Annotated in this window: 65 protein-coding genes, 1 tRNA gene and 1 pseudogene; 42 read left to right on the top strand and 25 right to left on the bottom strand. The window is 36.5% G+C overall.

What is annotated here, in order from left to right; genetic code table 11:
* Positions 1–3: 3 nt before the first annotated feature.
* Together adhE and tcdA are read right to left on the bottom strand one after the other, a co-directional pair.
* Positions 4–2,688: a bifunctional acetaldehyde-CoA/alcohol dehydrogenase gene (gene adhE / locus A9G40_RS04380; RefSeq protein ID WP_065582065.1), complete on the bottom strand. Its 2,685-nt coding sequence runs from the start codon at positions 2,686–2,688 to the stop codon at positions 4–6.
* Positions 2,689–2,992: 304 nt separating this feature from the next.
* Positions 2,993–3,787 carry a tRNA cyclic N6-threonylcarbamoyladenosine(37) synthase TcdA gene (gene tcdA, locus A9G40_RS04375; protein WP_065582064.1) on the bottom strand — a complete coding sequence of 265 codons (795 nt, stop codon included), beginning with the start codon at positions 3,785–3,787 and terminating at the stop codon, positions 2,993–2,995.
* 282 nt (positions 3,788–4,069) lie between these two features.
* Between tcdA and A9G40_RS04370 the strand changes: the two genes are divergently transcribed.
* The gene (locus tag A9G40_RS04370; RefSeq protein WP_065582063.1) at positions 4,070–5,074 is read left to right on the top strand and encodes a dihydroxyacetone kinase subunit DhaK; all 1,005 of its coding nucleotides are present in this window, start codon (positions 4,070–4,072) and stop codon (positions 5,072–5,074) included.
* Position 5,075: 1 nt separating this feature from the next.
* Positions 5,076–5,705 (top strand): dihydroxyacetone kinase subunit DhaL, encoded by a 630-nt coding sequence (gene dhaL, locus A9G40_RS04365; RefSeq protein ID WP_065582062.1) that lies wholly within the window; start codon positions 5,076–5,078, stop codon positions 5,703–5,705.
* 190 nt (positions 5,706–5,895) lie between these two features.
* Here the strand turns inward: dhaL and A9G40_RS04360 are convergent.
* A protein-coding gene (locus tag A9G40_RS04360) for an IS5 family transposase (RefSeq protein ID WP_141675187.1) occupies positions 5,896–6,656 on the bottom strand; the annotation gives its coding sequence in 2 pieces (ribosomal slippage) (positions 5,896–6,452 and positions 6,452–6,656; 762 coding nt in all).
* Between the two features lie 220 nt (positions 6,657–6,876).
* The gene (locus A9G40_RS04355; RefSeq protein ID WP_065566497.1) at positions 6,877–7,722 is read right to left on the bottom strand and encodes a DMT family transporter; all 846 of its coding nucleotides are present in this window, start codon (positions 7,720–7,722) and stop codon (positions 6,877–6,879) included.
* A 121-nt stretch (positions 7,723–7,843) separates the two neighbouring features.
* On the opposite strand from A9G40_RS04355, the pseudogene A9G40_RS04345 reads away from it, so the two are divergent.
* Positions 7,844–8,925: pseudogene (locus A9G40_RS04345) on the top strand (IS3 family transposase).
* A gap of 159 nt (positions 8,926–9,084) precedes the next feature.
* Positions 9,085–9,240: an integrase core domain-containing protein gene (locus A9G40_RS15740; protein WP_141673618.1), complete on the top strand. Its 156-nt coding sequence runs from the start codon at positions 9,085–9,087 to the stop codon at positions 9,238–9,240.
* A gap of 51 nt (positions 9,241–9,291) precedes the next feature.
* On the opposite strand, the gene A9G40_RS04335 is transcribed toward A9G40_RS15740, so the two are convergent.
* From A9G40_RS04335 to A9G40_RS04305, 7 genes are all read right to left on the bottom strand, one after another.
* Positions 9,292–9,954 (bottom strand): class II aldolase/adducin family protein, encoded by a 663-nt coding sequence (locus tag A9G40_RS04335; protein WP_065582061.1) that lies wholly within the window; start codon positions 9,952–9,954, stop codon positions 9,292–9,294.
* 27 nt (positions 9,955–9,981) lie between these two features.
* Complete coding sequence (locus A9G40_RS04330; protein WP_065582060.1) at positions 9,982–12,045, bottom strand: BglG family transcription antiterminator; 2,064 nt, start codon at positions 12,043–12,045, stop codon at positions 9,982–9,984.
* Positions 12,046–12,138: 93 nt separating this feature from the next.
* Positions 12,139–13,524, bottom strand: a complete 1,386-nt coding sequence (locus A9G40_RS04325; protein ID WP_065582059.1) for a PTS galactitol transporter subunit IIC — start codon at positions 13,522–13,524, stop codon at positions 12,139–12,141.
* 10 nt (positions 13,525–13,534) lie between these two features.
* Positions 13,535–13,813 carry a PTS sugar transporter subunit IIB gene (locus A9G40_RS04320; RefSeq protein ID WP_065566501.1) on the bottom strand — a complete coding sequence of 93 codons (279 nt, stop codon included), beginning with the start codon at positions 13,811–13,813 and terminating at the stop codon, positions 13,535–13,537.
* A gap of 9 nt (positions 13,814–13,822) precedes the next feature.
* Positions 13,823–14,314 carry a PTS sugar transporter subunit IIA gene (locus tag A9G40_RS04315; protein WP_081302145.1) on the bottom strand — a complete coding sequence of 164 codons (492 nt, stop codon included), beginning with the start codon at positions 14,312–14,314 and terminating at the stop codon, positions 13,823–13,825.
* A 549-nt stretch (positions 14,315–14,863) separates the two neighbouring features.
* Complete coding sequence (locus A9G40_RS04310) at positions 14,864–16,219, bottom strand: PFL family protein (protein WP_065582058.1); 1,356 nt, start codon at positions 16,217–16,219, stop codon at positions 14,864–14,866.
* A 37-nt stretch (positions 16,220–16,256) separates the two neighbouring features.
* Positions 16,257–16,526 (bottom strand): ACT domain-containing protein, encoded by a 270-nt coding sequence (locus tag A9G40_RS04305; RefSeq protein WP_065582057.1) that lies wholly within the window; start codon positions 16,524–16,526, stop codon positions 16,257–16,259.
* A gap of 145 nt (positions 16,527–16,671) precedes the next feature.
* Here A9G40_RS04305 and A9G40_RS04300 point away from each other — a divergent pair, with 145 nt between their 5' ends.
* Positions 16,672–17,886, top strand: coding sequence for a pyridoxal phosphate-dependent aminotransferase (locus tag A9G40_RS04300; protein WP_065582056.1), 1,215 nt, complete (start codon positions 16,672–16,674; stop codon positions 17,884–17,886).
* 151 nt (positions 17,887–18,037) lie between these two features.
* Here A9G40_RS04300 and A9G40_RS04295 read toward each other — a convergent pair whose 3' ends face one another.
* The gene (locus tag A9G40_RS04295; protein ID WP_065582055.1) at positions 18,038–18,796 is read right to left on the bottom strand and encodes a M48 family metalloprotease; all 759 of its coding nucleotides are present in this window, start codon (positions 18,794–18,796) and stop codon (positions 18,038–18,040) included.
* Between the two features lie 154 nt (positions 18,797–18,950).
* On the opposite strand from A9G40_RS04295, the gene queA reads away from it, so the two are divergent.
* Complete coding sequence (queA, locus tag A9G40_RS04290) at positions 18,951–19,979, top strand: tRNA preQ1(34) S-adenosylmethionine ribosyltransferase-isomerase QueA (protein ID WP_065582054.1); 1,029 nt, start codon at positions 18,951–18,953, stop codon at positions 19,977–19,979.
* 98 nt (positions 19,980–20,077) lie between these two features.
* Here queA and A9G40_RS04285 read toward each other — a convergent pair whose 3' ends face one another.
* Complete coding sequence (locus A9G40_RS04285) at positions 20,078–20,758, bottom strand: M48 family metalloprotease (RefSeq protein ID WP_065582053.1); 681 nt, start codon at positions 20,756–20,758, stop codon at positions 20,078–20,080.
* A gap of 138 nt (positions 20,759–20,896) precedes the next feature.
* On the opposite strand from A9G40_RS04285, the gene tgt reads away from it, so the two are divergent.
* Together tgt and A9G40_RS04275 are read left to right on the top strand one after the other, a co-directional pair.
* Positions 20,897–22,033, top strand: coding sequence for a tRNA guanosine(34) transglycosylase Tgt (tgt, locus tag A9G40_RS04280; protein WP_065582052.1), 1,137 nt, complete (start codon positions 20,897–20,899; stop codon positions 22,031–22,033).
* A gap of 84 nt (positions 22,034–22,117) precedes the next feature.
* Positions 22,118–22,194 (top strand) — tRNA-Pro (locus A9G40_RS04275).
* Between the two features lie 772 nt (positions 22,195–22,966).
* Here the strand turns inward: A9G40_RS04275 and A9G40_RS04270 are convergent.
* From A9G40_RS04270 to A9G40_RS04220, 12 genes are all read right to left on the bottom strand, one after another.
* Positions 22,967–23,329: a Mor transcription activator family protein gene (locus A9G40_RS04270; protein WP_065567026.1), complete on the bottom strand. Its 363-nt coding sequence runs from the start codon at positions 23,327–23,329 to the stop codon at positions 22,967–22,969.
* 3 nt (positions 23,330–23,332) lie between these two features.
* Positions 23,333–23,839 carry a hypothetical protein gene (locus tag A9G40_RS04265; protein ID WP_065582051.1) on the bottom strand — a complete coding sequence of 169 codons (507 nt, stop codon included), beginning with the start codon at positions 23,837–23,839 and terminating at the stop codon, positions 23,333–23,335.
* Between the two features lie 10 nt (positions 23,840–23,849).
* Positions 23,850–24,251, bottom strand: a complete 402-nt coding sequence (locus tag A9G40_RS04260) for a gp16 family protein (RefSeq protein WP_065582050.1) — start codon at positions 24,249–24,251, stop codon at positions 23,850–23,852.
* Positions 24,252–24,668 carry a hypothetical protein gene (locus A9G40_RS04255; RefSeq protein ID WP_065574267.1) on the bottom strand — a complete coding sequence of 139 codons (417 nt, stop codon included), beginning with the start codon at positions 24,666–24,668 and terminating at the stop codon, positions 24,252–24,254.
* Positions 24,661–24,804, bottom strand: coding sequence for a hypothetical protein (locus A9G40_RS14905; protein WP_176700438.1), 144 nt, complete (start codon positions 24,802–24,804; stop codon positions 24,661–24,663). The genes A9G40_RS04255 and A9G40_RS14905 overlap by 8 nt, the downstream gene beginning before the upstream one ends.
* A gap of 2 nt (positions 24,805–24,806) precedes the next feature.
* The gene (locus A9G40_RS04250) at positions 24,807–25,328 is read right to left on the bottom strand and encodes a host-nuclease inhibitor Gam family protein (protein WP_065582049.1); all 522 of its coding nucleotides are present in this window, start codon (positions 25,326–25,328) and stop codon (positions 24,807–24,809) included.
* 15 nt (positions 25,329–25,343) lie between these two features.
* Positions 25,344–25,619, bottom strand: coding sequence for a hypothetical protein (locus tag A9G40_RS04245; protein WP_065582048.1), 276 nt, complete (start codon positions 25,617–25,619; stop codon positions 25,344–25,346).
* A complete protein-coding gene (locus A9G40_RS04240; protein WP_065582047.1) occupies positions 25,616–26,845 on the bottom strand; it encodes an ExeA family protein in 1,230 nt (409 codons plus the stop codon). The genes A9G40_RS04245 and A9G40_RS04240 overlap by 4 nt, the downstream gene beginning before the upstream one ends.
* The gene (locus A9G40_RS04235; protein ID WP_065582046.1) at positions 26,845–28,632 is read right to left on the bottom strand and encodes a DDE-type integrase/transposase/recombinase; all 1,788 of its coding nucleotides are present in this window, start codon (positions 28,630–28,632) and stop codon (positions 26,845–26,847) included. The genes A9G40_RS04240 and A9G40_RS04235 overlap by 1 nt, the downstream gene beginning before the upstream one ends.
* Before the next feature lie 30 nt (positions 28,633–28,662).
* The gene (locus A9G40_RS04230) at positions 28,663–29,565 is read right to left on the bottom strand and encodes a hypothetical protein (RefSeq protein WP_442902708.1); all 903 of its coding nucleotides are present in this window, start codon (positions 29,563–29,565) and stop codon (positions 28,663–28,665) included.
* A gap of 89 nt (positions 29,566–29,654) precedes the next feature.
* Entirely contained in the window at positions 29,655–29,963 is a 309-nt protein-coding gene (locus tag A9G40_RS04225; RefSeq protein WP_065582044.1) for a helix-turn-helix domain-containing protein, read from the bottom strand.
* A gap of 45 nt (positions 29,964–30,008) precedes the next feature.
* Positions 30,009–30,203 (bottom strand): DNA-binding protein, encoded by a 195-nt coding sequence (locus A9G40_RS04220; RefSeq protein ID WP_065582043.1) that lies wholly within the window; start codon positions 30,201–30,203, stop codon positions 30,009–30,011.
* An 84-nt stretch (positions 30,204–30,287) separates the two neighbouring features.
* Between A9G40_RS04220 and A9G40_RS04215 the strand changes: the two genes are divergently transcribed.
* The 34 genes from A9G40_RS04215 to A9G40_RS04060 all read left to right on the top strand — a co-directional run bounded on the left by A9G40_RS04215 (position 30,288) and on the right by A9G40_RS04060 (position 56,765).
* Positions 30,288–30,701 (top strand): helix-turn-helix domain-containing protein, encoded by a 414-nt coding sequence (locus A9G40_RS04215; RefSeq protein ID WP_065582042.1) that lies wholly within the window; start codon positions 30,288–30,290, stop codon positions 30,699–30,701.
* Positions 30,702–30,705: 4 nt separating this feature from the next.
* Entirely contained in the window at positions 30,706–31,167 is a 462-nt protein-coding gene (locus A9G40_RS04210) for a hypothetical protein (RefSeq protein WP_065582041.1), read from the top strand.
* Entirely contained in the window at positions 31,164–31,523 is a 360-nt protein-coding gene (locus tag A9G40_RS04205) for a hypothetical protein (RefSeq protein ID WP_065582040.1), read from the top strand. The genes A9G40_RS04210 and A9G40_RS04205 overlap by 4 nt, the downstream gene beginning before the upstream one ends.
* A gap of 8 nt (positions 31,524–31,531) precedes the next feature.
* Positions 31,532–31,858, top strand: a complete 327-nt coding sequence (locus A9G40_RS04200) for a hypothetical protein (RefSeq protein ID WP_065582039.1) — start codon at positions 31,532–31,534, stop codon at positions 31,856–31,858.
* A 214-nt stretch (positions 31,859–32,072) separates the two neighbouring features.
* Positions 32,073–32,435, top strand: a complete 363-nt coding sequence (locus tag A9G40_RS04195) for a helix-turn-helix domain-containing protein (protein WP_065582038.1) — start codon at positions 32,073–32,075, stop codon at positions 32,433–32,435.
* Entirely contained in the window at positions 32,436–32,900 is a 465-nt protein-coding gene (locus tag A9G40_RS04190; RefSeq protein WP_065582037.1) for an ImmA/IrrE family metallo-endopeptidase, read from the top strand.
* Positions 32,901–33,102: 202 nt separating this feature from the next.
* The gene (locus A9G40_RS14900; RefSeq protein ID WP_174798514.1) at positions 33,103–33,252 is read left to right on the top strand and encodes a hypothetical protein; all 150 of its coding nucleotides are present in this window, start codon (positions 33,103–33,105) and stop codon (positions 33,250–33,252) included.
* A 146-nt stretch (positions 33,253–33,398) separates the two neighbouring features.
* Positions 33,399–33,815: a putative holin gene (locus tag A9G40_RS04185; RefSeq protein WP_065582036.1), complete on the top strand. Its 417-nt coding sequence runs from the start codon at positions 33,399–33,401 to the stop codon at positions 33,813–33,815.
* A 2-nt stretch (positions 33,816–33,817) separates the two neighbouring features.
* Positions 33,818–34,441 carry a transglycosylase SLT domain-containing protein gene (locus A9G40_RS04180; protein WP_081302144.1) on the top strand — a complete coding sequence of 208 codons (624 nt, stop codon included), beginning with the start codon at positions 33,818–33,820 and terminating at the stop codon, positions 34,439–34,441.
* Positions 34,434–34,901 carry a hypothetical protein gene (locus A9G40_RS04175; protein WP_065582035.1) on the top strand — a complete coding sequence of 156 codons (468 nt, stop codon included), beginning with the start codon at positions 34,434–34,436 and terminating at the stop codon, positions 34,899–34,901. Before A9G40_RS04180 ends, A9G40_RS04175 begins: the two co-directional genes overlap by 8 nt.
* A complete protein-coding gene (locus A9G40_RS15735; protein ID WP_442902707.1) occupies positions 34,822–35,013 on the top strand; it encodes a hypothetical protein in 192 nt (63 codons plus the stop codon). The genes A9G40_RS04175 and A9G40_RS15735 overlap by 80 nt, the downstream gene beginning before the upstream one ends.
* Positions 35,006–35,206, top strand: coding sequence for a TraR/DksA C4-type zinc finger protein (locus A9G40_RS04170; protein ID WP_065582034.1), 201 nt, complete (start codon positions 35,006–35,008; stop codon positions 35,204–35,206). The genes A9G40_RS15735 and A9G40_RS04170 overlap by 8 nt, the downstream gene beginning before the upstream one ends.
* Positions 35,203–35,505, top strand: a complete 303-nt coding sequence (locus A9G40_RS04165) for a DUF2730 family protein (protein ID WP_065564393.1) — start codon at positions 35,203–35,205, stop codon at positions 35,503–35,505. The genes A9G40_RS04170 and A9G40_RS04165 overlap by 4 nt, the downstream gene beginning before the upstream one ends.
* A 6-nt stretch (positions 35,506–35,511) precedes the next feature.
* A complete protein-coding gene (locus tag A9G40_RS04160) occupies positions 35,512–35,808 on the top strand; it encodes a VpaChn25_0724 family phage protein (protein WP_065582033.1) in 297 nt (98 codons plus the stop codon).
* Positions 35,777–36,355: a phage protein Gp27 family protein gene (locus A9G40_RS04155; protein ID WP_218057937.1), complete on the top strand. Its 579-nt coding sequence runs from the start codon at positions 35,777–35,779 to the stop codon at positions 36,353–36,355. Before A9G40_RS04160 ends, A9G40_RS04155 begins: the two co-directional genes overlap by 32 nt.
* Complete coding sequence (locus A9G40_RS04150) at positions 36,352–37,701, top strand: terminase large subunit domain-containing protein (RefSeq protein ID WP_081302143.1); 1,350 nt, start codon at positions 36,352–36,354, stop codon at positions 37,699–37,701. Before A9G40_RS04155 ends, A9G40_RS04150 begins: the two co-directional genes overlap by 4 nt.
* On the top strand, positions 37,701–39,197 hold the full coding sequence (locus tag A9G40_RS04145) for a DUF935 domain-containing protein (RefSeq protein WP_141675186.1): 1,497 nt from the start codon (positions 37,701–37,703) through the stop codon (positions 39,195–39,197). Before A9G40_RS04150 ends, A9G40_RS04145 begins: the two co-directional genes overlap by 1 nt.
* Positions 39,190–40,416 carry a PBECR2 nuclease fold domain-containing protein gene (locus tag A9G40_RS04140; protein ID WP_065582030.1) on the top strand — a complete coding sequence of 409 codons (1,227 nt, stop codon included), beginning with the start codon at positions 39,190–39,192 and terminating at the stop codon, positions 40,414–40,416. Before A9G40_RS04145 ends, A9G40_RS04140 begins: the two co-directional genes overlap by 8 nt.
* A 104-nt stretch (positions 40,417–40,520) precedes the next feature.
* Entirely contained in the window at positions 40,521–41,003 is a 483-nt protein-coding gene (locus A9G40_RS04135) for a phage virion morphogenesis protein (RefSeq protein ID WP_065582067.1), read from the top strand.
* 231 nt (positions 41,004–41,234) lie between these two features.
* Positions 41,235–42,326, top strand: a complete 1,092-nt coding sequence (locus tag A9G40_RS04130) for a hypothetical protein (RefSeq protein WP_065582029.1) — start codon at positions 41,235–41,237, stop codon at positions 42,324–42,326.
* Positions 42,327–42,403: 77 nt separating this feature from the next.
* Positions 42,404–42,763 carry a hypothetical protein gene (locus A9G40_RS04125; RefSeq protein WP_065582028.1) on the top strand — a complete coding sequence of 120 codons (360 nt, stop codon included), beginning with the start codon at positions 42,404–42,406 and terminating at the stop codon, positions 42,761–42,763.
* Positions 42,764–42,823: 60 nt separating this feature from the next.
* A complete protein-coding gene (locus tag A9G40_RS04120) occupies positions 42,824–43,750 on the top strand; it encodes a phage capsid protein (protein WP_065582027.1) in 927 nt (308 codons plus the stop codon).
* Positions 43,751–43,800: 50 nt separating this feature from the next.
* The gene (locus A9G40_RS04115; RefSeq protein ID WP_065582026.1) at positions 43,801–44,322 is read left to right on the top strand and encodes a gp436 family protein; all 522 of its coding nucleotides are present in this window, start codon (positions 43,801–43,803) and stop codon (positions 44,320–44,322) included.
* A complete protein-coding gene (locus tag A9G40_RS04110; protein ID WP_065582025.1) occupies positions 44,319–44,768 on the top strand; it encodes a phage tail terminator protein in 450 nt (149 codons plus the stop codon). The genes A9G40_RS04115 and A9G40_RS04110 overlap by 4 nt, the downstream gene beginning before the upstream one ends.
* Before the next feature lie 19 nt (positions 44,769–44,787).
* Entirely contained in the window at positions 44,788–45,549 is a 762-nt protein-coding gene (locus A9G40_RS04105; RefSeq protein WP_065582024.1) for a hypothetical protein, read from the top strand.
* A gap of 57 nt (positions 45,550–45,606) precedes the next feature.
* Positions 45,607–46,023, top strand: coding sequence for a DUF6631 family protein (locus A9G40_RS04100; RefSeq protein ID WP_065582023.1), 417 nt, complete (start codon positions 45,607–45,609; stop codon positions 46,021–46,023).
* A 214-nt stretch (positions 46,024–46,237) separates the two neighbouring features.
* On the top strand, positions 46,238–49,750 hold the full coding sequence (locus tag A9G40_RS04095) for a phage tail length tape measure family protein (protein ID WP_065582022.1): 3,513 nt from the start codon (positions 46,238–46,240) through the stop codon (positions 49,748–49,750).
* Positions 49,751–49,753: 3 nt separating this feature from the next.
* Positions 49,754–50,689 carry a hypothetical protein gene (locus A9G40_RS04090; RefSeq protein WP_065582021.1) on the top strand — a complete coding sequence of 312 codons (936 nt, stop codon included), beginning with the start codon at positions 49,754–49,756 and terminating at the stop codon, positions 50,687–50,689.
* 9 nt (positions 50,690–50,698) lie between these two features.
* Positions 50,699–51,652 (top strand): hypothetical protein, encoded by a 954-nt coding sequence (locus tag A9G40_RS04085; RefSeq protein ID WP_065582020.1) that lies wholly within the window; start codon positions 50,699–50,701, stop codon positions 51,650–51,652.
* The gene (locus tag A9G40_RS04080; RefSeq protein WP_065582019.1) at positions 51,652–53,313 is read left to right on the top strand and encodes a hypothetical protein; all 1,662 of its coding nucleotides are present in this window, start codon (positions 51,652–51,654) and stop codon (positions 53,311–53,313) included. Before A9G40_RS04085 ends, A9G40_RS04080 begins: the two co-directional genes overlap by 1 nt.
* Entirely contained in the window at positions 53,300–54,112 is an 813-nt protein-coding gene (locus A9G40_RS04075) for a phage BR0599 family protein (protein ID WP_065582018.1), read from the top strand. The genes A9G40_RS04080 and A9G40_RS04075 overlap by 14 nt, the downstream gene beginning before the upstream one ends.
* Positions 54,113–54,122: 10 nt before the next feature.
* Complete coding sequence (locus tag A9G40_RS04070; RefSeq protein ID WP_065582017.1) at positions 54,123–54,353, top strand: hypothetical protein; 231 nt, start codon at positions 54,123–54,125, stop codon at positions 54,351–54,353.
* Positions 54,334–54,552 (top strand): hypothetical protein, encoded by a 219-nt coding sequence (locus A9G40_RS04065; protein ID WP_065582016.1) that lies wholly within the window; start codon positions 54,334–54,336, stop codon positions 54,550–54,552. The genes A9G40_RS04070 and A9G40_RS04065 overlap by 20 nt, the downstream gene beginning before the upstream one ends.
* Positions 54,553–54,554: 2 nt before the next feature.
* The gene (locus A9G40_RS04060) at positions 54,555–56,765 is read left to right on the top strand and encodes a phage tail protein (RefSeq protein WP_065582015.1); all 2,211 of its coding nucleotides are present in this window, start codon (positions 54,555–54,557) and stop codon (positions 56,763–56,765) included.
* Positions 56,766–56,852 lie beyond the last annotated feature (87 nt).

The raw sequence follows: 56,852 nt of genomic DNA, 5'->3' as shown, positions 1-56,852 counted from the left end.
TTTTTAGCTAGTTTTTTTAGAACTCTCCACACCTTTTGCTGCGGTATGTACAGCAACATCCTCACTAATGTCCCCTCTATCCTGATATGCACGACCATAATAAGTATCAAGCAGAATTTGTTTTAACTCTGCAATTAAAGGATAACGAGGATTTGCCCCTGTACATTGGTCATCAAAAGCATCAACAGCCAATTGATCAACCTGTGCTAAGAAAGTGTTTTCATCGACTCCAAATTCCTTAATTGAGAATGGGATATCAAGATCTTTTCTAAGCTGATCTAACCAAGCAATTAATTTCTCGACTTTCATCTCATCTTTATCAGTAGCTGCGGTTAAACCTAAATGATCAGCAACTTCTGCATAACGGATAATTGCTTTAGGATAACCATATTGGCTAAATGTGCCCTGCTTAGTTGGTTTGTCAGTTGCATTAAAACGCACCACATTACTAATTAACATCGCATTTGCCACACCATGTGGAATATGGAAAGCTGCCCCAATTTTATGCGCCATTGAGTGACAAACGCCAAGGAATGCCTGAGCAAAAGCAACACCGGCTAATGTTGCTGCACTATGCACTTTTTCTCGAGCAACAGGATTTTTGGCACCTTCTTTATAACTTGTCGGTAAGTAGGTTTTTAACAGACTTAATGCTTGTAAAGCTTGGCCATCAGAAAACTCACTTGCCATCACCGACACATAAGCTTCTAAAGCATGTGTTACTGCATCATAACCACCAGCAGCACAAAGTGAGCGAGGCATATTCATCACTAAATTTGCATCAACTATTGCCATATGAGGCGTAATAGCATAATCCGCTAATGGGTATTTTTGACCTGTTGCATCATCAGTAACAACGGCAAACGGAGTCACTTCAGAGCCTGTACCTGATGTGGTTGTTACACAAATAAGTTTTGCTTTTTGTCCCATATTTGGGAAATGACAAGCACGTTTACGGATATCCATAAAGCGCAATGCTAATTCTTCGAATTTAGTTTCAGGATGCTCATATAAAACCCACATGATTTTAGCCGCATCCATTGGTGAACCACCACCTAAAGCAATAATGGTATCCGGTTGGAATGCTTGCATTGAGTCGGTACCTTTACGGACAACACTTAATGTTGGATCTGCTTCAACATCAAAGAAAGTTTCGCAAATAACACCTTGTGCTTCTAATTGATCAGTGATTTGTTTTGAATAACCGTTGTTAAATAGGAATTTATCCGTTACTAAAAATACGCGTTTTGCGCCTTGCTCAACCACTTCACTTAAAGCAACAGGTAATGAGCCACGTTTAAAATAGATAGAACTTGGTAGTTTATGCCATAACATATTTTCTGCTCTCTTAGCGATTGTTTTCTTATTGATTAAGTGCTTTGGTCCAACATTTTCAGATACCGAGTTTCCACCCCAAGAACCACATCCTAAAGTTAAAGATGGTGCTAAATCAAAATTATACAAATCACCAATACCACCATGAGCTGCTGGTTGATTAATTAAAATACGGCAAGTTTTCATTTTACTACCAAAATAAGCAATACGTTCACGGTTGCTATCTTGATCAGTGTAAAGAACAGAAGTATGCCCCATTCCCCCCATTTCAACTAACTTTTCTGCTTTATCAACAGCCTCATAAAAATCTTTCGCTTTAAACATAGCAAGCGTTGGGGAAAGTTTTTCATGGGCAAATGGCTCAGATAAATCAACATTATTCACTTCACCAACCAGGACTTTTGAACCAGCAGGCACTTTAAGACCTGCCATTTCAGCAATTTTTGTTGCTGGTTGACCAACAATATTGGCATTTAATGCACCTTTATCGTTTAAAATGATGCCTTGCACTGCTTGTGTTTCTTTAGCATTTAAAACATATGCGCCATATTGGGTTAATAAACGGCGCACTTCATCATACACAGAATCAACCACGACAATAGCTTGTTCTGAAGCACAAATCATACCATTATCAAAGGTTTTAGACATAAGTACAGAAGCCACAGCACGTTTTAAATCAGCTGTTTCATCAATAACAACAGGTGTATTACCCGCTCCAACACCTAATGCTGGTTTACCTGAACTGTACGCTGCTTTGACCATACCCGGTCCACCCGTTGCTAAAATAGCAGCCACATCATCGTGATGCATTAATGCATTTGATAATTCGATAGATGGTTCATCAATCCAACCAATAATATCTTGTGGTGCACCCGCTTTAATTGCCGCATCTAACACAATTCGAGCTGCTTCAATCGTTGATTTTTTGGCTCTAGGATGTGGAGAGAAGACAATTGCATTACGTGTTTTTAGACTAATTAAGGATTTGAAAATTGCGGTAGAAGTTGGATTAGTGGTAGGAACAATTCCACAAATAATACCAAGTGGTTCTGCTATAGTAATAGTACCAAATGGTTCATTCTCGGCCACGACGCCACAAGTCTTATCGTGACGATATTTATTTAAAATATACTCAGCGGCAAAAAGATTTTTTATGACTTTATCTTCAACAATTCCCATTCCTGACTCAGCAACAGCTTGCTGTGCAAGAGGGATACGCGCAGCGGCAGCGGCTGTTGCGGCTGCTACAAAGATTTTGTCGACTTGCTCTTGAGTATAAGTTGAATAAGTCTCCTGTGCTTTTTTCACTCGAGCCATTAACTCATTTAACTCATTCATATTAGTTACTGCCATAGATTTCTCCTTGAAATTAAAAAATAAATCGGGATCGTTTGGCGTCTTCCATGAAACTATTTAATGCTTAAGCATAATAACAAAACGAAATTAGCACTATCCTAAATCAGATTTTTAATTTATACAACAAGATATTAAACAAAAAAGTAGTTTAATAATAGAACAAGGATTTTTAAGAAGAGAAAAAAAATTGAATAATAAAAATAGCAACAGATAAACAACTATTTCTAATAAAAAAAATAGTTGTTATTGAACGTAAATCATAACATAAAAAAGAAGCCGATTGTTTAGTTCAAAATATAAATCATAAATGACATAATCTATTTAATACATAACTCACAGCAACAAAACCAAAAGTTGCTGTGACTGTGGCAATTGCCCCAAATCCTGATTCGCAGTCCATTTTTTTAGGACCGTCTGCGTCACTTTTGGTAAAGCATATTTGCCCATTTTTAGCTGGATAAATTAGTTGTTCGGTAGAATAAACACATGGAATGGCAAATTTACCTTTACTGTCTTTATTAAGTTTATAATGATTTTTCAATTTTTCGCGTAATTTAGCGGCTAATGGATCTTGAATTGTTTTTGCTAAATCAGCAATTTTAATTTGGGTAGGATCTTTTTGCCCACCAGCCCCACCGATGGTAATCACCTTTAATTTCTGTCGCTTACAATATGCAAGTACAGCCGCTTTATCATTTACACTATCGATAGCATCAATAATATAGTGATAACGAGGTGATTGTTTTGTGCCCAAATATTCACTGACATTATCTCCATTAATGAAATCATCAATTTCATTCACAACACATTCAGGATTGATTTGTAAAATTCGTTCAGCCATAACCGATGTCTTTGCTTTACCAATATTGGATTTTAACGCATGAATTTGACGGTTAGTATTTGTAACGCAAACATCATCCATATCAATTAAGGTGATTTGACCAATACCACTACGCGCTAGCGATTCAGCAACCCAAGACCCCACGCCGCCAATACCAATCACACAAATATGCGCTTGCGAAAAGCATTGTAAAGCTGATTGTCCATAAAGCCGTGCAATACCACTAAAACGTTGAAGATAAGATTCTGTATTCATAGATAATTCTTGATGATGGTTATACTCAAATATCAGCTTTTTTGAAAACTTTACAAATTATAACTGCAATATTCTTTTATAAACAAGTTATTAATATGTATTGGTGCTATTATGTTCTTTCAAGAATAAACAACTAAATTTCTAGCTCTCATAAAGATCAACTAAATCATCCCGATGATGCGCAATAAGTAGGATATTATTTGTCATTAATTGTATTCGTTTGAGTTATTAATTTTCCCTACAATAAAACGTTGTTAACTATAATTAAAGAGGAAATAAAGAATGCGCAAACCCAAAAAACTACTTAATGATCCCAATAATGTAAGACAAGAAGTCATGCAGGGATTGATCTATGCCTATCAGGGTAGATTAACTGCAATTTCTGAACATTGTGCCGTTTATGGAAACCATATTGCTAACGATCAAATTGTTATTGTCTCGGGTGGTGGTAGTGGACACGAACCAACCTTTGCAGGATTTATTGGTAAAGGCGGTATTGATGGCTGTGCAATTGGCGAAGCTTTCACATCGCCATCTCCAGATCAAATTATTGAAGTCACCAAAGCTATAGAAAAAGGAAAAGGCGTACTATTTTTGTATGGCAACTATTCTGGTGACGGAATGAATTTTGATATTGCAGCCGAAATATTAGGAGAAGAAAATATTGTCATCAAAACGATTCGAGCAACGGATGATATTGCTTCAGCACCATTATCTAAGATTTCTGATCGCCGTGGCGTTGCTGGTATTATGTTTTTATACAAAATTGCTGGCGCTGCCGCACAATTTGAAAAATACGATTTTGAAAATCTCTACCAAGTTGTATCAAAAGCAAACAACAATGTTCGTACCATCGGTGTCGCCCTAGATGGATGCGCATTACCTCAATCAAATCATTTCAATTTTGAATTAGATGATAACGAAATTGAGATTGGTATTGGTATTCATGGTGAAGCTGGATTACGTCGACAAGCTATAACATCATCTGATGAAGTTGTTAAAGAGATGATAGACAGCCTGTGTGATGATTTACCGTTTAAAAAAGGCGACCGCGTGTGTGTATTAATTAATAATTTAGGCGCACTGAGTAACGCTGAACTGTTCATTGTAACACGTAAAGTCGGTATTGAGCTGGATACACGCGGCATAATCAGCCACGATGTCGTTGTTGGCCATTTTTGTACATCCCTTGAAATGTCTGGTTTTTCAATTAGCTTAATGAAATTAGATGAAGAATTACAACATCTTTATGATTTACCTTGCCAAACATTAGGATGGAGGAAATAGAATGAATTTATTACAAGTTCGTAAAATGATGTTATTTACTGCCGAAAAAATGATCGAAAGTGAACCAACATTAACCGCTTTAGATCAATTAGTGGGCGATGGTGATCACGGCATCGGTATGAAACGTGGATTTACAGCTATCATGGTGCTACTACAAGACGAAAAATTTCAACCAACGAATATAGGTGATTTTTTTACGCAAATTGGTACAAAATTAATGATAAGTATGGGCGGAGCTTCTGGCGCTATTTTTGGTACTTTATTTAGAGCGGGCGGAAAAAGTATTACAGGCGTAACAGAGTTTGATTCCGATACATTATCAAAACTCCTTAACGAAGGTTGGCAGGCAGTCTATCAACGCGGAAAAGCCAAACCAGGGGATAAGACTATGGTTGATGCCTTAGCCGCTAGTGCAACAACCGCAAGTCAATTAACATCTTCGAAATTAATGGATGCGCTACCTAAAATAGCACAATCTGCTATGGAAGGCGCGGAAAAAACGAAACAGATGATTGCTGTATTTGGACGAGCTAAAAATTTAGGCGAACGCGCAATTGGTCACATGGATCCAGGAGCGGCCTCAATGGCGTATATTTTGAAATATATGAATGAATATATCCAAACCCAATAAAACAATAAATCCGCCGACATCATCGGCGGACATCATCATCGCAATATCGATAAAAGAATATTCTAAGTATCATTGATAAAATGTCTAACTATTCAAACAACATCCAATTTTTAAAATAAAATTTTTTACTGATTCACTATTTTTCTATTAATTGACTAGGGGCTGTTGATCTTTGCTGTACATAAATTACTCAACAATACATTGGCAGCCACATTAACATAAATGCCAGTGATACCATACTGGCATAATTCCTTTCTAACTTATCGTATCTAGTTGATATTGAACGATATTGCTTGATTCTAGCAAAGGCATTCTCGACTAAATGACGATAGCGATAAAGGCACCTATCCATACTGCTTTTATCTATATCCTTACCATAATTACGTTTAGCAATCACCGTTCGTCCGCCTTTTTGACGAACAAAGCACCGAAAAGGCTCGCTGTCATAACCTTTATCGGCTATCACTGTATTCACTTCATCGAGCTTTTCAACTAGGTTTTCTGCATAAGTGATATCATGTCGTTGTCCTTCAGAAAGCTCAAAAAAAATAGGCAAACCACCACTATCAACCGCAAGATGAATTTTAGTTGAATGACCGCCACAGCTCTGACCTATTTGCTCGGAATGCTCCGTTGCAGCGCCTGTACTATGTTGATGAGCCCTGATAATCGAGCCATCTAGGAACACCCATTCAAAATCCACTAGTTGTGATAAATGTTTGAAAATATCAACTAATATTCCTTTTTAGACCACAAATTAAATCGCCTATAGACGGTGCTCCATCCACCAAACTCTTCTGGCAAATCTCGCCAAGGAATACCGGTTCTCATTCGGAAAAGGATCCCTTCAAACGTCATCCGATGCTCGGATTTATTATAAACTCGGCCGGTATTTTTCATTATTTGTAGTAGCTTTTCCCACCGTTTATCTGTTAGCATTGTTCTTGGCATGATGAATCGAGTTAGGGTTGTTTTTTGCAGAATTATTATAACTCACATCATGCCGTCTAAAAAACAATCACGAAAGATCAACACACTCTAATTCTTTGAATTATTTGAATTCTTTTTGATAGAAAGTTGTAACTAATTTTCCATCCGCTTTAGCAACTACAAAAAGTAAAAACTGAATTCTAAATTGTACCGAATTCAGTCTTAAAAAAGGATAGAAAAGTCATTTATTTTTAGCAAAGAAAATCCCGACTATAACAATAAATATTCCTAGAATCTCTTGGAGAGATAGATTTTCATGAAAAAGAATATAAGCATATAATGCGGAAATAACAGGCTGCATAAGAACTAATATTGATGCAAGGCTAGCAGATATTTTTCCTAGAATATAGCTAAGGCCACCTTGCCCTAGTATTTGGGAAAAAATAGCTAACCCAATAAGAGGCCATAGTTCTCTCCAACTTGTAGGGTAACTAACTCCCTCCATAATTAAACTGGCTAATAAAAGGACAACAACTGAGCCAAAGGCACTATAATACATAACTTGTACGCTAGATACTCTAGTTCTTACTTTGTAAACAATGAGTAAAAATAAGGCATAAAAAATAGATGTCATAAATGCAAGAAAATCACCAAAGACATTTCCTTCGTTAGTATTTTGTTTACCGGTGATCAGGATAAAAAGCCCTAATAAAGCTAAAAACAATCCTAGTAAAAATTTTTTTGATATTTTTTCTTTATATAAAAAATAGCAGGCCGGCACTATACTAAAAGGGACTAAATTTGCTAATAAATTTGCATTTGCGACTGTCGTATATGAGAAAGATATATTCCACAGTATTAAATCCCCTGCTAGAAATCCTCCAGAAATATAGAGTAAAAGTTTATCTTTACAGATCACTTTATTCCTTTTTTCTATTTTAAAAAAAGGATATAGTATTGGAATGCTAAACAGTACCCTATAAAAACCTGTACTAATAGGTCCTAATTCACTTAATTTGACAAAGATCCCTCCAGTGGCTAAAAATGACACAAAGAGTAATGTAAGGAAAAAATATAAATATCTCATTGAACGGCTACCTTAATATATTGTTTAGTATTTTTTATTGTTACAATGTGTAACTATCCCCTAAAATAGTACAGCAAAAAAGTAGAAAATTCTCTATGATAAAAGTAAAGGGGATTTAATTATGAAAAAAATGACTGAACATCAAATCGTCGCTATTTTAAAAGAAGCTGAAGCGGGTATTCCCGTTAAAGAACTGTGCCGTAAATAGGGCATGGCAAATTCAACTTTCTATAAATGGCGTGATAAATACGGTGGTATGGAAACCTCTGATATTAAACGTTTAAAGGAGCTTGAGGCCGAAAACCGTAAACTTAAACAGATGTTTGCTGAGCTCAGTTTAAAATCTCAGCTTCAGGAAGAAATCATAAAAAAGCTTTAGTGCCCACAAAGGCACGTAAAACGTGGGCACAGCAACTACAACAAAATCATTCAGTTACTATTGCTATGAGTTGTGCCATTGTTGGCTTAAGCCGTTGTGCTTACTATTATCAACCTAAGTTACTGGATGATTCGGTGATTATTTCGGTGTTGAATGCTATCACAGACCGGCATTTACGCTGGGGCTTTCCCAAATGTTTTAATCGCATCAGAAAGCTTGGCTATCAATGGAATCATAAACGGGTGTATCGGGTGTATTGTGAATTAAAGCTTAATCTCAGGGTAAAGCGTAAACAGCGCATTCCTCCACGAAACCCAGAAAGGCTATCAGCACCCAATAAACAAGGTGAATGTTGGTCAATGGATTTTATGAGTGATAGTAGTGGTAATCAACGTCGCTTTAGGACATTCAATGTCATCGATGACTTTAATCGTGAGGCGCTAGGCATTGATATTGCAGTAAGCTTACCGGCAGGGCGAATTACCCGTTACTTAGATAAACTGGCTGAATATCATGGGTATCCATTAAAAATACGAGTCGATAATGGACCAGAATTTACAGGAAAAACCTTTATAAACTGGGCTAAATCCCATGATATAGCCATTGATTATATCCAGCCCGGTAGCCCATATCAAAACGGGTATATTGAACGATTTAATCGCACCTATCGCACAGAGGTATTAGATTTATATTTATTTAATAATCTGGAACAAGTAAGAAAGGTAACCGAAGAATGGCTAACCAGTTATAACACCGAAAGACCGCATGAGGCATTAAATAACATGACACCGATTGAGTATAAAACACTAAAACAAGCAGCATGATTTTCTACGTGAGTTGTGTACTAGGTTTGGGGTATTTACAAAGTGAACACTTATTTGTTAAAACGTCCCATAGCCATCGTATTAATCAAAAATTCACCAAACCCGCCTGCCCACAAACGAATGGGAAAGCCGAAAGAGTGATACGAACTTTGAATTGCGATGTGGTATAATCAGCATATATTTAGCGATTCACAAGATAGAAAACAAAAACTGAAACGCTTTATTAATTTTTATAATACCGTTAAACCGCATAAAGCGATTTCAGGGAAAACGCCTTATGAGTTTTTAGAGGATTATTTTAACCATGAAGTGTAAACAACTCGGCGTTTTCCTACAATTAACGTATTAAAATAAATAGACTAAAAATTATTTTTTAAATTTAATTTGTGAAGGATAGGCCCAGCACTGTAACTCTTCTGGCGGAAATCCACCTGGATCTTTACCACCATTAATCAGTAAAGCGTGATAGTATATTTCAGCCATTTCTTCAATATATGCAGCTTTTAATACAGCTTCATAAGGATCTTTGTCTACGGCAATAGCACCATGCTTTTCCATTAAAATGGCATCAGCTCGTTTTATGGGTTCGATAACGCTATTTGAAAGGTCTGGGGTACCTGGTCGCCCATAGGGTGCAACAGGAATCACACCATCTTTTAAATTAAGAATTGCACACTCATAAACAACGGCAGGAATAGGTTTTGCTAATACAGCAAATGATGTTGCAAAAATAGAATGCGTGTGTGAAATAGCAAAAATATCTGGGCGAGCTTTATAAATTGCAAGATGCATTAAACACTCACTAGTTGGTCTCAATCCTGAATCGGCTTCAATAACGTTAGCATCAAGATCCATCACAACAATATCCCGAATTGTTAACAACTTTTTATCAATTGTTGTTGGCGTGACAAGAACATACCCCGACTCTTTATCACGAACGCTAGAATTACCTGCTTTATGTTTACAAAGTCCCCACTCACTCGATGTTTTAGCCATGTCGACCACATATTGTTTTTGTATCTCTAACATTGTGTAACTCCTATTTTGACAAGATATTCATTGATAATTGGCAAACAACTCCCAAATTTCATTGCTATTTTTGGCATTTCGTATGCGCGTTGCGCCTTCGTGAAATTCTAATAATTCATTTAATTGGGCAAGTGCTTTAAGGTGTTTTTGTGGATTATTTGTTGCTAAAACAACAATTAAATCCGCTTGCATATAACCACAAATAGTGATTTTTTCTGATAGTTTAAGTAAAGACATAGCGACTTTATTTACACCATCATCAATGCCAGCATGGGCAATAATTAACCCACCGACTAGCATAATGTAAGGTTGCTCAAATTGGATTTTATTCACCATTCTTTCAAGATAATCACTTTCTATGGATTGGTTGTTTAACAATGGCTGTGCGGCTAATGCCAATGCGTCCTCCCATGCTATATTCACTTTTTCTATAATGTTGATATGTTCTTTTTGCATTAAGTCGGCTAATGAGGGGATTTCTTGTTGTGTTATTAGTACGGGGTTATCATTCATTTCATCGTTATAAAGATATGCAGTTAACTCCTTTTGCAGTGCTTTTTGATCTTTGATATTGCTATATTTTTCAATAATAAACATCAGCTCATCAACTTGAATAATGCTAGGATCAATACCTTGTAAAGTGCCAATCACTTGATGACGAAAAGCATTTTTATGAAAATTATTCAGTGAAGGATTAACAATAAATAACAATTTATCGGTAGATAAATGTGAGGTAGAAAAAACAATATCATAATAATGATGATATTTTTCGAACTCACGTTTAGACATGGCATCAGAAAAATGTAATTCAGGAAGCAATACTTGTAAAGTCAGGTAAAGATAAGTTGAGACAGTTGCACTATTTTCGCAAACAAAAATTGCGATCTTCTTTGTTTTAATTCGGTTGATCAAACCTTCTCGAGTTAACCAACCGCCCAAAAGTACAGTAATAAAAGCGACTTCTTCATCTGGCATATTACAATGCAATATTTTTTCAAAAGGGGAAATCGCTTTTCGTACCATTTCATGTAAGTGACCAAACTCTTGCAATACAATGTCATATACACTGTTGATATTAGAAATATGATATCGAATACGATAATAAGCAGGTTTCCAATGCTGATAAATGCGTTCAATCAGTTCGCTCTTATCTTTAAAGGTGATACAACTAATCTGTTCAAAATTAGCAATAACCTCAACAACACTTTCTAATAGCACCGCATCTAAATGGAAATATTTATCGGATAGAGTTTGTATATTAGAGCTTTGCACTAATACCATTAAAAAAATTTGCTCATTAAGATCAGTAATACCAAATTTTTCAATGAGCTTTTTCAATAATTGAAAATCACGACCATTTGCAACTTCAGTATAATTTTCTGGCAAAAGCGCAATTTTTTTATCGGTTTCTATGCGCTGTAACATAAAACAAATAAAGTAAGTTAGCTCTTGCAACTGCTCATCAGTAAAAACAATTTTTAATTTCTTTTCTATTTCGCTAAATACCTGTCCTACTTGTTCTAAGCGGCCTTGGGTAATAATCTCATTTTCTCTAAAAATTTTGTCAGCTATTGGCATACTAATAATTCGACGAATTAATTTTAGCAACAAATAACGTTTGTCAATTTCATTACCGATAATACGATAACCATTCTCGCGGTCATAGTTGATTTGTAAATGATATTGAACAATCATTGCTTGTACTTTTTTGATATCATTGATAACGGTGTTTTGACTGACAGTAAGCGATGAAGAAAGATGTATTAACGACATCCTTTCCGTTCTAATTAACAGAAAAAAGAGTAGTAAATGAACTCGTTCATCTTCAGAATAAATATAACGTCCAATAGCAAGCGATACGGGCTCATCTCTAAAGGTTTCGATCACTAATTTAGGAACACTAAACTTACCAGTTTTAAATCGTTTAATTAATTCAAGATTAGATGATTCAAGAAAGTTATTAATTTTCTTAATGGTATAACTAAGCTGTTTACGAGTTAACCCAAATTCAGATTGAAGCTCAACGCCACTCATATTTGGATGATGAATTAATGCTTTTAAAACAGCATGAATTCGCTTATCGACAACCATATAACAATTACCTTATCGTTCGTTGCCTGATGGCAACTAACATTACCATCAGATTTACTGCAAATTATGTTCAACGAATACTTTAACTTTCATTTATTTATTATTTTTTTCTGCTACATCTTGTATCGCTTCTTTGCGTAGTTCACGTGCATAAAACAAATAACCCACACACCAATAAGCAGTAAAAATCAATGGCACAAAATAGCCTTGCAAACATTGCCAAATAAATGAAAAAGTATAGGTAAAAACAGGTGCATCGATAGAACTATTTGAAATTAACTGATTAGATGGAATATCAATAGCTTTAGTGGCTAATCCCAAATCGGTAATAATCGGAGCAAATTGAGTTCCAGCAAATAAAAAGAATGGCACTCCAATAATGGCTAAAATTACCATCCTTAATGTGTTTCCTTTAGTTAGAATATAAGCTGGAACAATAAGGGCAACATTAATAATACCAGCAAAAGGCAGAATTTTGTTACCTGGTAAAATAACAGCCCAAATTAAGGTAAAAGGAATAGCAACTATTACTGTAAACCAAATCTCGCTCGGACCACCCATAAATGGCCAATCTAAACCAACAAATAATTTACGACCAGCAAAACGTTTATTCATATAATCACTAATCGCCTCAGAAATCGGCGATAGTGCTTGCATAAATAATTTAGAGATCATTGGAAATAACATAAGAGCAGTAGCAGCTTGTACCCCAAGCATTAAAATAGCTGCAACATCATAGCCAGCAATAATCCCAAAAGTCACACCTAATAAAAATCCAATAACATGATTTTCAGCAAATACGCCAATCTTTGATCGTAACGTTGCTGCATCCATCGGTTTATTTAAAGTAGGTATTTTGCGTAGTAATAGATCAAAAGGATAATAAATTGCACTGAAAAACAGCATTCTATGAGTACAAGTTACACCAGGAATACCTGTTAGTTTTTCGATTCGATGTTGATTAATATCACCAGAATTAAGTTCTAGTATGATCTGCAAAGTAGCAATAATAAAGGCAAGAACCAAAGCCACAACAGAACCTAAAATTGGGGTAGCGACGGCAACAACAATAAATGCGGTAAAAATTTTCCCCCACACATTCCATAAGTCAGCATTAAAGGTATCGGTTTTTTTTAATACTAACATTAAAATATTAATACCCACTTGTAAAGGGAACATAAGAAAAGCGTACGGCCAAGCCCAAGATACGTTTGCCATGGTAGTCCAGCCACCATCAATAATGCTCAGTTCAATTCCTGTTCGCTCCATCATAGTTTGCGCAGCTGAACCAATAGCACCAACCATAAAACCAATCAACATACTCATTCCAACAAATGCCACACCTAGCGTAATAGCGGCCGAAGCGCCATCTCTAAATTTCATGCGTACAATTAAGCCGGCAATGAGCATAATAAATGGTACAAAAACTGGCGCACCTAAATTCAAAATATAATTTATAATTGTTCCAAGAAATTCCATATTTGTACTCCTATTTACAGGCATCAATAATTTTTTGTAGCTCCGCTTCCATATTTATTCCTGTTAGAAACGCAATACCATTGATGACAGGAATAGGGTACTGTTTTTCAATTTTAGTTATCGCTATATAAGCAGCACTATTTTTAATGTGAGTATCGACAGATTTCAGATCCACAACTTCTACTTTTATCTCATCAAGATTCCGTTCTTTTAATAAACGAGTAACCTTGCTGGCAACGGTTTGTGATGTAGCCACTCCACTGCCACATGCAACAATAACTTTTTTCATAAAGCCCCCTTATAAATTGATATTGGATGTCAATAGTGTAAAAATTTCATGTTCAGTTTTTGCGTGATAAAGTTCTTCTAAAAAACGCGAATTCACAAAGCAGGACATCAATTTTTGCAATAAATCAATATGCCCATCCTTTTGATTAAACCCTAGCAAAAACACAAAGTTAGCCTTTAACAAATGGTCATTATTTGCCATTTCACGCCATGGAATAGTTCCTTTGGATCGAGTAAAAAAGATAAACGGTCTAATAACATGTTCGACATCAGTATGCGGCATCGCAACCACATAAGGTTCAGTTGGTAATGCGGTAGGAAATGAAGACTCTCTTTGTTTAATTGCATCTAAAAAGGAATGATTTACATAACCACCACTTTTTAAAATAGGAAAAGTAAAATCGAAAAATTGATTTGTATCTTGAAAGTCTTTATCTAAAAGAATCAAATCTTCAAAAAACATTTGGTCGTTAGATTCATTTCCCATTTCGTCCTCCATCATGATGTGATCAGCAAACTTTTATAAATATTGTTAATTTGCTATTGCTAGAGTTAAATCAACACTAATTTGATAGCATCAATTGTAGGAAATTAAGATAAAAGAAACGAATGGAATTGGTACCAAATAATATCCATGACATTGCGCATCATTGGGAGAGTTAGGTATCCACGATTTGTTAAAAAATAGCCCGCCACAAACGGTAAAAAATTTTTTAGATAATGGATTTATTGCCAGGCTAATTAAAGCCTTTGGGTATTAATAATAATCGCTATATCTTAACTGTTAATAGGCATGGATCGTCAGGTGGCGAATAAAAGCTTAACCTTAGGGTAAAGCGTAAAGAGCGTATAGCTAAGCAAACCGCAGAAATGCGCTACCATACATTCAAATTGATAGGTTGAAGGAGAAAGGAATGAATCTGGAAATAATGAAGATGTTATTGAAGAAACGTATTTTGCTATTGCTAAGTAAGTTTTGCATTAAAAGTTTAATACTCTGCCAGCTTTAGTGCAGGCAGAGTAGGAGTATCAATTATTTAAAATTAATCTATTAGTTTTTAAATGAATGAATTGGAGCAGGTATTCGCCCTCCACGGCGAATAAAATCACATGAGCTAAAGTTATTTACTGGCATGATGGGCGCATGACCTAGTAAGCCACCAAATTCAATGTTATCGCCTACTTTTAAACCCACAGCAGGAATAATTCGAACTGCTGTCGTTTTATGATTAATCACCCCTATTGCTGCCTCATCAGCAAGGATTGCCGAAATAGTTTCAGCTGGCGTATCGCCTGGAATAGCAATCATATCTAGTCCAACTGAACAAACACAAGTCATTGCTTCTAGTTTTTCAAGATTCAGCGCGCCGTTATTTACCGCATCAATCATACCCGCATCTTCTGAAACAGGAATAAAGGCTCCGCTTAAACCGCCCACATGACCACATGCCATGACGCCACCTTTTTTTACTGCATCATTGAGCATAGCTAATGCTGCGGTTGTACCATGAGTGCCAACTGCTTCTAGCCCCATTTCTTCTAAAATATGTGCAACTGAATCACCAATTGCAGGGGTTGGAGCTAACGATAAATCGACGATGCCAAATTTAACGCCTAAGCGCTCAGAAGCCTCTTTACCAACTAGTTGCCCCATACGAGTAATTTTAAATGCTGTCTTTTTTATGGTTTCAGCAACAACGTCAAAAGGTTGCCCTTTGACTTTCTCAAGCGCACGCTTAACGACACCTGGGCCACTCACACCGACATTGATGACGCAATCAGCTTCACCTACGCCATGAAAAGCGCCAGCCATAAATGGGTTATCTTCAACGGCATTGGCAAATACAACTAACTTCGCACATGCCATACTGCTGTTATCGGCAGTTAATTGTGCTGCTTGTTTAATAATATGCCCCATTTGCTTGACTGCATCCATATTGATTCCCGTTTGTGTAGAACCAACATTTACTGATGCGCAAACGCGTTCTGTTTGTGCAAGCGCTTGTGGAATTGAATTAATTAAAATTTCATCACCTTTGTGATAACCTTTTTGTACCAGTGCCGAAAATCCGCCAATAAAGTTAACACCAACAGCTTTAGCGGCTTCATCAAGTGTTTTGGCAAATGCAACATAATCTTTATCTTCGCTTGCACCAGCAATTAACGATATTGGTGTGACAGAAATACGCTTATTGATAATTGGAATGCCAAATTCTGAGGTAATCTCCTCACCGACTTTTACCAAATTTTTAGCTAACAAATTAATTTTGTTATAAATTTTTTGACGTGCTTTCTCGCCATCGCTATCAATACAATCAAGGAGAGAAATACCCATGGTTATTGTGCGAATATCAAGCTTTTCTTCCTCAATCATTTTAATGGTTTCGAGGATCTGTTTTGTTTCCATTAGTACTATCCTTTTATACAAAAATAGAGAGTTGATATTACAAACGATGCATAGCATCAAAAATTTCTTCTCGTTGAATGTTGACTTTAACTTTTAGTTTTTTACTGGTTTGCGTCAATGTCGTTTTTACCTCATCAAAGGCCACATTGATTTTAGATAAGTCAAGCAACATAATCATCGTAAAATACTCATCCATAATTGTTTGGCTGACATCTAAAATATTAATATCTAATTCATATAATTTCTGACTAATACCGGCAATAATGCCAGTTTGATCTTTACCAATGACGGTTAAAATGGTTTTCATAACTCTCTCCGCACAAAATTCAGACAGTTAAATAATATTTATTGAGCTAGTTATAATAGCATCTTCAAAAATTATCTAAATAGGAGTAGATTGTTTTTTTCATTACATTAAAAAACGATCACAATAAAAAAGAAAGGGCGATATTATGGTAAATTTCCAAAAATCAAACAAATTGGATCACGTTTGTTACGATATTCGTGGACCAATTCTTGAGCATGCTAAAAGGCTAGAAGAAGAAGGTCAAACAATCCTTAAACTTAATATTGGAAATCCCGCTCCTTTTGGCTTTGCAGCTCCTGATGAATTGTTAGTTGATGTCATTAGAAATTTACCTTCTTCACAAGGATATTGTGACTCAAAAGGCCTTTACTCTGCCCGCAAAGCAATTATGCAACATTATCAAGCCAGAGGTATTAACAGTTTAGATGTTGAAGATATTTACATTGGCAACGGCGTATCGGAATTAATCGTCCAGTCTATGCAAGCATTGCTTAATAGTGGTGATGAAATTCTGGTACCTATGCCTGACTATCCACTATGGACCGCGGCAGTAAGTTTATCGGGCGGAAATGCGGCTCATTACTTGTGCGATGAAGAAGCAAATTGGTCACCAGATTTAGATGATATCAAACAAAAAATTACACCTAGAACAAAAGGTATTGTAATTATCAATCCCAATAATCCAACTGGTGCTGTTTATAGTAAAGAAATATTGCTTGAGGTTGCTGAAATCGCCCGTCAAAATAATCTGATTATTTTCGCTGATGAAATTTACGACAAAATTTTATATGATGATGCCGTACATCATTCAATTGCTGCATTGGCGCCTGATTTATTTGTTATTACGATGAGCGGTTTATCAAAAACATATCGAGTTGCGGGATTTAGACAAGGATGGATGGCACTTTGTGGTCCTAAGCATCACGTAAAAGGCTATATTGAAGGTCTAAATATGCTTGCTTCCATGCGCTTATGCGCCAATGTACCATTACAACATGCGATTCAAGGGGCTCTTGGTGGGTATCAAAGTATCAATGAATTTATTGTGCCAGGTGGTCGCTTATATGAGCAATGTATGTTGGCGTGGCGCCTACTGAACGATATTCCGGGTGTTTCATGTACTAAGCCACAAGGCGCTTTGTATTTATTTCCCAAATTAGATCAGAAAAAATTTAACATCCATAATGATCAAAAATTGGTATTAGACTTTTTGTTACAGGAAAAAGTGTTACTTGTACAAGGAACCGGTTTTAATTGGCATAAGCCAGATCACGTTAGAATTGTTGCTTTACCATATTTAGGCGACCTTGAAGATGCAATTGGGCGATTTGCTAAATTCTTATCTTTTTATAAACAATAAAAAGTCATTTTTAAACGGTTATTGTTAAATCTTAGTTTTTTGGTTGATGGATTCTGCAATAAATTCATCACCAAACCATTACTATCAAAAACAATCAATTAGATATAAAAAAAGCGCCATGAATGACGCTTTCATAATACAATCACAGAACTTATTTTTTTAACTCTGCAATTTTTTTACGAATATTATCTGCACGCGCTGATGAAGACGGATGGCTACTTAAGATTGAAGAATCACCACCACCTAACTTATCAAATGCAGTTGCAAGGCCAGTTGGATTGATTTTCTTCTTAACTAAATAATCGAAAGAATAGTTATCCGCATCTTGTTCTTGTTTTTGTGAGAACTGAGCATTAATTACTGCTGATGCTAAAGCACCTAAGCTAGAATTAGATAATGAAGCTAATTTTGCATTACCTGATGCTGCTGCTGCATCACGAGCGATTTCTGTTGCATAAGCCACTTGCATAGCTTTTTTGCTATGGCCTAAAGCAACGTGGCCTAATTCGTGACCTAAAACACCTTGAATTTCATTGTCAGTCATCATGTCCATTAAACCACTATATACACGAACACAGCCATTAGCCATTGCCCAAGCATTAACATCTTTTGTGATGTATACTTTATAGTTGATTGGAGTGCCATCTAAGTTATTACCTAGCGCTTTAGCGATTTTATTTAATCGTTTAGTATAAACACTATTTTTAGGAGCAATTCTTGATTGTGCATCCATTTGAGCACATGATTTTTGACTTAATGCTTTCACATCATTATCGCTTAAGGTTGCAGCTTTTAAACTTTTCATGCCAAGACTAGTTAAGTCATCTGCGCTCATATTTTTACAACCAACTAGTGACATTGCAGCAACTAAAGGAAGTGCAACTAGCAATGTTTTTTGATGTTTTTTCATGTTATTTTCCTTATATTAATATAACTTTTAATCGGCTAACTTCTGTTAGGCGCCTAAAATTTTAACGCAACTATTATAATAATCAACAAATAATTACTTGATTAGACATAATCAGGGCTTTAGACTAATGCCTCATTTTTTGAGGAATACAATTATGCAACTATCAGATTTTGACTTCTCGCTTCCAAAAGAGCTCATTGCGAAACACCCTTTAGCAACCAGAAGTGCATGTCGACTGCTATCTCTTGATAGTCGTACAGGTAAAATTGAAGATCAGGTATTTACTGATATTATCGATAAAATTAATCCAGGTGATTTATTGATTTTTAATAACACCAAAGTGATTCCTGCCCGTTTGTATGGAAAAAAAGCATCTGGTGGCAAAGTTGAAGTATTAATTGAAAGATTACTAGATGGTAATCGTGCTCTTGCGCATATTAAAGCCTCAAAATCACCAAAAGAAGGAACTGAGCTAATATTAGGTGAAAATGAACACATTAATGTGACCATGATAGCACGTCACGATGCTTTATTTGAATTACAATTCCCTGATGATGTGCTCAGTATTTTGAATAAAATTGGTCATATTCCTTTACCACCTTACATCGATCGTCCTGACAACGAACAGGATCGTGAAGTTTATCAAACAGTCTATAGTAAAGTGCCTGGCGCGGTTGCCGCACCTACAGCAGGTCTTCATTTCGATAAACCTTTATTAGAAAAATTAAAACAAAAAGGCGTTGAAATGGCTTTTGTTACTTTACATGTTGGAGCGGGAACATTTCAGCCTGTTAGAGTTGAAAATATTGAGGCACATATTATGCATTCAGAATATGCTCAAGTCCCCGATTCGGTTGTCGATGCCGTATTAGCATGCAAAGCCAGAAACAATAAAGTGATCGCAGTAGGGACTACATCGGTTCGCGCTTTAGAAAGTGCCGCACAAAAGACAGGAAAAATCGCTCCTTTTTTTGACGATACCCAAATTTTTATTTACCCAGGCTATCAGTTTAAGGTTATTGACTCACTTATCACAAATTTTCACCTACCGGAATCAACTTTGATTATGCTTGTTTCTGCTTTTGCTGGTTACGAAAATACCATGAATGCTTATCAGCATGCTGTTAAAGAAAACTATCGTTTTTTTAGCTACGGTGATGCTATGTTTATTTCGGCTTCGTGATAATAAATCTTAAAAAGCGGTTAAATAAATAGCCAAATAAAATTGAGCTAAGTGCAAACCTAGTTGGCTATTATTTAACTGATCGCACAAATAGCTATTTACCGCTTTAGTCTAGCAATAATATTCTTTATTCGTTTTATTCTTGAAGGATGTGATGTTGGTTTATTGGTTGAGTGAATAGGCAATTTGGCTAACATGTCAACTAAACTCATCGGATCTATGTTTTTACTTATTAATAAATCAAAAGCATAGTTATCAGCTTCAATTTCATATTGTTGAGCCACGTCTTTTTTAGCAATAACAACAAGTTCACCAATTTTATCAGTAAATTCGATATAAGGCGCTTGCTTAAATAAGCTAATAGCATGTTTAAGTGCGATATGCGCCTGCTCATGGGCAAGTACTGCCTGTAACTCATTATCATTCAACAATTTCATCAAACCACTGTTTACACGTATACAACCATTAGCGGTAGACCATGCATTAGGTTCAGTATTAATATAAACTTGATAATTTATCTCAATATTATTAGCCTTGCTAGGCAGGGTTTTAGCAATTTTATTGAGCCTTTGGCTTAAAGCATGGTAATCAGGAGGAATGACTGCCCGCTTATCTATTTCAAGGCAAGCCATCTGACTAATTGAAAAAATATCATTTTCAGATAACAATTGAATCCGATCGGAAGTAATCACTTTGGGATAAGTTTTTTTACTTTGAATTTGACACCCAGTGAGAAAAAATATCGACCAACCTGACAATAGTAGAATAATACGTTTCAAACGATTCAAAGCCCCTTCAAATATTGTTTATTTTAGTCAAGCAAGATAAACTAGGTCCCGCAAATTAATGATGCGATTACGCATTATAACAATAATTCGCGCCAAACTGTTTATTTGGTCGCAAGAGGTTAACAAAAAATGAAATTTGAACTAGATAATACTGACGGGTTAGCTCGTCGTGGGCGAATGAAATTCGATCGCCGTGGAGTTGAATACACTGTTGAAACCCCAGCGTTTATGCCTGTAGGCACTTATGGCACGGTAAAAGGTATGACGCCAGAAGAAGTTGCTGCAACAGGTGCGCAAATATTACTCGGTAATACTTTTCACTTATGGCTAAGGCCAGGGCAAGAAATCATGCGTAAACATGGTGATTTGCATGACTTTATGCAATGGAAAGGACCTATTTTAACCGATTCAGGTGGGTTTCAAGTTTTTAGTTTAGGCGATATTCGAAAAATCAAAGAAGAAGGTGTTCATTTTCGTAATCCAATTAATGGCGATTCGATTTTCTTATCGCCTGAAATTTCAATGGAAATCCAATACGATCTGGGTTCTGATATTGTAATGATTTTTGATGAATGTGCCCCCTTTCCCGCTGATTGGGATTATGTCAAAAAATCAATGGAAATGTCTTTACGTTGGGCTAAACGCAGCCGACAACGCTTTGATGAATTAGGCAACAAAAATGCACTATTTGGTATTGTGCAAGGTGGTATTCATCAAGAATTACGGGATATTTCAATTAAAGGATTAACTGAAATAGGCTTTGACGGTTACGCGGTTGGCGGGTTAGCGGTTGGTGAACCCAAGGCTGATATGCACCGTATATTAGAAGGCACTTGCCCACAATTACCCGCTGATAAACCCCGTTATTTAATGGGGGTGGGGAAACCTGAAGATTTAGTCGAAGGCGTACGCCGTGGTATTGACATGTTTGACTGTGTGATGCCAACCCGCAATGCCCGCAATGGTCACTTATTTGTTACCAATGGTGTGATTAAAATTCGTAATGCTAAATATAAAGATGACACAACACCACTTGATCCTCATTGTGATTGCTATACGTGTAAAAATTACACTAAATCGTATCTTCATCACTTAGATAAATGTGGTGAGATTTTAGGTGCACGTTTAAATACCATTCATAATTTACGTTATTATCAACGCTTAATGTCTGAAATTCGTGAGGCGGTTGCTAACAAATGTTACGAGGATTTTGTTGTTGAATTTTATCAACGTATTGGTAAAACACCAGCACCGTTAGCAAAATAAAAATCTCAAGCCTATTTTTTGCTATATATTTTTTACTATAAGTATTGACACTTTTCAGGAAGCGAAGTATTATGCGCTTCCTAACGGCGAGTAGCGCAGCTTGGTAGCGCAACTGGTTTGGGACCAGTGGGTCGGAGGTTCGAATCCTCTCTCGCCGACCATCTCCTTTATGACATATTAAAAAATCTACTTTCCCTTTTATGGCTATAGTTTTATAGGAAGTTAGCCATTTGGATTCTGCATTTTTATTTTACAACAAAAAATTAAATAAAATCAATGGCTTTTCTGACTGATTTTTCAGTGCAAAATGGCTTATTTTGAGAGCTGTGTGATTTTGGGCGTTTTGCTTTTTGTGGATAAAATAGGCTACTGTTATCACATTCGATTTGGGTAGGCTTTGTGCTAAATCTCCGACCTCATGCATGGCTGTCGTGGTATATTTTGGTGCCGAATCATAACCATCAGTAACCGATTGGTGATTTAGCAATTGAGGATTTTATAGTTTAAAAATTAGTCAGAAAAGTCATTGATTTTATTAAAGTTTTTCTGGTTATTTTTTGGATTAAAACATGAGGTGCAATTTTAAACTCAGTGAAGTGAAGAAAGTAGAAAGGTGATTTATACTCGCTACTTCACACCGCCACAGTTTAAAGATTACAATGCATTATAATCACCTTTTTAGGAAGGAACGATACCCAGTTTTCATATTATTCCAAGCTAGAAAGAATAAAAAAGAGATAGTTCAACGGCCAATAGGCATCCTTCGACAACTAGTTTAGGTCAAAATGAAACAGAACATGATAAATAATAACAGAATGATGAGATAAATGGGATATAGCAAAATAAACAGGGAAATATTGAAATTGTTTTTTGAAAAAGTGTTACAAAATATGAAATAAAAAATTGCCTAAAAAATTTTGTTCTAAAAATTGATTAGGCATCATTGAAATCAAATAAGGCTGGTTGTTTTTCTTTTATCATTCGTTTATGAACTCGGTCGATTACTTTTCTAATACCTCGTTCTGTCATATTATATTTTTGGCTGAGTTCTGCATAATTATTACCTTTAAATGCATCATAAATTTGTAGATCGCGTTTGTTTAACTTAAAAAAATAATCTCTTGGAAATGTGAAATTTTGACCACCAAATAGTTCTGAAATTGTATTTGCAATGTTATCACCTAACTGTGCTGCAATATCTTCAGGTAAACCATAATCCATTGCGTCGTTAGCCGCAGATAATGATACATGTGTTAGTAATTCGTGACGTTTGATAGACATTGCAGACTTTGTCATAATTTACGCTCCTGTTTTCTTCTTATACCAATCTAGTGCACCAGGTATATTTTTTTCTAATTTATTAAAATCAATACCGGCTCTATACATCTGTTCAAAATACTCTTCATTACTGCTACGAACAGGTTTATCTTCTTCTTTATGTTCAACGTACGCAAATAAATGCTTAGTAGAATCATAAACTGACTTTAGATAATTATGATTTTTAAACGGCTTATATTCACCTAGTGCACGCTTAGCGTGAATATTATTGACGGTTTCTCTTAGCGCATGTGCCAGATGCCTGCTAGGTTGATATAATTTTAAAACTTCATTGATTAGGTTTACTGCTCTAGAATTGCTTAAATTTGATTTTTGAGTACGAAATAAACCAATATAGGCAATCATTGGTTTAGCACAGCCATAGCTTAAATTACTTACTAATATCAGTAATTCTCTACCAGAATCATCCTCAACCAATGCGTCTAAATTAATTTCGTTATGGCAAATAGGGCAACGTGTTAATTTCATACTTCTTCCTTTATATGCGTGCTTGCCAACTTTTTAGGCTTTCAATTACAACCATTGCTTGTTTTTGAGTCAGCCAATCCATCACTTCAACACCAGTAATACGTTTTACATAAGAATTGATAGCTTTTTCAGAACGATTTTTGATTTCACTTGCATCAGCTAGTTCTAGCCATAATGAGCGTATTTTTTTATGAACTGGTTCTGTAGCTGTTATCTTCCCCGTTTTTTTTGATGATTTAACTTTAAAACCTTTTAATTTCAAATTAGTTATAACTTTTTCTAGTTCCCAAACTGTCATATCCTTAGTGCTAGTTTTTTTAGTTATAGTCAGTAATAGATGACGATAGATATCGTCATCTAAATTAAGTTGTGTTTTAGCTATATGAATAAGCTTGATGTATTTAGATTTCATCTAGATAGAACCTGATTTTAACTTAACATATTCGGCATAGAGTTCATCATATATCTGTCCATCGACATAACCCTGCCCCTGAACTTCACGCATAAACGAATGTTCATGACTGATTGAAACATGATAATCAGGCATATAGCGTTTAGGATTAGAAAATTTAGTTTTCATTATCAAATTAAATTTTTCTAATAAATCAAATTCATTAGCTATATCAACCAAAATATCTTTAGCATCATCATTTATTGATGGTAGTTTACCTAAATTTTTTTTTATGATTCTTTCAATATCATTTCTAATTGATTCATTTAAGTCAGAAAATGCGACAAAAGATAATTGACCTCCTAAAATATTTTGATTTGCATGAAAAGACGGTTCTTTACCATTTTCAAATTCAATTATTAATGTCACTTTACCCATTTGCTAATTCCTCCAACTCATCGATGATGCGATCAGCTTCACATTCAGATAAACCATACTCTTTACAATGAGCTATAAAATTAGCTATCTGGCTTAATACAAATTGATGCAAAATATAAAAATCTTGTGTTTGCATGATTAGATAACCTCCTGTTCAAATGGGACTATTGCAAAATCCTCTACATCTTTTTTAATGGTAATACCTGGTACATGAGCGACAACGTTTGCTTCATTTAAAATAGCTTCTTTATTAACTTCTTCTTTTGTACGAATAAATCGTTCTAGGTTTAGTTTTTTCAGGGTTTCTATAACAGTTTCTACACCACGAATAACACACGATGGCGGTCGATTACGCCACTGAACCTCTCCAGTAACTAGATTTGCAGTCTTAACTTTACCGTTATTTGTCAGCTCGTCACGGTTTGCTTCGCACCAAATTTGGATACCTTGTTGTATTTCCGCTGACTTCTTTTTTAATACTTCAATATTTGATGAATAACTTGCGGTAATTTCAGCGATTTTATCGTTCATTTCAGCTTCTAAACGAATCAATTCACGTTGAATATCACCCAGATATTTAATAGCTTCTGATGCTTGTTTTTTAGATTGCACAACATAGATTGACGCGGTAGCTTTAATACGTTTTTTGGCTTTTATCATTTTTATCGCTCCTAATTAATGCAAACGACTAATATCGCGCTCTTTCCACACAATTCGGCAACCATTTAATTCAAATTGCCCAAATCGATAATAACCTTCGTAACGGTAATATGTTGCTCGACCAGCTTCTATATACTTATTGCACTTGGGATGATGCTCAATTTCAATTGTCGGTTTTGACAGTGAATCATGATAAAAACCAATGGCCGTTAGATCTTCGTTAGATAATATATTTACAGCTTGATTAACCGCATTTATCCCATTATTAATTAACTGATTAGTTTTCATCATAGATCTCCCCGTTCTTTAATACATTCAGCAATTACTTCACCAGTAACTTTGGGTGCACCAATGCGTGCTGCTAGGTTTAATGCATTTGATACCAAATTGTTAACCGCTAGCGGGTAACATAATGACCGCACTTGCTTTTCACCACGGCGAGTTGTTGCAACACGTAATCGATTGATAATTTCAGTAAATGCCGATGAATCAAATAACGTTGTATAGTCCATATCAACACGTGAAAACTTATGTTTGATATATTCTTCAACTTTAAAATCTAATGGTTTTAGGTTTACCACCTCGCAACGTTGCACAACTTCACGAACTTCGGGGTTATACTCTGATAGTTTTGTTTGTAACTCTGTTTGACCAATTAAAATAATTGATAGTAGTTTTTTAAAGCCTTCTTGTAACTCATAAAATCGCTTTAAGTGCTTTAATGTCGGGATTGGTAATCCATGTGCTTCTTCAATAATTAACAAATGTTTACGACCAGATAATGCACTATTTTTAAGTAAAGTATGCATTTGCCTTGCCCGTGCTTCAGCACTGCGTTTTGGCTTGACTTGTGGATCAATCGCATTGATGATTGCGCCACTAATATCCATGCTTTTTAGTGATTTACCTTTTACTTCATTGTCTTCTAAACCAAGCACATACGGCTCAACAACCGTTATTGGTTCATGATTAATATTGATCCAATCAATTAAATCGTGCCGTAGTGTTGATTTACCGCTACCTGATTCACCAATTACTGCTAACATTCCGCCGTGTTTTGCTGTTTGGCGCATTGCAGCACGTACATAACGAATATCATCAGATAGATAAACATCGGCATCCTGTGTCATTTCGTCAGTGAACGGATCACGAGGAATGCGAAAATGTGCCCGTGCATCTCGATTTATAGTTTGTTTTCGTAGTAACATATAGGCTGACTCCTTTGTTAAGTTTTCATTTGAGTCAACTGGCACAGCGTCGTCCGCCAAGATTCCGGCTGTGCCAGTTTCTTCTTCAAAAATATTCAGTAAATAATCGTTATTTAAACCTAGTTTAATTAACGCTTTTTCAATTTTTTGTTCTAGTTCATTACGAACTATTGAACGTGGCCAAATGTTGTGATTAACAAGCTGATTAATAACGGCTTGACTGATTGAGTTACCTTTATACTCAATCATTCGAGCCAACTGCGCTTGTTTAATATTGAACTGTGCCATCACACTTTTTAATTTCAGCATTATTTAACAATCCTTAGTCCTGTTGTACCGTCACAAACTGCAATTGGGGCGATAAACGAATGAATTAATGACTCTAGCGCGTCTTCCGGAACGCCGTTTTTATAACTTGCTGATAACCATTTATTTTCATCTATTGTTAATCTGCGGCCGATTGAGCTAGTAATACGCATTAAAGCGGCTGTTAGCGTTAATGTTGTTGTAGCTGGCTTTAAATGCTCAGGTGTTTCAATTTCATTACCTTTTTTAGCACTTGCTAAATAAGCCGGATGTTCAATATTATCTAAATAATCCAGTGTGTTAAGCTTGCCACCGAACGGCGCAACTTGTTTTTGTTTAGCTTTTTTGATTTCATCTTCGCTCATATCTGGATATGCAACTTGATCCATTGCTTTAGCGGCTTGTTCAATTTCAGTATCACCTTTCGATTTATATTCCTCGCCAATCACCGGTGCATCTAAACGTTGTCCAAACTGATCATAATTACGGTCAGGTTCAACACGATAAATCAGTGCTTCACCGTCATAACGATGTACTTCAATTTGAATAGCACAATCACCATAAACTAATGACCGCACACTAACTTTATCTTTAACAGCAATACCATCTAAGCCTTTTAAACTATAAATAAGCGAACTATCCGCTTGCGGATGTTTAAAGCTAATGGTTAAATCGGGGCGAACTTGACGCTCTTGCTCACGGCTTGCCATCAGTGCTTTACAAACATCAATGGGTGGTAATAAGCGTAATTGCTCTGCTGTAATGTATTGCCAAAGCCCCTGGCGTGAAACTGGCTCTGATAACCCAATACGACGCAAACGTGTATCTTGCCCCGGTAAACGATTGGCGTTGTATGCTTCCGCCCAGTTCATTGCTGCATGATTTAATTCATCAATACTACCAACAGGTTGAAACTTTAAACGGCTTTCAAATTGTGTTTCGATGATATTATTGGCATTTTCAACACCACCTTTCGCTCTTGCATTACCCGCTTCGTGTTCCAGATATTTAACTTCTAAATGGTCTAACAAATTCTTGATTGCTGATGATGTATTAGCTGAACCTTTATCCCAATACAATAGTTTTGGTACACCATGAAATAAGCGTCCATTTTGCTTACCCCAAGCAAACATTAAAAATTGGAATAATGAGTGTTGGTTTTCGCCTGCTGCTTCAACGTACCATGGTATAATCATGCCGGATGCACGGTCGTACAATGTGTAACGCCAGACCTTAAATTTGACTTTGTCAAAATTAGCCAATTTATTCTTGTAAAATTCACTGTCACGCATAATATGTTGTTTATTTTTCATGTAATAAATCAAGCATAATGACGGATCAATTTCATGGACATGGTTTGGATGTAATGCGCGTAATGACTGTACAGGATTTGCCATTTTTTGAGCCTTGACATTCATTTTCTCATTTCGTAACACTCGATTTATTTGAGCGTTACTTAAGCTAATGTTGTGTCCGTTTTGTTCAAGGATTCCTCTGATTGTTGGCGTAAACATGGTTTGCTTACCATTTTCTCGAATAGATGCTTTGATAGCCGAACTAAGAACTATCAACGAATCTCTAGAAAGACTGGTTTTCCCTTTTCCTTCCCGTGTTGCTCGTTCACTTGACCAACCGCTAAACTCTTTTAAATAACGATAAAGCGTTTGACGAGATATTCCTAAAAAAACCACAGCATTATTAATAAGTTCTCCTCGTTTCCCGTGTGGAGCTTTATCTAGCTTTGTTGCTAATTCATTTACATAGTTACGAATATCTTGTTTTATAGCCATTTAAATCACCTAAAATATCATCTAATTTAATTAGCGTTGAGCCATAATGAATTCAAATTCATCAAGATTTAAACCAAGCTCTGTCGTAAATTTATTGGCTAATTCTTTTTCAATTGCAATGGCTTGTTTTTTTATTGTTCCAATGCCTCCATGAATCATTTGAACACTTACAGCAAAAGAATCCGGCAATGAATATGGTTGTTCAGGATCATAACTTGGATCATTTTCAAATATCTCAAATTGGAGTTTTTCTAAATTTTCAATCAATTGGCGGAAATTTTCTAATTTGGATTTAACATCCGATAAAGAATCTCCAACTATTTTTTCGACATTAACTAAACGCTCATCCAACGGCACGGTTTTCATTTCAAATTGAGCCAGTTTTATTGCTAATTCTTCCTTTTCTTTCGCTACATCCGCATTACGCTTGCTTAATGCTTTGTAGTCAGCTTGCAAATTACTATTTTCTTTTTTGAGCTGCTCTTTTTCCTTGGCATTTTTAGCAATAAATTCTTCTGCTAACTCAACTAATGCTTCTTTATCGCCTGCTTTAGCAACTTCAATTAATGCCGTTTTTTGGTCTTCGGGTAGTTTTCGGTATTGACGTAATTCACGGTAACCGATGCCCATACGAGACATAGACTCAAGGGCTTCCTCGCCGAATGATTTTAGGTTTGCTATATCTTGATTAGCTTTTTCATCAGATACTCCTAACAATGAACAAAATTCTTCCCAAGTTCCTTTTAACTCCAAACCGTTTGGAGTTTTTTTCCCTGATAAATTACGATAAAGCTTGTTTTCTTTAACAAAATTTAATTTAGAAGCCCAAACGGTTTGGGAAAATTTTTCAAAAGCATCAGCCATTTGAGCCTGACCTAAAAGCTGGTTAACTAGGTCACGATCCTCACTATATTCACTTTGAATTGTGGTCATAGTATTCATTACTTCATTAATCCCTTGCTCATCAATTGCAGGTAATTCAATTGCTTCTTTTGTTGGATTTGCTGTTCTTGCCATTTTATTTATCCTCTTGAACCAGCCGTAATACGCTGATTGATTTCTGTTATTTGGTCTTGCATTTTAGTGATATGGATTGCATGCGCTTGGGCTATTTGCAACATTTGCACACTATGAGCAAATAAGCCATTATCTAGCTTAATTACCAATCCTTCCTCAATAAGAGTTTGTAACGCCCTAGTAACATTAACCGGTGATTCATTAATCATCTTTGCGATATCGCCGTTGGATAAACCTGTTAATGTATAGCCTTTTAGCGCTTTGAGTACCTTAAGTATTCGAGTGCCAGATGTTGAAATTTGTGAACTATGCATGTTTTTTACCCTTTTTCTATATATGAAAAACTGTTACAATCAGGGTTATAAGGCTTGTTTTAAGCCAAGTTTTACTGCGATTTCGTGCATTTTGCCGCGACTTGCTTTAGTAAAACCGTTGGTAACTCGGTAAACGTCAATTGGGTGATAGCCGTTATCATGTGCCCACTTTGTAAATGTCAGTCCCTTTTGACGGAACTGTTGCTTTACTTGTTCGGGAGTAAGAACTTTCGCAGTCATTTTTTTGCTCCTTTTGTTACGAATATATGTGTAATTTATGTATTATATTATGAGAACTTTAATTCTCATTGTCAAGGTTATTTTATGAACTTTAATTCTCATTCAGTGAACCGATTAAAAGAAGAAAGAAAAAGATTAAAACTTACACAAGTGGATATGGCTTTAATTTGTGGTATTTCTCGTGAAATGTGGGGGAAATATGAGAGGGGAATAGCAATACCCGGAGGAGAAATTTTTGCAGCATTAGCTATTGCAGGTGTTAATGTACAATTCATTCTTACAGGCGAACGACAATCCGGATTAATTTTATCCAGAGAAGAAAAAGAATTAATTGAATTATATCGTAATGCACCATTAGCTATTAAAGCTGCTGCACTGGGAGCTTTAACAGCAGGAACAGCTCAGCAGACATCCGCTAAACAAATTTTTAACGGAAATATAGATGGTCAAGTTTCTGCAGAAAATATTTATAATATTGGGGTGAAAAGGAAAAGGTGAGATTATGGAGCAACACTTTAATCATACGGTTGGACAAGTTGCGGCAAATAATATCTATAATATTTATATTGAGCTAATAAACAAAAAATTAGATATTAGTGAATTATCTTCACAGCACTTATTGCTAGCTATTGATTATATAAAACAAGAAAATAAACTAATAATCAGAAAGAAATTTTTTAACTTACCGTCTGTTGCAATTTTGATTATTTCCCTGTCCATTTTCTCAATAGCCGCGATGAACTGGTATTTCATGGCTTCTGGCGGTTTTCTAAATCACAACTGCGTTTTTTCTGGAGATACATTTTTTCTAATTATGATATCTGCTTTAATTTTGATTACAATTTTAATTCGAGTTTTGTGTATTAAAACTAAATATTTACAGCCGATTTTATCTGAAAATAACCAAATTATTTATGAATTAGAGCTAGAAATTGAAAAAAGAAAATTGAGGGGCGAAAAATGAAAATAATAAATAAATTGTTTTGTTCATTTTTTATTTTGTTTAGTGTTTTTTGGTTGGCTAGCTGTGATTCTCATAGTGATTATGAAAACCAAATTATTAATTACTTAGAACTTAATTTAAAAGATTTTGATAGTGCTAAGTACAAATTCGAAAAACCAGTTAGGGTAAAGATAAACGGAGATAATGCAGATATTATTTTATACTACGTTAATTCTAAAAATAGCTTTGGCGCCTATACTGGTTTTCACGAACGAATATTTGCATTTTTTACAGATAAAGACATGCAATATAAAAATAAGGATATTACTGAAGGCGTAAATGTTGGCTATTACAAAATTGAATCTATAAATAAATAGGATTAAGTATGAATAAATTAAATTTACTCATTTTATGTTTAGCTTTAGTTTTAACTGGCTGTGCGACTAAAAATTACGGTCGTCAGGGAGAATTAACCCAATATGAAAAAGACACGATGACATGCCGTGAAATTGCGTTAGAACAAGCGAAAATAGAAGGCTTTAAAGAACATGTAGAAAAAGAAAGCCAATTTGATGGACGTTCTGTTTTATCGTTTTTAGGTGACTTTGGCGTTGGTAATGTTATTGAAAAAGGTGAAGCGTTGAAAAGTGCGAATAGGCGGTTGGAGCAATTAAAAGATGTTGAAAAACAGAAGGAATGTGGGGAAGAGTAAAATTCCTTATGAACAGATCATTTAAATCTAAAAATCAAACAACCTAATAATTTATTTATATTTTATAGAAATATACAATTTTAAAATTAGAACCTTTAATTTCTTTCAACTAAAAATAAGTTTTAATTTACCAAAATGGTTGAATTGGCCTTTTTTTCATGATAAATTAGGGCGGTATTTGTATATCAAATACTATAACAGGAGAAACAAAATTATGGCACTGACAGAATTTGGCAAAGTAGTAAGAAAAGCAAGAATAGACATTGGCTATACGCTATTGACTATGTCTAAAGAGCTTGAAACAACACCTGCTTACCTTAGTGGCCTAGAAACAGGATTAAAAAAGATCCCTAAAAATTGGGTTGAAAAAATATCTAACTTTTTCAAATCCAAAAATCACGAAATAAATAATTTGCAAGAATTAGCTGATGTGTCAAATGAAAATGTCAATATTAGTGGTTTGTCTTTGCAACAACAGATGTTAATTGCAGGTTTTGCTAGATCCCCATTTAATGCTGAGGAACTAAAGCGATTAGCTAAATTATTTGAAGATATTAATAAAAAAAGGATTGATTAAATGATTGAAAAGTACCAAATGCGTGGAAATCGAGTTGAACCAATGGAAGTTGATGATATAAAAATAAAAGCAATTAACTCTTGCAAGGTCTTTAAGCTTTCAAAAGAAATGAAAATTAATTTTGATGCTGTATTTGAAAACTTAGCTTTATATGGAATAACATTACAAGTAATTTCGGATAAAGACTGGTTAGGTGTCACTGAGGGGCATTGTGATCCTAACGATTTTACCATTAGTATACCAAATAAAACTTATGTGGCAGCCTCTAAAGGGAAAAGAGAAGCTTTATTTACTATTTTCCATGAGATGGGGCATATTTTATTAGGACATAAGGCTATTTTACACCATTCTCAACATCAACCAACTTATAAAGAAGATGCTGAATGGCAAGCTGATTTATTTGCTTCAACTATATTATTAGAAATTGGAATTGAACGTCAATATTCGTTTGATTTCGAAGTGTAAAAAGCACTTATTTACGGTAAGTGCTTTTTATTTTGGGTGTTAGTTACATATTTTACGGATATGACTAACTTGTTAACAACCATAAGAACATTTGGGTGTCTAATGGAACTTTTGAAAAAGCGAATAGATTATACTTATTATTTTCTATTAAGCAATAGTTTATTTGTGCTCTAAATGTTCTCCTTTTGATAGGAGATATCGCATGAGTGATTTTATTTGTCCTCGCTGTGGTAATGCTTGTGGGTATACATTTGCTAGATATATAGTCAAAAATGGCAAGACTATTTATCCTAAAAAGGCAAAAGCTTTTCGTATACCACAGTGTGAATGCGCTAATAAAACAGCCGCTTAACACTTAATAAAGTCGTCACTTAATTGTGACGACTTTTTTTAGTTATTCTTATAGAAAAGCAGAATTTAATCTGCCCCCGTTCAAATTACATTTCAAGTAAGTAAGATCATAATAACCTCATACATTAATTTAATTATGAGGTTTTTATGGAACACCCTATCAAAAAATTATCCCAAGTACGCCTTCTCAAATGGTATTTAGTTGCTATTACTTTATTTGCAATTATTACGTTACTCTCGCCTCAGCAATTACCAGTTGTTGCTTATAAGTTGGCTTTAGTCTTGCTTTCTGCTGTGATTGGTTACCACCTAGACCGTGCACTTTTCCCTTATGCATCTCCTGGAGGTTATTTATATAACGATTGGAAAGAGTTTGGTCCTAATTTTTATACTCAGCAATATATTGAATCTTTAGAAAACAATGAACGACCAGAGGCAATGGATTCCAAAATGTGTGCGGAATACCCTGTTCTTGATGAGTATCGAAACCTATTTGCGGTTGTTCTGATTCGTCGGGCGTTGATTGTTTCCGCTGTGATTCTTGGTGTAACTCTTGGATTATAACCATGCGTTATTTAACTTTAATTATTGTGTTTATGCTGTTTAGTTGTCATTTAGCGCCTGCTATAGCAGGTGTACCAAATGATGCTAAGCAACATCAACGGGAACTGGCACGTAATGCACGAGCCATATTTGGCCTTGATGCACCCATTGCATTATTTGCTGCGCAAATTCATCAAGAATCTCGTTGGAAAGTAAACGCAAAATCACATGTAGGTGCTCAAGGTTTGGCGCAGTTTATGCCAGCAACGGCGGATTGGATTGCGGGAGCGTACCCAAAAACACTGGGCAGCAATGAACCTTATAACCCGTCATGGTCTCTTCGGGCATTGGTTCAATATGATTATTGGTTATATCAACGTATAAATGAAACTGCTAGCGATTGTGACAGGTGGGGATTCACTCTCTCAGCATATAACGGTGGGCTTGGTTGGGTGAATCGTGATCGTCAGCGAGCAAAACGAGAATATCAAGATTCTGGGCATTATTGGGGGGTAGTTGAAAATATTAATGGTGGTCGTAAAAGCATTAATTTTAAAGAAAACCGTGATTATCCAATTCGTATTATCTACCGTTGGCAACCTGTTTATATAAATGAAAATTGGGGTTTAGGAGTTTGTGATGATTAGAAATATAGGCAAATTAATCAAAAGCTTTTTTGTGAACAATAAAAGTTATTTTTTGTTGGGAATATTTTTGATTGTTGGTTTTGGTTCACTTTACCAATTAGGTATCAGTCATGGCAAATCAATGGCTAAACAAGAATATATTGCTTTAGAAGCACAACAAGCAATGAATACTTTAAGCCAATTTATTGAGAGTACAAAGCAACTAACTAAAACTGCTAATGATGCAAGTTATTCATTGTCACAGCAGATAGTAGAAAGGAAATTATATGATGAACAATCAACCCAAGCATTACAAGATGCACTTAATAAAACGGCTAATGATCGCAGTCATTGCGTGTTTGATGATAGTGTCTTGCAGTTCATCGACTCGGCCCGTGCAAATGCAGCTCAAGCAACAGCCCATGGCTTTACCAGCACAACTGACGGTACCATGCGAATTACCCGTAAAACGAAGAAATAATACCGCTGATGGTTTAGCTCAAGCCTTAAAACAGCTTTATGACCAATATGGGCAGTGCTCAGGTCGATTTATTGAACTAATAAAATATATCAACGAGGTAAATAATGGATAACGCTGATTTAGCATCAACTGTTGAAATGGAAGCACGGGAACGAATACTAGCAAAACATCAAGCAAAGACAGGAGTATCAAGTCTGTATTGTCGAATCTGTGAAGAGCCTATAGCTGAAGAACGTCGAAAAGCATTAGTGACTGATTTATGTATTGAATGTGCTTCGATAGAAGAAAAAAGGAATAAACGATGAATTTTAACGAACTTACCTTTAATTGGCAGTTTTTGCAGTGGGTTGTAATGGCAGTGGTTGGAGTGTACTCATGGTTAATTGGTCGTCAATCGGCTAGCCAAAAAGAATTATTAGATTTACGTATTCGAGTAACACAAGTCGAAGAAACAGTTAAGTCATTACCAACTCAGCACCAAGTAACCAAATTGATTGAAAAATTAAGTAGCAATGAAGCAACTTTAAATCAGTTATCTGATCGGCTTTCAGGATTATCACGTCAATTAGATAACATTAACCAATTTTTATTAAAGAACAAGTGAGGAATTATGAGCTACGCTGAATTTTTAAAAGAAGATCAACGTTTGGTTATTTTGCGTATCTTATATGAAATGCCAAGTTATAGCAGTAATTCTAGCATTATCTATAGTGCGTTAGATCACTATGGTCACGCTATTAGCCGAGACCAAGTTAAAACCCATTTAAGTTGGCTTGGGCAGCAAGACTTAATCAAAATCGAAACAATCGGTAGTGTTATTGTTGCTCGTTTAACCGATTTTGGTGCTGATGTTGCAACAGGAAAAGCGATTGTGCATGGCGTCAAACGACCAGGCGCAGGAGCTTAATATGGGACGTAAATCAACGATCCACAAATTAGAGCCTGAGGTACGTAGTTATATTGAGAAACTACTACGAGCAGATCAACTTACACTGGATGAAATGATTGCCGAACTGCAACAAACGTTTCCAAGTACTGATACGCCAAGTCGTTCCAGTCTTCACCGCTATCAAAAAGGTTTTAATGAAATGACCAATAGCTTACGTGAAATTGAAACAGCATCACGTATTTTGGTTGATGAATTGGGTGATAGTGTTGATGACAAATCAGGAGCACTACTTGCACAAGCGGTCACAACGTTAGCAACACGTGCCGCATTTAAAGCACATGAATCAGAAGATATCACTATCAAGGAAATTAGTTTTTTAGCAAAAGCGGCTAAAGAGGCCATGCAAGCAAGGCAATTAAGTTTTAAAGAGCGGCAAGAAATCGAAAAAGCCGCACGTGAAAAGTTATTGCGTGAGCAAAAAGAAAAACTGGATGAGCTAGAAAAAACAGGCGAAGTACCAGCTGAAATGTTAGCTAAAGTAATTAAAGCGGCGTATGACTTATGACAGTAAAAAATGAACCAGCCTTAAAACTCTATGACTATCAAAAACAGTGGGTAAACGACACTAGCCGTTTTGCTATTGCGATGTTCTCTCGTCAATGCGGTAAAACCTTTACCAGTACTTTGCAAATTGTTCTCGATTGTTTGCGAGCTGAAGCTCAGGGGAAACGTGCGCGTTGGGTTATTTTATCACGTGGTGAACGTCAAGCACGTGAAGCCATGAATGAGGGGGTTAAAGTTCATTTGCGTGCAATGTCCGCAGGTTTTAAAGAACTCGATTATGATTGGGATGCCAATATTCGAGCGTTAGAAGTTGAATTACCAGGTGGCAGTAAAATTACTGCTTTACCTGCCAATCCAGACACCGCTCGTGGTTTTAGTGCTAGTGTTTTACTGGATGAATTTGCCTTTCACCAAGATAGCCGTGCGATTTGGAAAGCATTGTTCCCTGTTATTTCAAAACCTGGATTAAAATTGCGAGTCATTAGTACCCCCAATGGCAAAGGCAATAAGTTTTATGAGCTGATGACAAGCAAAGATGATGGTTGGTCACGTCATACTGCTGATATTTATCAATGTGTGGAAGATGGTTTACCGCGTAATATTGAAGAGTTGCGACGAGGTGCCGGTGACGACGATTTATGGGCGCAAGAGTTCGAGCTTAAGTGGTTAGATGAAGCGAGTAGTTGGCTGGATTTTGATTTAATTACTAGCGTTGAAAATGAAAAAGCAGGTGTTCCTGAACATTATACGGGCAATCCTTGTTTTGTTGGCGTTGATATTGCTGCACGTAATGACTTATTTGTTATTTGGGTTATTGAGCAAATAGGTGATGTGCTTTGGACTCGTGAAATTATTGAACGCAAGCGTATTTCATTTGCTGAGCAGGATTATTTACTTGATGAGGTTTTTCGTCGTTATCGTGTTATACGTATCTGTATGGACCAAACAGGTATGGGGGAAAAACCGGTGGAAGATGCTAAACGGCGCTATGGTGAAATGGTTGTTGAAGGTGTGCTATTTACGGCTTCAAATAAATTAACATTAGCAACACAAGGTAAACAAGTTTTTCAAGATAGAAAAATTCGTATTCCATCGGGCAATAATGCCCTTCGTGCTGACTTGCATAAGTTAAAAAAAGTCACTGGTTCAACGGGACAACCACGCTTTGTTGCTGATTCAGATAGTAATGGCCATGCCGATAGAACGTGGGCTGCTTTTCTTGCCATTAATGCTGCAAGTCAAGGCGTATGTGAAATTGAATACCAATCACTAGGCGTTCGTGATTCTTACCGTTCATTGAATCAATATTCGAGTAGCTCAGAAAACGATTTTGGAGGATTTATTTAATGTTATGGTTTAAAGGCAAAAAGCCACATGTTGAAACAGGACGAGAGCTGGCAGGCACAGGTGAAAATAATGATATTACTAAATTATATGTTGGTTCGCTAGCGCAGCCAGATGATAGTGTTCTTCGTAATCGGGGTGGTGGTCGTTTAGATATTTACAAAGAAGTTTTAAATGATGATGAAGTGAAATCGGCATTTACTCAACGCCAAGATGCGGTGATTTCACGCGAATGGAAAGTTGAACCGGGAGGCGATAACCCCATTGATATAGAAGCTGCTGAAGCTATGAATGAGTTACTGAAATCGATTGGGTTTGATCGTGTTACAAAACTTATGCATTATGGAGTGTTTTATGGTTATGCAGTTGCTGAACTTATCTATGGTATCAAGGGTAATTTATACTGGATCGACGATATTAAAGTTCGCGATCGCCGTCGTTTTCGCTTTACTCCAACCGGTGAATTGCGTTTACTAACACAAAATAATATGCATGAGGGCATAGCTTGTGATGCACCATATTTTTGGCATTATGCAACAGGTGCAGATCATGATGATGAACCTTATGGACATGGACTTGCTCATTGGCTTTACTGGCCAAGCTTTTTTAAACGCAATGATATTAAGTTTTGGCTGATTTTTCTAGAAAAATTTGGCATGCCAACGGCGGTAGGCAAATACGGCACAGGTGCAACACAAGAACAAAAACGTGATCTATTGTCGTTAACTCGTGCTATTCAAACCGATTCGGGCATTATTATTCCTGAGAGTATGACGTTAGATTTATTACAAATAGCACGATCAGGTGCGGGTGATTACAAGGCCTTTTATGACTCAATGAACGAAGCAATTCGCCGTGTGACAGTTGGCCAAATTACATCATCAGGGGGTGCATCAAGCTCAATCGGTGGTGATGAGTCATTGCAAGCAGCGGTACTAACATCAATTGCTAAATCAGATTCTGATGTAATGTGTGAAAGTTGGAATCGAGGTCCTGGCACATGGTTTACACAGATGAATTTTCCTGGGGCTGCTGTTCCGCAGGTTTCCCGCATTTTTGATGAACCGGATGATCTAAAATCAATGTCAGAGCGTGATAAAAATATTATTGAATCAACTGGCTTCCGTCCAACATTGGCTTATGTTCAAGATACATATGGTGGGGAGTGGGAAGAAAAACGACAACCAGAACAAGTTGATGAAGCGATTAAAACAGTAAAAACGGCTGAATTTGCTGAAGCACAAAAGCAAAATGATTTTGCGCCAGTACTGCAATCACAACGTTTAAACGCTGAAATGCAACCCGTTACTGATAAGTGGATTAATCAAATTAAAGAACTGGTTGATAGCGTACAATCATTAGAAGAATTACGTGATAAGTTATTTGAGCTAATTCCCGATATGCAATTAGATGAATATGCAAAGGTCATGGCTGAAGCATTAACAGCAGCTAATTTAGCAGGTCGCACAGAACTAATTGAGGATAGCAAAAATGGTTAATGTGGCATATGGCTCGTTGCCATTTAAAGAGCAAATTGAGTTTTTCCGGCGTAAAGCAAATGTGCCCACAAACAGCTATGTAGATATCTACAATAATGAGCATGATTATGCTTTTGTTGTGGCGGGTGCTAATCGTAATGCATTACTAAATGATTTTCGTGCAGCAATTGATAAAGCAATTAGCCAAGGCACAACACTGGATGAGTTCCGTAAAGACTTTGCTGAGATAGTTGAACGTCATGGTTGGAGTTATAACGGCGGTTTTAACTGGCGTACTCGTATCATCTATGAAACAAATTTAAACAGTTCTTATCAAGCTGGACGCTATCAACAATTACGTGATGCTAAGTTTCCATACATGGAATATTTGCATAGTGATTATGTTGAACATCCCAGAGAGCTTCATCAAAGTTGGGATCATCTGGTATTAGATTTTAATGATCCTTGGTGGAATACTCACTTTCCACCCAATGGCTATGGTTGTCAGTGCCGCGTTCGTGGGCGGACTAAAGGTGATCTAAAAAGAATGGGAAAAAATCAACCTGACAAAGCACCAACAATAAATTGGGTTGATAGAGTAATTGGTGAAAATAGCGGTAATCCACGTATTGTAAGATTGCCTGAGGGCATTGATCCAAGTTTTGAACATATACCAGGACAATCGAGGCTAGATAATTTTGTACCCAATCCATTAGATGCTGATCCCACTCTTAAGCGTGGCGTTCCGTCAAGCAAAGCAACTGATGAATGGCCAGCAATCCGTGAAGTAAGCAAAACTAGACTGTTAGAAAAAGGCTTAACTGAAGAAGATTATGCCAATATTTTCTTAAATGAATTTGGTGCAACATTAACCAATCCAGCTATTTTTAAAGATGTAGCCGGTGATGCATTAGTAATCGGTAAACAGCTTTTCACTGTTAGCAAAACTGGTGAATTGAAAGTTACAAAACGTGATCGTGAGCAATTTTTATTGTTACTTGCGGATTCGTTAAAACTGCCCGATGAAATTTGGACAAGAATGGAATACTTTGATCATCTACAAAAATCGGTGGTTCGCCGTCGCTATATCTCACGTTTTATGATTGATGGCGAAGTTAAGCCCATGCTAGCGGTATTTGAAGTGGGTGATGATGGTTGGTTAGGTGTGACAACATTTGCGCCTGATAACCCTGAATATTTAGAACAGCTTCGGGTCGGTGTTCGAGTTTTTAAACGATAATAAAATAAAACCCAATCACCGCCACGATTGGGTCGCTGCACGTGGGATTCGAGGCTTTGGCGGAAGCTGCCCGTACATACGATAAGTTAATTATAGGTGAAAAAATGACTGGCGTAAATATTGAGTTTAATATACAAGATGCGCTTGATGCCATGCTTTATATTGAAGCAGCCATAGATGATACTCAAAGTTTATTTAGTCATATGGGCGAAGTATTACTTGATATTCATGAAGCCAGATTTACGGCTCAAGAATCGCCCGATGGTGTACCGTGGAAAGAACTATCTCCTTGGTATAAAGACTCAAAACCCAAACAAAAAGATAAAATTTTAACGCTAGATGGTAATCTAAGAAGTACGTTGCATTGGCAGATTGAAGGTAATACCTTGTTGTTTGGTACGAACTTAATCTATGGCGCTATCCATCAGTTCGGCGGTATAATTAAACCAGTTAAGGGCAATGCATTAAATGTTGGCGGACGTCTAGCCAAACAAGTAGTAATTCCAGCCAGACCATGGCTTGGTATTAATGCCCAAGATAAATTACTATTGGTTGATATTGTGCGTGAGCACTTGGGTTTTGCTTAAAACGCAATATAACGCGTTTTAAGCCACTTTATTAAAAAAGGCTAATCAGTTTATTTACGAATCGCTTTAATCGTGTTGTAAATGCTTTATAATAAGTTTTTAGTGTATATTTCTTCTATTATTTTGCCGTTCCTCTTTCCAAATCATTAAAAATTTATCTGCCCGCGTTCAGATTACCCTTTTCTCAAAATAGATCATGATGCTCTATATCAATTTATTGGAGCATTTTTTATGGCACTTATCCCCGTTTTTAAACCTGGTACGCACACTGCGGTAGATGGTCGAAAAATCACTTTTACTTTAGAGAACTGTATTGATTTAGCAGAAAGCTACGATCCAAGTTTATCTGAAGCGCCTGCTGTAATCGGTCATCCAAAACTAACAGCTCCGGCTTACGCATGGGCAAAATCATTCGAAGTAAAAGATGGTTTGGTTTATGCCAAGTTAGATCAGATTAATCCAGAATTTGCTGAAGCCTATAATGCGGGAAGTTATAAAAAACGTTCACTTTCAATTTACTTACCCGATTCACCAGGCAACCCTAAGCCTGGTCATTATTATGCTCGTCACATCGGTTTTTTAGGTGCAGCAGCACCTGCTATTAAAGGCTTGCCTGATGCCAGTTTTGCGGAGTCTGACGGTGAGCAAGGTGCCGCAGAGTTCTCTATGGCTGATGAAGAATTTGATGAAAATTTGATTTCAATTTTAGCCAATTTACGTGACCTACTGATTGAAAAAGCCGGCATTGCCAGTGCTGACCTATTTTTACCGCAGTGGCGCCTTGAATCATTGCGTGCAATATCCGACCGAAAACAAAAGGAGAAAGAAAAAATGCCACAACCTTTAGATGCTAGCTTTGCAGAACAGCAAGCGGCAATTGATGCAAAAAATGCCGAACTTGCAACACGTGAAAAAGCATTGCTAGAAAAAGAACAAACTAACAAACGGGCAGAATTTGCCGCCTTTGCTGATGAATTAGTTAAATCTGGCAAATTATTACCTGCGCATAAAACTACAGTTGTTGAAGTATTTATGTCGCTAGGTAGTGAGCCGATCTCATTTGCTGAAGGTGATGCAACTGTTAACCGTGCCCCTGTTGATTTAATCAAAAAAGTACTTTCAGAGCGTCCCGCATTTATGGATTTTGCTGAAAAGTCGGGGGCGGATAACGATACTAAAGACTCTAAAGAAAGAGATGATAAACAAGATCCTAAAGTTATTGCTGATTTAGCAAAAAAATATCAACAAGAGCAAGCAGACAAAGGTATCACAGTTTCTATTTCCCAAGCTGTTGAGCATGTAACGAAAGCTAAAAAACAGTAAACAGCAAAAGCAAACAATATTACATGGACTGATTAATTTCAGTCTTATTTTGAATTTTAATTTAGAGGTTTCTCAATATGAATATTCCAGGTTTAACAGTTGCAAAAACAGCAGAAGGTGAAATCAAGCCTCGTGTAATTGTGTGTCATGGTAATGAAGATGGGCTAGCAAAAACTGCAATTGACGGTACTGCATTATTAATCGGTGTATCAACAATTGTTGGTGGTGGTGATGGTGAAGTGTTTGACGTTGTACGCAGCGGATTGGCACAAGTTTTTTATAGCGAAACCATTGCGATTGGTGACCCAATCACTGCAAATGCGGATGGCCGAGCTAAAAAAGCGATGTCAGGTGATTTTATTATTGGCTATGCCGAAGTTGCGGGTAACGCCGATGAATTAGGCGCTATTTGGATTGCGCCAAGTAAACAAGCTTAATTTTTATTTAACTAATGGTCCATGACATTTGATAAACAATTTTATAAATAGGAGTTTTATATGCAGCGTCCTTTTCCCGTTGAACCACAGCTAACTGCAATAGCGATTGCATACCGAAATAACAAGTTAATAGCTGATGAAGTATTACCACGTGTACCCGTTTCTAGCACGTCTTTTAAATGGTTAGAGTACGATTTTTCAGAGCGATTTACGCTCCCAGATACTAAAGTTGGGCGGACAGCACAACCCAATCAAGTTGAATTTGGTGCCGTCGAGCAAGAAAGTTCAGTAACTGATTATGGACTTGATAGCCCCGTACCGCAAGATGATATTGATACGGCAATTACTGGACACAACCCACTAGGCCATGCTGTTGAAGCGACAACAGATTTAATTTTGTTAGATCGTGAAGTTCGAGCCGCTAATGTACTGTTTAATGCAAGTAACTACACCAACACCAAAACGTTAACAGCAGCGCAACAGTGGAACGATGATAAAAGTGATCCGATTGGTTTAATTACAGACGCTTTTGATTCAATGATTATGCGTCCTAATATCGGCACACTAGGTCGTCGAGTTGCCACAATATTACGTCGTCATCCCAAAATTGTTGCCGCATACCACGGTAATGCAGGCGAAAACGGACTGGTTCCACTAGGTTTTTTAGCTGACTTATTAGAGTTAGAAGCGATTTATATTGGTGATGCATTCCTAAATAGTGCTAAACCGGGTAAATCACCAACCCTATTACGTGCGTGGGGCAATAAAGCTAGCTTCACCGTTCGCAATAAATTAGCTAGCACTAAAGGCGGCGTTACATTTGGCTTTACCGCCCAATTTAAAGATCGTGTATCTGGTTCAATCGCAGACCCTGATATTGGTTTACGTGGTGGTCAACGTGTTCGGGTCGGTGAATCGGTCAAAGAGCTCGTTGTGGCTAAAGATGCAGGCTATCTGTTTGAAAATGTTATTCCAGCAAACAGTTAATAATGTGAACAACAACCAACGGTAATTTATCGTTGGTTTGGGTAAAGATGATGAATATTCCATACATTACATTGCTAAATTTATCCGAACGTCCAGGACTCATTGAGCTATCTCAATTGGTTGCTCAAGATGGTGAAATTCCCATAGATGCTAATTTATTGGAAGTCATTATTAATGGTGGTGATGTTTCAAGTTGGTTTCCTGATGATGTTATTAAGGCAAATCGAGCAATCTCACGCATTAATGAATCAATCGCTGATACTGAAGCTGAAATAAACGGCTTTTTACGACAAAGAGGACACAAACTGCCCTTACTTAAAGTACCACGTCTGCTAACTGATTGGGCACGCATTATTGTGCGTTACAAATTGCATCGCAATCGTATTTCTGATGAAAAAACGGATCCGATAGTTCGTGACTATAAACAAGTTCAGGGCTTTTTAAAAATGGTAGCGGAAGGGAAATATTCGCTTGGTATTGATGATGCTTTGCCTGTCGCAGGTGGTGTACCAAAACAAACTGGCCCTGTTCGTGTATTTGATATGAACACACTTAGGGATTTTGGAAGATGAGTAGCGCACCGTTTGATGTTTCAGTGATTGCTGAAAAGTTAAAAGGTTTAATTGCTAATAAAACATTAGTTTTTGTTGGTACTAGTGCTGAATACGGCAAGTTAACCGATTTAACGTCAGCGCCAACCCCTGCTGCTTATGTTTTGCTTGGTAAAGAAACACCCAATGATAAGCCGGCCGGTACACGTCAATCAGTGAGTGTTAATTTTGGTGTTGTGGTTGTTGCTCGTGATATTTCTAGTCAAGCAACCAATATTCAAAATGTTAAACAGCTAGCTAACCCAGTGATTGGAGCTGTGCGTGATTTGTTGATTGGTAAAACAGTTCAATTTATTGATGGAGTGCGCCCCGTTAGCTGGATTGGTGGGCAAACGTTAGGTTTTCAAAATGGCGTGCTAGTTTGGATTGATTCATTTCAAACCCAACACTTCATCGGTAGCCGATAAATAATTTTAGGAGAAAGATATGTCAGATTTATTAATGAGTTTACAAGGTACCATAAATCTTGCCGCCCGTAATACCGCCAGTTCACCCGTTCGACCTAATGCCTTTCGGCATGTGGGTACCGCTGACTCTTGCGAGATGGAGTTAAGTGTTGAAACAGTAACACAAAATGAATCCTACACAGGACAACGCTTACAAGTTGGTGAATTAACACTAGGTAAAAGTGGCACGTTAAATCTTACGTTAAAAGATTGGTCAATTGAAAACATTGCTTTGGCACTTTATGGTGAAAAGATTACTGTTGATTCAGGTATAGCGACAGATGAAAAATTACCAGAGAACCTGATAATAGGTGATCGTATCAAGTTAACTCATCCATTTGTAGCTGATGTCGAGTTAAAAACACCAGATGGCTCTACATTAGTATTAGGCACGGATTATGAAATTGAATCAGCTCACGCAGGATTAATTAAATTATTAACTACAACGGCATTAACTGCAACGGTAGATTATTCATACGCTAAAACTGAAAGTTTGGGCATTTTTACCCGTCAACCACCAGAACGTTGGTTTATGCTGGATGGTATCAATACTGACAGAGAAAACGAACATGTAATTGTGGAGCTATTCCGCGTTAAATTCAATCCAATTTCTAACTTTTCATTACTACACAATGAAGGATACGGTGAATTACCGTTAACTGCTACTGTTCTAGCTGATATGAGCCAAAGCAAGGATAGTTCACTTGGTTATTTTGGCTCATATGTTCAAAAGGCGAAATAATTATTAATACTGCGGTGATGTTTCACCGCTAACTTAATCAAGTTGTAGGTAAATAACATGGCAGAAAAAGTGACAGCAACAAAAGAAGAATCAAATGATTTAAACGCATTAATGCCGAATCGTGAAATCACGCTAGGAGGTGAAATAATTACAGTACGTGAATATTCATTTAAAGATGCACTAACAATCGGTAACGAAATTGACCAGTTTGTTGCATTAATTGTGAATGAAATGAACGGTACAAACAAAATAACAATTGAGCAAGCCGACACAATTATTATGAATAATTTAGAGTTGGTTTATTCATTAATCAGTACCTCTATTAAAAAACCGATTTCGTTTATTGAAGCGTTGTCATATGAAGAGGGTTTGCAATTATTAGACTGGTGGTGGGTTGTTAATTCTCGTTTTTTTATGAACGCGGTAACTCGCAAAATCATTCGGCAAAACGCTACAAAACAGGCAAATCAGTAAGCTGGAGTGAGGTTTTTACTTTACTAATTAAAAATGGACATGATGCACAGCAGTTACCACATTACACGCAACGTCAGTTACTGCTGTATTACGATGAATTAATTAAGCTACAAAACCGAGAACGAGCTAACCGAATTGAAGATATTTGTGTTGGCTTTAATGGTGGTAAACAAGTTACTAAGTTTGTAAAACAGTTACGCGGAGAGCAATAATAATGGCTAATAACGATATGAATATTGCAATGAAGTTCACTGCTGACGTGAATAGAGCAAAAGATAATATCAGTCAATTAAATGCTGAGCTGAAAGAGTCAGCAAATGTTGCTCAAGATGCTAACAAAAAAAGTGCCAAAAGCATGAGAGATGTTTATATGGCACAAACTGAAGCAATGAACCGTGGTGCGCAAGCTACCGCTGCTGCCGAACAGCAAGCTAAAGCACAGAGTATTGCAGCTAAAGCAGCTGAAGCACATAAAAAAGAAGTTGAAAAACTGCGCCAAGGTTTAGATAAATTACTTGCTAGCATTGATCCAGCGACAAAAGGTCTAAGTCGTTTAGATGAATTAGAAAGCAAGTTAAGAAAATCCAAAAAAGCGGGAGTAATTGATAGTAATACGTTTGATGATTATTTATCAAAAATCAGTAATCAACGTGCGGCGTTATCAACGGTTGAAACGCTTAATGAAAGTACTAAAAAATTAAATCTCAATACTAAAAGTGCCCGTCTCAGCATCACTAGTATGTTTAAACAATTAGCGAGAGGTAATTTTGCATCAGCGGGAAATTCATTGCTAACAATTGGTAATATGACGGGACGGTTACCACCATTATTTAGTGCTACTACATTATCAGTTGGTATTTTTATTGCTGCCGCTTACAAAATGTCTCAAGTGATAAGTACGATAATTTCAGACCAAGAGCGGTTTAATCGTGCATTAATTTCAACGGGTAATTATGCTGGTGCGACAGCTGGTGGGCTTGAGATGATGTCTCAACGTATCGGTAAAATTAATCATAACTACAGTGAAACACGTGCAGCCATTACTGAACTGACGGAAACGGGGCGATTATCAGCAAAATCCATTGAAAATATTGCTACTGCATCAGCATATATGGCACAAGTGACGGGAAAAAGTGCCCAAGACGCCGTTCAATCATTTAAAGGTATAGAATCTGCGGTTACAAGCTGGGCGGTTGAAAGTAATAAACAATACCACTTTTTAGATCTGGCTACTTATCAGCGTATAAGTGCGTTAGAAGAACAAGGTAGAACCGAAGAAGCTATTGCAATCGCTACAGATAAATATGCTTCAGAGATGGAAGTCAGTGCTAATAAGATGGAAGAACAACTCAATTGGTTAGAAAAGGCATGGAAAAATTTTAAAAATGGAGTGAGTGATGTAGGAAATAGATTAAAAAAAGATATTAAATTCAGCCTGGGCCTATCAAACTTAGATGAAGATATTGAAAGGTTAGAAGAAGGCAAAAATCGAGGGTTCCATATTGTGCCTGGTTATGGGGCGATTTCATATAATAAAAATGACGATAAAGCATTACAAGAAAAATATGCTCAACGAGATAAACAGCAAAAAGAAGATCAAGAAAAACATAATACCGATGTCATTAATGAAAAAGCAATCAATGCTCAAAAAGAGCTTGACGAACTTCATAAACAAAATGCAACTGATGCCGAAAAACAAGCTAAAGCTGTTGATGAATTACGTAAAAAATATGAAGCGCTGTGGGCTGATGAAAAGGGTCGTAAAGATTTGCAAGCTCAAGGTATCACATCAAATGATGGAAAATCGTTTGCTGGGGGTCAATATGATAAAGATGTTCAAGAAATTACAGATAAACAACTAAGGCAATATAACGAACAATTAAAAAATAAAGTTGCGCTACAAGAAAAAAGTACCGCCCTAGCTAAAGCACTTTATGAAATAGAAAAAGGTCAGTATAAAAATGCTAGCCAAGAGATCAAAGATGAAATTATTACTAATGCAAAATTGGTAGATGAGCAAGAAGCCAAAAAATTGCTAAGTCAATATAACGAACAATTAAAAAATAAAGTGGTTATGCAAGAAAAAAGTACTGCTCTAGCTAAAGCTCTTTATGAAATAGAAAAGGGGCAGTATAAAAATGCTAGCCAAGAGATCAAAGATGAAATTATTGCTAATGCAAAATTAATAGATGCGCACGAAGCAAAGAAAAAAGCAATACAAGAATCAGTCAGAGCAGCAAAATCTGCGGCACTTGAAACAGAACAATTTATAAAGTCGCTGGAATCACAAGCCGATAAGCAGACACAAAAAACATATGCAACTCGGCAAGCGTTGATTGATTCTCAAAAATTAACGGTAGAGCAACGTAATCGAGCTAATGCGGCAAATAATGCAATTACAGCACACGAAAATAAAAAACTTAATGACGAATTACAAAATCAACTCAATTCGCTATTGTTTGATCCTGCCAGAATTAAAACGGCAGAAATTGATAGATGGTATCAAGCGGTTATTGCGCAACTTAAAGCGAATAAAAATATCGAAGGCATTGACTTAATTGACCAGTTGTTACCACTAAAAAAAGCTGAAGCAAATCTTGCCGAAATTTTAGCAAAAATTCAGCAAGCACAATCACAGCAGTCAATTAAAGAACAAAGTATACAAGCACAAGTAACTGCTGGTTTAATTACACAAGTTGAAGCCCAAAGTCAGTTAGTTGATTTACACAAGCAAACAGCGCAAGAACTTGCCAAATATTTACCTACTTTGCAAGCTATGACAGCGCTTCCTGGTCAAGTTGGAGAAAATGCACAAAAAGCACTTGCTACACTTCAGCTACAAATTGCAGAACTAAATAAAACTACTGATGCATTAACCAATGCATTTAAAAACGGGTTACAAAGCGGTATCCAAGGTAGTCTTGATTCTTTAGCAAAAGGTACATTTGAATTAAAAGATGCTTTATTAAACCTTGCACAAAGTATTGTATCGGCAATGGCTCAGGTAGCAAGTAAAGGTCTTGCTGATATTGCCATGAATCAACTCAATAATTTGGGTAAATTACTTTTTAGCTCAATAACAGATACAGCAGTTGAAAATGCCAGTGCTATCGCTTCAGCAGAACTGATAGGCACAGCAATAACTACTGCGACAAGTGTTGGTTCGGTTGAGCTTGGCACTTCATTAACTACCGCAATGACAACGGGAACCGCAGGATTAACCGGCGCAATGGCAGCCGCATTTTCAAGTGGTGCAGCAACCTTATACACAGCAATTACATCGGCTAGTGCAGGTAGCACTGCTATGTCTGGGTTAGCGGGCGTGGCATCTGTTGCGGCAGCGACTGGTGGTTATATCAGTGGACCAGGTACAAGTACATCAGATTCAATCCCAGCTCGCTTATCAAACGGTGAATTTGTTGTGAAAGCTGAATCAGTGAAAAAATATGGTCTTGACTATCTTCACGCTATCAACACGGGGCGATTACATCGTTATGCAACCGGTGGACTTGTTAGTAATGTCAATATCCCAAAAGCGCCATTACTTGATGATAACCAACAACGCAAAAGCTCACCAACTGTATTGAGTCCCGTTATTCAGCAAGAACTAGTCATTGATGCGGGTGATATGGTCAGTCGTGGCATCAATAGCATAACGGGTAGCAGAGCATTTAAAACATTTATTCGAGCAAATAAACAAACAATTAAACAAGATTTGGGGATTTAATCTATGGCTTATCAAAGTGGAATTGCAGATAACGAAATTGATTTACTGGATAAATTAAATCTATTTTTAACAACTGATAGTGAATTGGTCAATTCTGGAGATAATTGGACTGAAATTTACAGTGGTGAAACAGCAGCTACTGCAACAGTTGCAAAGCGAAAATCATATGCGTGGAGTGCGCCAGGAGCGACTGCTGGCGATAATATTTATGTTGCATGTAAAACAGCTAATAGTATTTCAAATGATATTTATAATCTCTATTTTTGTGGTGGAACCTATTTTAATGTTGAGTTGGTCAATCAGCCCGAAAATGTATCTAGTGGTATGTTAAATCGCACACAAGTCGGGTTATTTGCTGATAATAACCCATTACATTACTGGTTTTTTGCCAATAATCGTCGATTTATTGTGATAACAAAAATGACAACAGTTTATTCCAGTTGTTATTGCGGATTTATGCTACCAAACGCATTACCAAATGAGTACCCTTATCCACTAGTGATTGCAGGTAGCTGTAATAATGAACTACAACGATATTCCGTTACAACAGATTCTTTTGCGTCAATTATCGACCCGCGTAACAATCATTTTTATCTATTTACCCCATCGCAGTCATGGCAACAATTTTATGGTTCAAAAGGTAGCGAAACAAAATTAGTTTATCCAAGAGGAATTGAACAATTTTATCGTTATGGCAAAAAAATAATCGATGCATTAACGGCATCACCCAATTGCTACTCACCGCTATATCCCGTATCAATTTTAGATGTAACAAAAGCAACTCAATTTTGGGGGGCATTAGATGGTGTCTACTGGGTGCCAGGGTTAAGCCGTGCCGCTGAAGATACAATTAAAACCGATGATGGGCGCGAATTTATTATTTTTCAAAATGGTTTTCGTGTAACGAATATTGATTTTTTTGCAATTGAAAAAATTTAGGAGCTAAACATGGCATATCAAACGGGTAACGCATCATCAGTCGTAGATTTATTATCAAAACTAGCGACGTTTGCACAATCTGTTGATGGATGGGTTATTGATAAAATTGATACTAAAGCAAAAGAACTCTATTTACATAATGAAAATTGTTTTTGGAGCCTAAAAGTTGGATCATCGAATTCACTTCCCACGTTGTACATTGCTATCAACAATCAGTTTAACGCAAATTTATCCTGGGATAACCAAGCTGGTTCAAGCTCTGTTAACGGTAAAGCAAATTTCTATCGTTATTATTGGGGGGCTGGTACTAATTTTCATTATGAGCCATTTGCTTCATATACATTTTTAGCAACATCACAATATATTCATGTTGTTGTACGTGTCGATTCTCGCCGTTTTCGCCATTTCGGTATTGGAACAGTAAAAAAAGATGGGATTTACAATGGCGGGCATTATGCATATGGAACACATTCAAAAAACACATCAAAAACAGGTGAAGCATCATATCCATTTACAAGTTATATGTATTTATTTTTTGATTGTCGTCAATTTGCGAATGTTATCAGAGTTGAAGGCAAAGACTATTTCTTTGGAGCTAGTCAGCCCAATTATGAGGGAATGGGAGCGATGGGGCTCGGCGATGCTACGATTGAGCGTTATTATTATAAACCACATCCAGATATGTTACTTGTTGAGGCAAGTTTATCTCAATTTAATAATTTGATAACGTTGGTACCACAATCAATTTATATATATTTAAAGAGTAAACAATACCAGCGGATTGGTGTAGTTCCTGATTTTTACGTAGCAAGAATTGATAGCGTTGTGCCTGGCACTATTCGTGAAATTAGAGGTGAAAAATATTATTGCTGTGCGGCAACAATGTTTCAAACTGTCACAGATAATGTTCAGGATGAAGATAATAGTTATGACCTTGGCTACTTTTATAGAGTAATTGAGTGATGAGTAACAAACATACAGGATACGTTATTAATGATTTAAAAAAGCTGCGTGGTCAGCGTAGCTTTGATTTACCTCTGTATCAGGGGATGGCTAAACTTTCATCTGTTGTTGAAGATAAGGCGGGATTTGTTACACATGGTATCCCTTTGCAGCTATTCAATGTGCGAAAAGGCTACATTACGCAATCATTTTTAAATGCTATTTATAACAAACTCTATATTAATCCTTCAACAATTAATGTTGGTTATGTTAGTAGTTATCGTACTATAGAAATATCAATTTTTAATGGTTATTTCAGTAGTAAAATTCTGACTGACATTACATATAGTGATAAACAAGGGGTCACAGTCAGTAATGTAACACTGCCTCTTTTATTTAGTCGATTAAGTATGAAAGTGTTGTCAATTGATATTGAGAGCCACGGCATCGATAGTATTAATTGTACGATTTCTTTTCATTTTCTCAATGCTGAAAAAGTTACGTTGGTGGTAAATGGTAATCGTTCGCTACCACTTGCCTTATTGCCAAATTGGTCACAAGGTATCACGGAAACATTAGAGTGGAAAACCAATGTGCATCAATCACAAACAGGAGCAGAACAACGGGTAGCAATGCGATTAACACCGCGTCGGACATTTGAGTTTCAAGCGCTTATCTATCAGCACGAACGTCGACAAATTGAAAATATACTATTTCAGAACTATTTAAGTTCATTTTCACTGCCAGTTTATAGTGATATTGCATTACTAGATAGAGAAGTTAAACCAGGTGATAAGACAATTTATTTATCAACAATCGGGCGAGATTATTATATAGGCGGTAATTTAATTGTTATCGATGGTAGCAATACCATTGTTGCCAATATTGAATCAATTAAAAATTCAAGTATTACACTATCTGAACCGATATACACAGCTATTTTTAAAGGTGCAAAAGTATTTCCGATTAAATCGGCGAAAATGACTGAACCGCCCAGAATTATCAGGCGAACAGATGAATTAGCAACCGCAGATTTACGATTTTTAGTTGTTGAAAAAAATGACATTAACGCAAATGTTGCGCTACCTACGTATAATAATTTTTATGTGCTCGAGCAAGAACCAAATTGGTCGGATGATGTACATGTCTCATATGAATCAATGCGACGTGAAATCGACAATCAAACGGGTATTATATACTACTCAGATAGCGCACAGCGCATCTTTATTACCCAGTCTCATGAGTTTCTAATTAATGGTCGTAATGAGCAACTGAAATTGCGTGCGTTATTTTACGCACTACGTGGCCGCCAAAAACCTATTTTTGTCCCCTCTTTCAGTAATGATTGCAAACCAGTTGATGATGTGACCAGTGAAATTTTAGATATTGAGCAAAATAGCATGAGTGAAACTGACCGAGGCGGACAGTTCTTAAGAATTTTATTGAGTGGCAATCGCATTTTATATCGTGAAATTGTCAATGTAAAAAGTAATAACAAGGGTGGGCTTCGGTTATTGCTCAATGAAAAGGCATCATTTACACGTAATGAAGTCATCAAAATATCCATAATGCGACTATGTCGTTTAAATGATGACAAAGTTATATGGGAACATTTAACTGATGCTGATGGTACAGCAAGAATAAAAGTTACATTTAGAGAGGTACGGTATGAGCTGGAGTGAGTTTGAGTATTCCGTTGCAAATGGTCAGCCATTAACGCTGTATGAGTTCAAAAGGCAAAATTTATATTATCGCTATACAAATGCTGATCGCTCAATAAGGGTCAATAATGCGCTATGGGAAGCGATCGCAATTAGTGATAACGGACTATCAGCAAGCAGTAATAATAATGTCGAAATTACCTTACCTGTTACGAATAAAGTGGTTTCATTTTACCGAGGTGTTCCACCAAGTACGTCAGTAAAAGTTAGAATTTATCGCATGCATTATCATGATAATCAACAAGAGTTACGGGTGGCATGGGTGGGCAATATCACTGAAGTCAAACGTGAAAAAATTGGTGAAGCCAAAATTATCACAACCAATATTGTTAATACATTTGGTCGAGAGGGTTTAAGGCTGACGTGGGGGAGAAAATGCCCGCATGCGCTGTATGATAGTAGATGTAAGGTTAAAGCTCGTCATTATGTTATTTCAGGGTTAGAGATCACCGCATTAGATGGTAAATCAATTACATTCAATGTGCCTCAGGGTATTAATAATGGTTACTTTAGTGGGGGCTATATTGAATATGATTTTGAAGGCCTAACAGAAAGGCGAGGTATTCGCATGCATAACAACAATAATTTAAGTCTTTACGGAGGAACGTATGGACTAAGTGTTGGTTTGGCAATAAATGTCTACCCCGGATGCGATAATACAATTGCTACATGTGAAAATAAATTTAATAACCATTTGAATTATGGGGGTTGCCCACATATGCCGGGTAAATCACCATACAGCATCACTAAACTATTCTAGGAGGTTAATTATGTGGTGGGCGATTGCGCGTTTTGTTGTTGTACTGGTTGCATCCTATTTTTTAAACCAAGCATTAGCAAAAAAACATAATAACAAGGTCAATGCGGCAACGTTTGATGATTTTGATTATCCTCAACCAGCAGAAGGAACTCCTCAATGTGTGTTTTTTGGTGATTGTTGGACTGCGGATTGGTTTGTTCTAGCGTATGGAAATTATCGTTATGAAGCAATTAGAAAATAGCATATGGATAACTATGGCTGATATTCGCCAAGGCGGTGGTTGTGCGTGGGGACTAAGAGCGTGGTTTAAACACTATGGACTGAGTTTTAACGATTTTATTCAAAATGGTGGGATTGATAGCGAAACAGTTTTAATTACAGGTGATGCGTTAGCTATTCGTATTGTTGAATTTGCAAAGCAAAGAGTACAGAAGAGGTAAGTATGGGCAGTAAAAAGAAGAAAACAACAATTGGTTATAAATACTTTTTCAGTATTCAGTCGGGGCTTGGGCGTGGACCAATTAATGAGTTAGTTGCTATTACCGCTGATGATAAAACTGTGTTTGCAGGTCAAGCAAATGAAGTTACTGTTAGCAAATCAATTTATATTGATAAGCCGAATTTGTTTGGTGGTACTAATGTTGGTGGTGAAGGTGGAATTAAAGGCATATTTGAAATCGCAATGGGTGATGCAGATCAGGAGCCAACTAGTCGTGTAAAAAATTTACTGGGCGGCGTTGTGCCTGGTTTTCGGGGCATGGTTACGACGTTCTTTGACGGTTTAATTAGTGCTTATTCAGCAAGTCCAAAACCGTGGAAATATAGAGTCAGACGTACAACACAAGGTTGGTCAAATAACGAAGTATGGTACCCAGAAAAGTGTATCATTATGTTATATGATGATACATCAACAATTCATGAAAAAGATAATGGAATAAATAGCAATTTAAGAACTATTCACGCAATGAATCCTGCGCATATTTTGATAGAGTGCGCAACCAACAATGATTGGGGACGAGGATTGCAACTATATGAGGATATTGATTTAGATTCATTTAAAACTGCTGCTGATATTCTATATAATGAAAAATTCGGTTTATGCTTTCGTTACAATCGACAAGATGGGTTAGATACATTTGTACAGCAGGTGTTAGATCATATAGGCGCAGTACAATATGCTGATTTAACAACAGGAAAAATTAAACTAAAACTGATTCGTGATAATTACAAAACAGAAGATTTACCATTGTTTAATTACGATAACGGTATTTTAGTGGTACAGGACGATGATAGTAGCGCTTCCGATAATGTACCAAATGAAATTGCTGTAAAATGGCATAATCCCGTTACGAATGAGGATAGTGAAGCAAGAGCTCAAAACTTAGGTGCAATTCAAGCGGTTGGCTTAATCAGTAGCTCAATCGAATATAAAGCTCTACCGACATTTGAGCTGGCTACACGTGTTGCTCAGCGAGAGCTTGAGTCTGGCATTGCTGGGTTGATTCGTTTAACCATTCAATTTGACCGCCGAGGTGAAATATTAACTCCCGCCGATTGTTTTCGGGTATCCCTGCCAGACCGAGATATCAAAGATATGGTTATGCGGGTAGGCTCTATTAACGAGCACGAAGATGGAATGATTGAAATCACCGCAATTCAGGATGTTTTTGGGTTGGCAGACACCGTTTATAACAGTGGTAATCAATCTGGAACAGGAATAGTTCAAGATGCAACACCAAAACCTATTGAAAATTACATGCTATTTGAATCTCCTTATTTTGCAATGCGCCAATTATCAAATCATGATGTTGATAACGAATCGGGATATATGATTTTAGTTTCTGCTCAGCCAACTTCACAATCAATTAACTATTTATTACAAACTGCAACTGAAGGTGTTGACTTTACAATTAGAGGAACAGGCGATTTTACGCCAAGTGCGGTATTAATCAGTAAACGTCAGTTAAGTAAAGTAGATACACAATTAAACGTGATTTTTAACAAAAATATGACAGATGTTTCAATTGGTAGTGCAGCTATTATTGGTAATGAAATTGTTCGAATTGATGCATTTGATGAGTTAAATGGCACCATAACAATAGCAAGGGGATGTGCAGACACATTACCACAAACACACAGTAAAGATTCGTTTATCTGGTTTTTTGATAGTTTATTCGAAACGGATGGTATCGAATATTTAAAAGGTGAAGTTGTTTATGTTCAACAGTTAACACAAACTAATGCAGGAACACTCAGTGCAAATAAAGCCCCCATTCGAGCACTAAAATTTAACGCAAGAGCCGCACGACCATATCCACCTGCTAATTTACAAATAAATGGAGTTATTACAGAGACAATAATATTAAAAGAACAAGAAACAATAGTATTAACATGGTTACATCGAAACAAAGAAATACAACAAGACAATCTCATTGCATATAATGAAGGCAATATTGATAAACCAGAAACCGTTGAATATCATATTGAATATTATTTAGCTAGTGAACTAAAGAAAACAGCAGTAACAAATGAAAATTCTCACGAACTAGAAATTAATGAAACGGAACGTTTTGATGAAATTAGGCTCTACGCATACGACACAAAATCCGAGTTAGAAAGTTTACAGCAGTATAAATTACAAATTAAAGATTAATATTTGTAATTTGTTTTCATATGATGAAAAATACAAAATAGTTAATTATCACTTAATTTGAGCGTGATTTATCACGCTCGGCATCAT

Source organism: Gilliamella sp. Nev3-1 (assembly GCF_001690435.1).
Lineage (GTDB): Bacteria > Pseudomonadota > Gammaproteobacteria > Enterobacterales > Orbaceae > Gilliamella > Gilliamella apicola_C.
Note: the sequence above shows the minus strand (reverse complement) of the source record. Positions and strands in the feature narration are given on the sequence as shown.

What these genes read in the sequence shown, in the direction of transcription:
- A9G40_RS04300 (WP_065582056.1), top strand. Translation starts at nt 16,672, where the DNA reads ATGGTAAATTTCCAAAAATCAAACAAATTGGATCACGTTTGTTACGAT.
- queA (WP_065582054.1), top strand. Translation starts at nt 18,951, where the DNA reads ATGCAACTATCAGATTTTGACTTCTCGCTTCCAAAAGAGCTCATTGCG.
- A9G40_RS14905 (WP_176700438.1), bottom strand. Translation starts at nt 24,804, where the DNA reads ATGCAAACACAAGATTTTTATATTTTGCATCAATTTGTATTAAGCCAG.
- A9G40_RS04065 (WP_065582016.1), top strand. Translation starts at nt 54,334, where the DNA reads ATGAAGCAATTAGAAAATAGCATATGGATAACTATGGCTGATATTCGC.
- A9G40_RS04155 (WP_218057937.1), top strand. Translation starts at nt 35,777, where the DNA reads ATGGCGTCAAACGACCAGGCGCAGGAGCTTAATATGGGACGTAAATCA.
- A9G40_RS04225 (WP_065582044.1), bottom strand. Translation starts at nt 29,963, where the DNA reads ATGCATAGTTCACAAATTTCAACATCTGGCACTCGAATACTTAAGGTA.
- A9G40_RS04220 (WP_065582043.1), bottom strand. Translation starts at nt 30,203, where the DNA reads ATGACTGCGAAAGTTCTTACTCCCGAACAAGTAAAGCAACAGTTCCGT.
- A9G40_RS04090 (WP_065582021.1), top strand. Translation starts at nt 49,754, where the DNA reads ATGGCTTATCAAAGTGGAATTGCAGATAACGAAATTGATTTACTGGAT.
- A9G40_RS04135 (WP_065582067.1), top strand. Translation starts at nt 40,521, where the DNA reads ATGACTGGCGTAAATATTGAGTTTAATATACAAGATGCGCTTGATGCC.
- A9G40_RS04105 (WP_065582024.1), top strand. Translation starts at nt 44,788, where the DNA reads ATGTCAGATTTATTAATGAGTTTACAAGGTACCATAAATCTTGCCGCC.
- A9G40_RS04230 (WP_442902708.1), bottom strand. Translation starts at nt 29,565, where the DNA reads ATGACCACAATTCAAAGTGAATATAGTGAGGATCGTGACCTAGTTAAC.
- A9G40_RS04370 (WP_065582063.1), top strand. Translation starts at nt 4,070, where the DNA reads ATGCGCAAACCCAAAAAACTACTTAATGATCCCAATAATGTAAGACAA.
- A9G40_RS04160 (WP_065582033.1), top strand. Translation starts at nt 35,512, where the DNA reads ATGAGCTACGCTGAATTTTTAAAAGAAGATCAACGTTTGGTTATTTTG.
- A9G40_RS04095 (WP_065582022.1), top strand. Translation starts at nt 46,238, where the DNA reads ATGGCTAATAACGATATGAATATTGCAATGAAGTTCACTGCTGACGTG.
- A9G40_RS04195 (WP_065582038.1), top strand. Translation starts at nt 32,073, where the DNA reads ATGGCACTGACAGAATTTGGCAAAGTAGTAAGAAAAGCAAGAATAGAC.
- A9G40_RS04080 (WP_065582019.1), top strand. Translation starts at nt 51,652, where the DNA reads ATGAGTAACAAACATACAGGATACGTTATTAATGATTTAAAAAAGCTG.
- A9G40_RS04165 (WP_065564393.1), top strand. Translation starts at nt 35,203, where the DNA reads ATGAATTTTAACGAACTTACCTTTAATTGGCAGTTTTTGCAGTGGGTT.
- dhaL (WP_065582062.1), top strand. Translation starts at nt 5,076, where the DNA reads ATGAATTTATTACAAGTTCGTAAAATGATGTTATTTACTGCCGAAAAA.
- A9G40_RS04140 (WP_065582030.1), top strand. Translation starts at nt 39,190, where the DNA reads ATGGTTAATGTGGCATATGGCTCGTTGCCATTTAAAGAGCAAATTGAG.
- A9G40_RS04245 (WP_065582048.1), bottom strand. Translation starts at nt 25,619, where the DNA reads ATGATGAAAACTAATCAGTTAATTAATAATGGGATAAATGCGGTTAAT.
- A9G40_RS15740 (WP_141673618.1), top strand. Translation starts at nt 9,085, where the DNA reads ATGTGGTATAATCAGCATATATTTAGCGATTCACAAGATAGAAAACAA.
- A9G40_RS04110 (WP_065582025.1), top strand. Translation starts at nt 44,319, where the DNA reads ATGAGTAGCGCACCGTTTGATGTTTCAGTGATTGCTGAAAAGTTAAAA.
- A9G40_RS04335 (WP_065582061.1), bottom strand. Translation starts at nt 9,954, where the DNA reads ATGTTAGAGATACAAAAACAATATGTGGTCGACATGGCTAAAACATCG.
- A9G40_RS04180 (WP_081302144.1), top strand. Translation starts at nt 33,818, where the DNA reads ATGCGTTATTTAACTTTAATTATTGTGTTTATGCTGTTTAGTTGTCAT.
- A9G40_RS15735 (WP_442902707.1), top strand. Translation starts at nt 34,822, where the DNA reads ATGCAGCTCAAGCAACAGCCCATGGCTTTACCAGCACAACTGACGGTA.
- A9G40_RS04310 (WP_065582058.1), bottom strand. Translation starts at nt 16,219, where the DNA reads ATGGAAACAAAACAGATCCTCGAAACCATTAAAATGATTGAGGAAGAA.
- A9G40_RS04250 (WP_065582049.1), bottom strand. Translation starts at nt 25,328, where the DNA reads ATGATAAAAGCCAAAAAACGTATTAAAGCTACCGCGTCAATCTATGTT.
- A9G40_RS04330 (WP_065582060.1), bottom strand. Translation starts at nt 12,045, where the DNA reads ATGGTTGTCGATAAGCGAATTCATGCTGTTTTAAAAGCATTAATTCAT.
- A9G40_RS04210 (WP_065582041.1), top strand. Translation starts at nt 30,706, where the DNA reads ATGGAGCAACACTTTAATCATACGGTTGGACAAGTTGCGGCAAATAAT.
- A9G40_RS04265 (WP_065582051.1), bottom strand. Translation starts at nt 23,839, where the DNA reads ATGAAATTAACACGTTGCCCTATTTGCCATAACGAAATTAATTTAGAC.
- A9G40_RS04125 (WP_065582028.1), top strand. Translation starts at nt 42,404, where the DNA reads ATGAATATTCCAGGTTTAACAGTTGCAAAAACAGCAGAAGGTGAAATC.
- A9G40_RS04115 (WP_065582026.1), top strand. Translation starts at nt 43,801, where the DNA reads ATGAATATTCCATACATTACATTGCTAAATTTATCCGAACGTCCAGGA.
- A9G40_RS04270 (WP_065567026.1), bottom strand. Translation starts at nt 23,329, where the DNA reads ATGACAAAGTCTGCAATGTCTATCAAACGTCACGAATTACTAACACAT.
- A9G40_RS04320 (WP_065566501.1), bottom strand. Translation starts at nt 13,813, where the DNA reads ATGAAAAAAGTTATTGTTGCATGTGGCAGTGGAGTGGCTACATCACAA.
- A9G40_RS04295 (WP_065582055.1), bottom strand. Translation starts at nt 18,796, where the DNA reads ATGAAAAAACATCAAAAAACATTGCTAGTTGCACTTCCTTTAGTTGCT.
- A9G40_RS14900 (WP_174798514.1), top strand. Translation starts at nt 33,103, where the DNA reads ATGAGTGATTTTATTTGTCCTCGCTGTGGTAATGCTTGTGGGTATACA.
- A9G40_RS04205 (WP_065582040.1), top strand. Translation starts at nt 31,164, where the DNA reads ATGAAAATAATAAATAAATTGTTTTGTTCATTTTTTATTTTGTTTAGT.
- A9G40_RS04120 (WP_065582027.1), top strand. Translation starts at nt 42,824, where the DNA reads ATGCAGCGTCCTTTTCCCGTTGAACCACAGCTAACTGCAATAGCGATT.
- A9G40_RS04060 (WP_065582015.1), top strand. Translation starts at nt 54,555, where the DNA reads ATGGGCAGTAAAAAGAAGAAAACAACAATTGGTTATAAATACTTTTTC.
- A9G40_RS04190 (WP_065582037.1), top strand. Translation starts at nt 32,436, where the DNA reads ATGATTGAAAAGTACCAAATGCGTGGAAATCGAGTTGAACCAATGGAA.
- A9G40_RS04070 (WP_065582017.1), top strand. Translation starts at nt 54,123, where the DNA reads ATGTGGTGGGCGATTGCGCGTTTTGTTGTTGTACTGGTTGCATCCTAT.
- A9G40_RS04235 (WP_065582046.1), bottom strand. Translation starts at nt 28,632, where the DNA reads ATGGCTATAAAACAAGATATTCGTAACTATGTAAATGAATTAGCAACA.
- A9G40_RS04315 (WP_081302145.1), bottom strand. Translation starts at nt 14,314, where the DNA reads ATGATGGAGGACGAAATGGGAAATGAATCTAACGACCAAATGTTTTTT.
- A9G40_RS04255 (WP_065574267.1), bottom strand. Translation starts at nt 24,668, where the DNA reads ATGGGTAAAGTGACATTAATAATTGAATTTGAAAATGGTAAAGAACCG.
- A9G40_RS04170 (WP_065582034.1), top strand. Translation starts at nt 35,006, where the DNA reads ATGGATAACGCTGATTTAGCATCAACTGTTGAAATGGAAGCACGGGAA.
- A9G40_RS04085 (WP_065582020.1), top strand. Translation starts at nt 50,699, where the DNA reads ATGGCATATCAAACGGGTAACGCATCATCAGTCGTAGATTTATTATCA.
- A9G40_RS04075 (WP_065582018.1), top strand. Translation starts at nt 53,300, where the DNA reads ATGAGCTGGAGTGAGTTTGAGTATTCCGTTGCAAATGGTCAGCCATTA.
- A9G40_RS04305 (WP_065582057.1), bottom strand. Translation starts at nt 16,526, where the DNA reads ATGAAAACCATTTTAACCGTCATTGGTAAAGATCAAACTGGCATTATT.
- A9G40_RS04260 (WP_065582050.1), bottom strand. Translation starts at nt 24,251, where the DNA reads ATGAAATCTAAATACATCAAGCTTATTCATATAGCTAAAACACAACTT.
- A9G40_RS04325 (WP_065582059.1), bottom strand. Translation starts at nt 13,524, where the DNA reads ATGGAATTTCTTGGAACAATTATAAATTATATTTTGAATTTAGGTGCG.
- tcdA (WP_065582064.1), bottom strand. Translation starts at nt 3,787, where the DNA reads ATGAATACAGAATCTTATCTTCAACGTTTTAGTGGTATTGCACGGCTT.
- A9G40_RS04185 (WP_065582036.1), top strand. Translation starts at nt 33,399, where the DNA reads ATGGAACACCCTATCAAAAAATTATCCCAAGTACGCCTTCTCAAATGG.
- A9G40_RS04145 (WP_141675186.1), top strand. Translation starts at nt 37,701, where the DNA reads ATGTTATGGTTTAAAGGCAAAAAGCCACATGTTGAAACAGGACGAGAG.
- A9G40_RS04130 (WP_065582029.1), top strand. Translation starts at nt 41,235, where the DNA reads ATGGCACTTATCCCCGTTTTTAAACCTGGTACGCACACTGCGGTAGAT.
- adhE (WP_065582065.1), bottom strand. Translation starts at nt 2,688, where the DNA reads ATGGCAGTAACTAATATGAATGAGTTAAATGAGTTAATGGCTCGAGTG.
- A9G40_RS04150 (WP_081302143.1), top strand. Translation starts at nt 36,352, where the DNA reads ATGACAGTAAAAAATGAACCAGCCTTAAAACTCTATGACTATCAAAAA.
- A9G40_RS04100 (WP_065582023.1), top strand. Translation starts at nt 45,607, where the DNA reads ATGGCAGAAAAAGTGACAGCAACAAAAGAAGAATCAAATGATTTAAAC.
- A9G40_RS04355 (WP_065566497.1), bottom strand. Translation starts at nt 7,722, where the DNA reads ATGAGATATTTATATTTTTTCCTTACATTACTCTTTGTGTCATTTTTA.
- A9G40_RS04200 (WP_065582039.1), top strand. Translation starts at nt 31,532, where the DNA reads ATGAATAAATTAAATTTACTCATTTTATGTTTAGCTTTAGTTTTAACT.
- tgt (WP_065582052.1), top strand. Translation starts at nt 20,897, where the DNA reads ATGAAATTTGAACTAGATAATACTGACGGGTTAGCTCGTCGTGGGCGA.
- A9G40_RS04175 (WP_065582035.1), top strand. Translation starts at nt 34,434, where the DNA reads ATGATTAGAAATATAGGCAAATTAATCAAAAGCTTTTTTGTGAACAAT.
- A9G40_RS04215 (WP_065582042.1), top strand. Translation starts at nt 30,288, where the DNA reads ATGAACTTTAATTCTCATTCAGTGAACCGATTAAAAGAAGAAAGAAAA.
- A9G40_RS04240 (WP_065582047.1), bottom strand. Translation starts at nt 26,845, where the DNA reads ATGCTGAAATTAAAAAGTGTGATGGCACAGTTCAATATTAAACAAGCG.